Below are 56,203 nucleotides of genomic sequence, written 5' to 3' on the forward strand. Positions count from 1 at the left end.
CCATCTTGTCGGCGCAATGCACCGACGTCCGCGTGAACCAAACCACCCCGGCGGTTTTCGCCCGCTACCGCACCGCGCTGGATTACGCGCAGGCCGACCGCACCGAACTCGAGGAATTGATCCGCCCCACCGGTTTCTACCGGAACAAGACCAACTCGCTCATCGGGCTCGGCCAGGCACTCGTGGAGCGGTTCGACGGCGAGGTGCCGCATACCCTGCCCGAGCTGGTGTCGCTGCCCGGATTCGGCCGTAAGACCGCGAATGTGGTGTTGGGCAATGCTTTCGGGGTTCCCGGAATCACCGTCGACACCCACTTCGGTCGTCTGGTCCGGCGCTGGGAGTGGACCGAGGACACCGACCCGGTCAAGGTCGAGCACGCCGTCGGCGAACTCATCGAGCGCAAGGAGTGGACCGATCTGTCCCACCGGGTGATCTTCCACGGCCGTCGCGTCTGCCACGCGCGAAAACCGGCGTGCGGGGTGTGCATCCTGGCCAAGGACTGCCCGTCGGTCGGAACCGGGCCGATGGACAAGTCGGCGGCTGCGGCCCTGGTGAAGGGGCCCGAGACCGATCACCTGCTGGCGTTGGCGGGGATCACTTCGTGACCACCGACAATCTGCCCCCCGTGGAGAAGCCGACCCCGCCGGATCGCCGGCGGGGCTCTCGTTTTCCCCCGGCTGCGCGATGGACGCTGGTGTTCTTCGTCGTCGTGATCGCCCTCGTCGTCGCGATCTGGCCGCGGGGGGACTCCTCGACGGGCGACGACGCCCAGCAGGTCCGTCCGTCCGGCGCCGCCTCGGCCACCGATGTGCAGGTCGATGATGCGCAGTTGGCCCAGGCTCGCGCCGACGCCGCGATCGCACCGTGTCCGCAGGTCGGCGGCCCTGCGTCGACTGCTGCCACAGTGCTGGCCGGGGTGCGGGCGCCGTGCCTGTCGACCGGGGCGAGCTACGACCTCGGCGCCGGGACCGTCGGCAAACCACTGATCATCAATATGTGGGCGGTGTGGTGTCAGCCGTGCCGCGCCGAGCTGCCCGTGCTCGCCGACTACGCCGAGCGGGCCGGGTCGGCGGTGACGGTACTGACCGTTCACGCGCGTGAGGGCGCGGGCAGTCCGTACCTGGTACTGCGCTTCCTCTCGGAGCTGGGGGTGCATCTGCCCGTCGTCCTCGACACCGACGGGCAGGTCGCGGCCGCACTGCAGGCTCCCCGCGTGTTCCCGTCGACGATCATCCTGCGCGCCGACGGTTCCGTCGCGAAGGTCGCGCCGATGGTCTTCGAGAACCCACAGCAGATCGCCGACCAGGTACGCGTGGCGACCGGGGTCACCACGTGAGCACGAGTGATTCGACGCCGATCCCCGCGCCGCACATCGGCCCACTGGTGGCGCGCGAACAGATCCCGACCTGGCTGCACCGGCTCACCGACGACGTCGGCGCCGTCACCGAGATCGTGCTCAATCGTGGTGGTGACCGCACCCGGTGGGCGGCGATGTTCAACCGGGATCGGCGTGCTGCTGCGGTGCTGGTGTTGTTCTCGGGGTCCTTCGACGCCGACCCCGACTATCCCGGTGGGCTGCCCGCCGATGCCGAGGTCCTGCTCACCGAACGTGCGTCGACCCTGCGTCAACACAGCGGACAGGTCGCCTTCCCCGGCGGCGGCTACGACCCCGGTGACGACTATCCCGTCGGGACCGCGCTGCGGGAGGCCGACGAGGAAACCGGCCTGGCGACCGAGGGCGTCGACGTGCTGGCCACCCTGCCCAGCTTCCCGGTCCCGCCCTCGGGTTTCGACGTCGTACCGGTCATCGCCCACTGGCGCGAACCCGGTGAGGTGCGTGTCGTCGACGAAGGCGAGACCGCCCGCGTCGCGCGTGTCAGCATGCGTGAGCTCCTGGCCCCGGAGAACCGTTTCCAGGTCCGCCGGTCGGTCCTCGGTGCCCGCGCCTATCAGGGACCCGCATTCTTCGTCGACGGACTGCTCGTCTGGGGGTTCACCGGCGGGCTGATCGCGGCGATCAGCGACGCCGCCGGGTGGGGGCCGGCCTGGGACACCGACGACGTCCGTCCGCTCGACGAGATGATCCGACGCGCCGGCAACCGGCAGGAATCCGGTTTCCGCGCGGTCCACCCCGACCATCTGCGCGACCCCGACGGCCGGGGCAGCCGATGAGCGGTTCGACGTGGGTCGACATCGTCGTCGTCGCGATCGCCCTGATCGCCGCGATCAGCGGATTCCGGCAGGGTGCGGTGGCCTCCGCGCTGGCCGTGCTCGGTGTGCTCCTCGGTGCCTTCGCGGGCATTCTGCTGGTGCCGCATGTGATCTCCCGGATCGACGATCCGACGATGCAGCTGGTGGCGGCCGTCGGGGTGCTGGTCGCGCTGGTGGTGATCGGCGAGATCGCCGGCATGATCCTCGGTCACGCCGCCCGCGGCGGCATCCGGTCGCCGGAACTGCGGGCCATCGACAGCGGCGTCGGACTGGTGTTGCAGGCCCTCGCGGCGCTGGTGGCGATGTGGTTGATCGGCACGCTGCTGGCGAGTTCGCATTCGCAGGCGCTGACCAAGGCCGTCGACGGCTCCAAGGTGCTCGGCGCGGTCGACGACGCGGCGCCGGGGTGGCTGGCCGCGAAGCCGGTCGACGAGTTCCGCCGACTGCTCGAGGATTCCAAACTCGACGGCGTCATCCCCACCACCAACGCCGGCCAGGTCGCACCACCCGACCCGGCGCTGCTGCGCCTGCCGGTCGTCGCGCAGACCAAGCCGAGTGTGGTCAAGATCGAGGGCGAGGCACCCAACTGTCAGCAGGCCCTCGAGGGCAGCGGCTTCGTCGTCGGCCCGGACCTGATCATGACCAACGCGCACGTCGTCGCCGGGACCTCGACCCTGCAGGCCCAGCAGTCCGACGGGACCTCCTACGACGCCGACGTCGTGCTCTTCGACAGCGTCAACGACGTGGCGATCCTGCGGGTCGACGGCATCGACGCGCGGCCGTTGCGGTTTGCCTCGAGTACCGCGTCCACCGGGGACGACGCCATCGTCCTGGGGTATCCGCAGGCCGGTCCGTTCCAGGCCACTGCGGTGCGGGTGCGTGACATGCGTGAGTTGCCGACCGCCAACATCTACCGCAACCGCCAGGTCACCCGCGAGGTGTATACGGTGCGCGGCGTCATCCGGCAGGGCAATTCCGGTGGGCCGATGCTCAATTCGGCCGGCGATGTTCTCGGCGTGGTGTTCGCGACGTCGGAGAATGCCGCCGACGAGACCGGCTACGTCCTCACCGCCGCTCTCGTACAGCAGGACCTCGCCCGCGCCCAGGGTCGCTACGGACGGGTGTCGACCGGGGCGTGTGTGCGCGAATGACTGACTCAGGCGAGTCCCCCGACCCGAGCGCCGTCGACGACCACACCGCCGAGATGGCCGGAAAGGTCACGGAGGCACTGGAATACATCGAACGGGCGCGTGGGCATCTGTACGGCTTCCACCAGCTCATCGGGCACGCCGACGCCCTGCTCGGGGAGGCGGTCGCCGAGATGCGCGATGCCGGTTACACCGAGCTGGCCGATCGGATCGAGACGGAGATGGTGGGCCGCAACGTGATCGAGGGGCGCTGGACCTTCCAGATCGTCGAGGAATTCGACGACGGCTACCACGCCGCGTTCACCGACACCGAGGCGCGGGTGCGTGCGGAACTGACCGGCGGGGTGCGTCACGTCCACGAGGCGCGGATGAAAGAACGACGGCGCACACACGGACATCGCGACCACACCGCCGGCCCGGGTGATCCCGGCAGCAGGTAATCGGTGGCCGGCGGTGAGGCCGGGCTCAGGAACCCAGCAGCTCGAGCAGCGCCGCGTTGACCGCGTCCGGCTGTTCCTGATGCGCGAAGTGCCCGCTGGCGGGGATCTCCCGGACGTCGAGATGGTCCACCCACTCGCGGCTCTCGCGCATCGCATGGTCGGTGATGTAGGGATCGTCGGCACCGCGCAGCGCCATCGCCGGGATGTGCAGTCTGCGGTGCATGAGACGCATGAACCGGATGCCGTCGGGGCGGAACTGCGACCGGAAGGCCCAGCGCTGGTATTCCAGACTCGAATGCGCCACGTAGGGAATCTGGATGGCCGAGCGGTTGAGACCGATGGTCTGCGCGTAGTCGTCGGTGCCGCGCCATGCGCTGCCCGCGCGCTGATCGAAATAACGAGCGATGAAGGCGCCGTCGCGGCGGGTCAGGCGCGCCTCGGCCGACCGGGGGAGCTGATTGCGCAGGAAGTTCGGGAGGAACGCGGTGCGTTGCGGTCCGCGCAGCAACACGTCGTGGCGCAGGGAACGGGGGTGCGGTGAGGCGATCACCGCGATGCGGGACACCGCGCGGGGGTGCAGGGTGGCCGTCGCCCAGCAGACCAGACCGCCGTCGGCGTGCCCGACCAGGGTGGCGTCGGTGTGCCCGAGTGCGCGGACGAGGCCGTTGGTGTCACCGGCCAGTGTCCACCCGTCATAGCCGCGCGGCGGTTTGTCGGTGTCGCCGTATCCGCGCAGGTCGACCGCCACCGCCCGATGACCGGCTTCGGTCAACGCGGTCAGCTGATGACGCCAACTCCACCAGAACTCGCCAAAACCGTGCAGCAGCAACACCAGTGGCCGATCCGCGATCGGCTCGTCGACCTCGACGGCGTGAAAACGCAGGCCGTTCGCGCGGACGTCGAGGTGCCGCCAGACGCCGGGGAGCCGAACGCTCGACGGGTCGGGCGCGGCCATTGCTCAGCCCTCGCGGGCGGGCGGGATCCGTGGATGCTCGGCCGTGGCCGACACGGTCGCGGCGGCAGTGTCGTCGGGCACCGCGATCTTGGAACGATCCGCGGCCGGCGGGCCCGACTTGGGCAGCACCGACGGGATCTCCTTGACGGTCTCGATGGTCCTCTTCGGTCCGCGGATCTTCTTGAAGAAGAGGTAGCCGGCGATCGCGACCACGATGGTGATGACGACCAGCAGTGCGAACACGATGAGGAACGCCGCCCAGCGGGGCAGCCACTCGCTGAGGAGTTCGGCGAGGAAGAAGAAAAAGAAGAAACTCGCATACAGTGCGGTCACCCCGGCCACGGCGAGCGCGCCGGTGCCGGCTCCGGCCTTCTTGGCCTCATCGACCAGCTCGGACTTGGCCAGCGCCACCTCGGAACGGACGAGCGTGGACATGCTCGCGGTCGCGTCCTTGACCAGGTTGCCGATGCTCGGTTCGCCCTTGGGCCCGAGGTCGGCGTCGGACAGGGGGATCGAGGGGACCGGACGTCCTCCTGGTGCAGACCGGCCGTTCTCGTTTCGGCTCACAGCATCCTCCGTATCTGGGGTGTGGGGCATATGTTGCCATGTCGGCCGATCGAGGTGGTCAGTGCCGCCCGCGGGCGCGGCCTCGTCATCGACTCGCGGGCGGGTACCGACACACGAGATGCGCCACCGGGTTGGGGCACCCGGTGGCGCATTCAGGGCGTGTCTCGCCGCGGGCCAACTCCGGCCCGATCAGGCCTTCTTCGCGCGGATCGCCTCGAAGACCGAGGGGTCGACGAGGGTGGAGGTGTCGCCGAGTTCGCGTCCCTCGGCGACGTCCTTGAGCAGGCGGCGCATGATCTTGCCCGAGCGTGTCTTGGGGAGTTCGGGTACGACGTTGATCTCGCGGGGTTTGGCGATGGGGGAGATCTCGATCGACACCTGTTGGCGCAGTTCGGCGATCAGCTCGTCGCCGGTGTTCTCGATGCCCTCGCGCAGGATGACGAAGGCGACGATGCCCTGGCCGGTGGTCTCGTCGGCGGCGCCGATGACCGCGGCTTCGGCGACGCCGGAGTGCCCGACGAGGGCGGATTCGACCTCGGCGGTGGAGATCCGGTGGCCGGAGACGTTCATGACGTCGTCGACGCGGCCGAGCACCCACAGGGCGTGGTCCTCGTCGTAGCGGGCGCCGTCGCCGGCGAAGTACCAGCCGTGTTCGGCGAAGCGGGACCAGTAGGTCTCGCGGTAGCGTTCGTCGTCGCCCCAGATCCCGCGCAGCATCGACGGCCACGGCTTGTCGAGGACGAGGTAGCCCTGCTCGCCCGCGCCGACCGGGTTGGCGTCGTCGTCGACGATGGTCGCCGAGATACCAGGCAGCGGTGCCATCGCCGAGCCGGGTTTGGTGACGGTCACCCCGGGCAGCGGGCTGATCATGATCGCGCCGGTCTCGGTCTGCCACCAGGTGTCGACGATCGGCGCGGAGTTGCCGCCGATGACCTCGCGGTACCACTTCCACGCCTCGGGGTTGATCGGTTCGCCGACGCTGCCGAGCAGTCGCACCGAGCTCAGGTCGTGGGCGTCGGGGATCTCCCGGCCCCACTTCATGAAGGTGCGGATCAGTGTCGGCGCGATGTAATAGATGGTGACGCCGTATTTTTCGATGATCTCGAAGTGGCGGTGCTCGTTGGGGGAGTTGGGGGTGCCCTCGTAGACGACCTCGGTCGCGCCGTTGGACAGCGGGCCGTACACCAGGTAGGAGTGGCCGGTCACCCAGCCGATGTCAGCGCCGCACCAGAAGACGTCGCGGCCTTCCTTGTGGTCGAAGACGTAGTGGAAGGTGTAGGACGCCTGGGTGAGGTAGCCGCCCGAGGAGTGCACGATGCCCTTGGGTTTGCCGGTCGTGCCCGAGGTGTAGAGCAGAAACAGCGGGTGTTCGGCGTCGAAGGCCTCCGGGGTGTGCTCGGGGGACTGCTCGGCGACGGTGTCCTCCCACCAGACGTCGCGGCCGTCGACCCACGGCAGGTTCTCGTCGTGGTTGGTGCGGCGCACCACGAGGACCTTCTCGACCGATTCCGCGGCGTCGTCGCCGGTGCCGAGGGCCTCGTCGACGGCGGTCTTCAGCGGTGCGGGCTTACCGCGACGGTACTGGCCGTCGGTGGTGATGACGAGTTTGGCCTGGGCGTCGTCGACGCGGGAACGCAGTGCGCCCGAGGAGAATCCGGCGAACACGACCGAGTGGGTCAGGCCCAGTCGCGCGCAGGCGAGCATGGAGATCAGTGCCTCGGGGACCATCGGCATGTAGATCGCGACGCGGTCTCCGGCGGTCAATCCGATCGCGGTGAAGTAGTTCGCGGCGCGGCTGACCTCGTCCTTGAGCTGGCTATAGGTGATGTCGCGGTGATCACCGGGCTCGCCGACCCAGTGGATCGCGACGCGATCGCCCTTGCCGGCGGCGACATGGCGGTCGACGCAGTTGACCGAGACATTGAGCTTGCCGCCGACGAACCACTTGGCGAACGGGGCGTCCGACCAGTCGAGGACCTCCCCGAAATCGGTGTCCCATTCCAGCCGGCGCGCCTGCTCCGCCCAGAACTCCAGACGATCGGCCTCGGCCCGGTCGTACAGTTCGGCGGTGCCGTTGGCCTGCGCCGCGAACTCCTCCGACGGCGGGTAACCGGGAGTGGTGTCGGAAGCGGAAGTGGTCATCTGAGCTGGCCTTTCACTGGTCGGCAACAACATCGCGCGTGGCAGCCGCACGTGAGCCGACTGCCACGAGATCCTCATTGTGAGGGTAGTCACGTTGGATGCCCGTTGCAGGTGGCGGGGCGACGAAAGGTGCGCGCTCGTCGTCGAGCGGTCTATCGACGTGCGGTCGACAAGTCCGCGGCCAGCCGGTCCGCTCGCCGCTGTCGCTGCTCCTGCGGGTCAGGGACCGGCACAGCGGCCAGCAATCGCTTGGTGTACTCCTCGCGGGGAGCATTGAGAACCTGCGCTGTGGCGCCCACCTCGACGAGCCTGGCGTGGTTCATCACCGCGATCCGATCCGACACCTGCTCCACGACTGCAAGATCATGGCTGATGAACAGGCAGGCGAAGCCGTGTTGGCGCTGCAGCGCCGCGAACAGTTCGAGCACCGTCGCCTGTACCGACACGTCGAGTGCCGACGTCGGCTCGTCGGCAACGAGCAGTTTCGGTGAGAGTGCGAGAGCGCGCGCGATGCCGACGCGTTGACGCTGGCCACCAGAGAGTTCGTGGGGGTAGCGGTTGCGCATCGTGGTCGACAGACTCACCTGATCGAGCAGCTCCTCGACCCGCTTGTTCAGTGCCTCGCCACGCATCTTGCGTTTGAGTCGCAGGGGCTCGCCGATGGAGTCCCCGATCGGGAACCGCGGGTTCAGTGACGAGCCGGGGTCTTGGAAGACGATCGCCACTTCGTCGCGGATCCGGCGTAGACGGCCGCTGTCGGGCGAGATCATGCTGGTGCCGACGACGTCCATCTCTCCTCCGGTCGGCGGCAACAGGCCCACCACGGCCCGGCCGATCGTCGATTTGCCGGAGCCCGACTCACCGACCAGCCCGACCACCTCGGAGGCGTGGATCCGCAAGTCCACCTCATCGACAGCACGAAACGCAGCGGCGCTGCCGCGACCGGGATACTCGATGATGGTCTTGCGCATGTCGAGCACGACTGCCCTCGGCTCCTCGGCGCCGACGCTGTCGGTTCCCGCACTGTCGGTGGTCTGAGACGCCTCCTCGACCCCCTCGCCGAGGTGAGGTACCGCGGCTAGTAGGTCGCGGGTGTACTGCGCCTGGGGCCGCTGGTAGATCTCCACCGACGACCCCGATTCCATGAGGTTCCCATCCTTCATCACCACCACGCGGTCGGCGATGTCGGCGACCACGCCCATGTCATGGGTGATCAGCAGGATGCCCGCATCGATCCGGTCGCGCAGATCGCGCATCAATTCCAGGATCTCGGCCTGCACGGTGACATCGAGCGCCGTCGTCGGTTCGTCAGCGATCAGCAGTCCCGGGTCGTTGGCCAAGGCCATCGCTATCATCGCACGCTGGCGCTGCCCGCCCGAGAGCTGATGAGGATACGAGTCGGCGCGCTGCGCGGGGTTCGGTATGTCGACCATGTCGAGCAGCTCGATGGCGCGCGCTCGGGCTGCCTTGGGGCTGACGGGTTTATGGCTGCGGATGACCTCCGCGATCTGGAATCCGATCGTGTAGACCGGGTTCATCGCAGTCATCGGCTCCTGGAAGATCACCGAGATGTCGTTGCCGCGGATCGAACGGATCACCGAGGGTTTGCTGCCGACGAGTTCGCGGCCGCGCAGGTTGATCGACCCGCCGACCCGGGCGTTGGGGGGCAGCAGCCCGAGCATCGCCATCGCCGTCGTCGACTTTCCGGACCCGGACTCGCCGACTATGGCGAGCACCTCGCCGCGGGCGAGGGTAAAATCGATGCTCTTGACGGCAGGGAACCACACGTCGCGGGTCCAGAAGTCGACGGTGAGTCCGCTGACATCGAGGACCGACCGGTCGCCGGTGGCGTGGGCGGCCACGTGTTCGTCGGCGGTCTCTTCACCTCGAAGTAGATTGCGCCAGTTGATTTTTGGGGTCATGGCCGGAGTCCTTGCAGAAAAGGTGTCGACAGGTGTGGGTAGTAACGTCGGGTGCCCGGGGCGGCGGACTGAGACGATGGATGGGTGGACGAACAGGGTGTGACCGAGAACGTGCGGCCAAAGGGACCGATGGTCATGACCGCGGTCACGGCCGTCATCGCCGTCGGCGTGGTCATCGCGGGGTTTGCCGACTCGACGCAGCGCGGTCTGGGCGTACTCGGGCCGATGATCCTGCTCTGTGGAGTCGTATGGTTGGTCCTCGGCAATCCGCATGTGGCTGTGGACCGATGGGCGGTGTACGTGGTCAATCCGCTGCGTAGGTACAGGGTCCCGTTTGCCGCGCTCCGCGATGTTCGGACGCGGTGGTCGCTCACGCTCGTCACAGACGTCGACGAGATCGTGGCGTGGTCGGCGACGGCTCCGGGTGGGCGATCGTCGTTGACCGGCCGGGACGAACGGCGCACGACACCGCGACTAGGTTCGGTGCCGGTGTCGGCGATCCGGGCAGACGGCACCATTGGCCCGGGTGATCTTGCGGGCACCGACTCCGGCGACGCTGCGTCCCGAATCCGGCGGCGGTGGGAGACCGCTCGTGTCTCCGGTGCGCTCGACGATGTGCCCACCTCGTCGGTGGTGGTGAGATGGAACACCATCCCGATTGGGCTGTTCCTGTTCGGCGTTCTCATGACGTTGTTTTCGGTGGTGTGGTGACCGAGTGGTGTGAACCGCTGCCGCCGTGTTCGCCGACGGGCCGTTCCTCGGCGCTGCGACCCAGAAGGCGGTTGTACCACTTGACCTTCGGGATGACCCGTTGACGCGGGTCGTAGGCGTCGCGCAGACCGTCGCCGACGAAGTTGACGGTCAACGCGATGATGACGATGAACAGGCCCGGCCACCAGAACAGCCATGGGCGCGTGCTGAACGCCGCCTGGTTCTCGGTGATCAACAGACCCAGCGAGGTGTCGGGGCTGCGTACGCCGACACCCAGGTAGGACAGCGACGTCTCGAGCAAGATGGCTGTCGCGGTGACCAGGGTCGCCGAAACCACGATGACACCAACGGTGTTGGGGAGAATGTGGCGGAAGATGATACGCATCGGCGATGCCCCGCCCACGCGCGCGGCATCGACGAATTCCCGTTCGCGTAGCAGGAGAAACTCTCCGCGGACCACGCGAGCCAGGGAGGTCCAGCCGACCACACCGATGACGAGGCCGATCAGTACCACACCGGACTTGCCGAACTTGGCACCGAGGGTCGCCGCGATCGCAATGACCGGAATGGTGATGACGACGTCGGTGACCCGCATCAGCACCGCCTCGGTCCAGCCACGGAAGTATCCGGCGACAGCGCCCACGACGGTGCCGATGACCGTCGAGACCAATCCGGCGACGAAGGCCACGATGATTGATTGCTGTGCACCGCGCATCGTCAGGGCGAAGTAGTCGACGCCGATAGTGTTCTGTCCGAATGGATGATCGCCCAGATGGAAGGGAAACCGGTAGGTGGGGTGGCCGCCGTCGATGACGGGGTTGGGCGTCGTGTAGTTCCATTTCCACCAGCCGGGGATGCCCCAGAAGCCGAGCGAGCTGAAGACCAGGATGATGGTCAGGATCAGGATGGTCAGACCGATCATGGCACCGCGATGCCGGATGAACCGGTTGAAGACGAGCCTGCCCTGCGACTGTGCGGCGGTGGTCAGCACGTCTGGCTCGAGACCGACGCCGGTCTCGGCGGGTGAGTTCTCGTCGCGTGGGGGGATCTGGGGATGGGTCATTGGAGTCGAATCCTCGGATCGAGTGCGGTGTAGAGGAGGTCGGCAATGAGGTTGAACAGCACTGCGGCCACGCCGGTGACGAGGAAGAAGGCCATCACGACGTTGGGGTTCACGGCATTGAGACCCTGGATGAACAACGTGCCCATGCCTTTCCACCCGAAGACGTTCTCAGTGATCACCGCGCCGCCGATTACGGCCGCAAAGTCATAAGCGACGACCGTGGTCAACGGGATGAGTGCGTTGCGGAAGGCGTGGCGCATCACCACCGTCCGCTCGGTGAGGCCCTTGGCACGTGCGGTCCGTATGTAATCCTGGTTCATCACCTCCAGCATCGATGCGCGCGTGTAGCGGGTGTAGCTGGCGAAGCTGATGAGGATCAATGCAATTGTCGGCAGCAGCAAGGACGTGGAGATATCGAGGAAGTGCTGCCAGATGTTGCCTTGGAAGTTGGGGGTGGAGTCACCGACTGTCGGGATGGGTCGGCCGAACTTCTTGTCCGAGAATCGGGCGAAGTTGCTGAGAACCCGGTCCCACAGGATCACCAGACCCGTACCAACGCCGGTGAAGATTGCCGCACGAACCGCCTGGCTGCGGTAGTCCTCGCCGCCGATGAACCAGCCGAGCAAACCCGATACGACGATCGCAATGATGCCCAGTAGCACCAGGAATCCGACCGACGGATTCTTCAGCACTGGCTGTAGCACGACACCGCACAGCGTGCCGGCGACGGCCGCGAGCACGGCCGAGGACAAGACCGGCCGTGCCTTGAGGCCGGCGACGAGGATAGTGGCGATCACCGCGATGGCAATCGCCAGCACGAGGATCAACCCGGGGCCGAGCGCCGGACGATGAAACCACTCTACGGCCGAGAAGTACTGCAGCACGGCCACTGTCACCACCAGGGCGGCGCCCAGAACGATCCACCGTCGCCGGGGCGAGCCGCCGAGTACGGCCGCCAGGACGAGGCCGAACAACAGGCCGAGAACCACTGACACCCAGATTGGGATCGTCGGGTCGGCGAGCCAGTTGTTGAACTTGATGGCACCGAACTCTTTGAGCAGCACGGCAACCCAGAAGATCGGGAGAGAGTAGAAGAGGAATGATGTGAAGGTGACCGAGTAGTCCAGCACGCTGTATTGGCGCAGCGCGGAGAGGATTCCGACGATCACACCGAGAACCACCGCGAGCGCCAGCGACAGCAGCACCAGGCGCAGGGTGGTGGTGATGGCGTTGCCAAGAACCGCGGTGACCTCGGTGTTGTCGATGGTTTTGCCGAGATTGCAGTCCATGCCCGGGACGAAGCATTTGCCCGCGCCGCCGAGCCAGTTGAAGTAGCGCGAGATGACATTGTCGTTGAGGTGTAGTGCCTCGGTGACCGCACGGATCTTGCTGGCCCGGATGTCTGGCGGATAGGACTCGAAGTTCTGACGCGGATCACCCGACCATACGACCAGCATGTACATCAGGAAGGTGGCACCGAGGAGAACGAAGAATCCGGTGATCAGGCGGCGAAGAATATAGAAGAATGCCGGATTATTTAGCAGCGTAGCGGGATTGAGGCGAGTGGGGACGCCGCGTCGGATGGGCGGGGTCTGGGCCTCGGGCGTGTCGACAGACATGGTGACTCTCTGGACGCAGGACGGTGTGTTGACCGGCGGTGTGACGACGGACAGATCGGTGGATACGCGCGCTGAAGCCTGAAGCCGTCAGCGGCCGACAACGGGCGGCGCAGGGACCGTGAGCGCGGTCCCTGCGCCGCCTGGGATGAGGTCGGATACTTTAGGACTTGACCCATTCCGAGCCGTTGAACGTCGCCTGCGTCTGGGTGGTATTGAGCACCACGCCCGACACCCGTGGCGAGTATGCGTTGAGCAACGGCCAGGCGAACAGCGGGACGGTCGCCAGGTCGCTCCAGACGATCGTCTCGATCTGCTTGGTGAGATCGATCTGCTTACTCTTGTCGGTGGTTGCCACCAACTCACTCAGCAGAGCATCGACCTGCGGGTTCGAGTACTTGCCGTAGTTCTGATCGCTGCCTGTTGCGAACAAGGGCTGGTTCTCTGACACCAGACCGCTTCCGCTCCACGCGAACTGGGCGACATCGAAGGCGCCTGAGGTGGTCACCTGTCCCCACTCCTTGGGGGTTAGTGCGCGGACGTTGAACTTGAATCCCGCCGGTGCACACGAGTCGGAGATGAGCTGCATCGTCTGCTGGCGACGCTGGTTGGGATTGCCCAGGTAAATTGCATTGACCGACAGGTCGGTGACACCGGACTTGGCGACGTCCTCCTTCGCGCCGTTGATGTCGACCGCATCGTACTTGTCGCCACCGGCTGCTTGGGCGATGCCAGCATAGTCATCCTGGAACGGGTATACCAAGCGCGTCTGCATGAGGGTCGCGCCGGGCTCGACCGGTTGGATCAACTTCGTGATGATGTCTTGACGCGGTAGGCACTTCGCGAGAGCTTGCCGCAATAGCGGGTTGGCGAATTTCGACTTGAAGTTGAAATCGAGGTGATCGTAGGAGAAGCCGGGTCCGGTATTGCGCTTGGCGGCGTTGCCCAGCGCGTTGAGGGACGAGATCAGGTCGACGTTCGGCTGCGGCTCGATGACGTCGGCGTCGCCGTTCTGCAGCGCCTGGACCTGCTGCTCTTGCGGGATGAACTTGATGGTGATGCCGCCGTTCTTGGGCTTCTCACCCCACCACTTGTCGTTGGGCACCAAGCTGATCGACTGGCCTGCCTGCCACGAACCGATCTTGTACGGTCCCGCCGACGGGATGATGTCGGGTGCAGGCAACTGACCCGGGGCGAAACCGGTCCATTTGTTGTTCCAGAAGTCGGCGATCTTGGTGATCGCCTCGGCGTCGTCGTTCTTCACGGCTTCGGCGACGCTAACACCCGTCTGCTTCTCGATCACATGCGCAGGCAGCAGCGGGGAGGTCTGGGTGGCCATCGCGACATCCCAGTCGCCGAATGGCTTGGAGTAGACCGCGGTGAACGTCTTACCCGATGGATCATCGGTGGGCTTGTTGATATCTGAGATACCTGTCGTCGATGCAGGCTGAAACTCGCTGTACTTGGCGTTGTGTGAGAGCCAGTACAGGTAGAAGTCGTCGGCGGTGATCGGCGTGCCGTCCGACCAGACGGCTTTGTCGCTTATCGTGTATTTGACCGTAAGTGGGTTGTCCGAGACCTTCTCGATTGTGCCGTAGTCGGTTTCGCGCTGGTGGTTTCCCTTGGCATCGACATAGCTGAGGTAGGGCTGCACCTGATTAAGAACGACCGCATTTGCGACGGCGTTCGCGCTCGCGTTGTCGTTGTTGTATGCCGAGAACTCCTGCTCGTAGGCATAGGTGATGACATTCGAGTTCCCCGCAGATCCTCCGCCGCCGGAGTCGGAATCGTCGTCGGAACTGGTGCAGGCCGACGCGATGAGACTGGCGGTGACCAGTCCTACCATCGCACCGAGAAGCTTCTTGGATCGCAAGTTCTCCCCTTGGTTCAGGTGGTGGATGACATAGAGTTGCCGCCTTACTGGTGAGTAACCGTAGGCAACGACTCGTACGTAACCACATTTTGTGCAGTTCGGCACTTCTTGTTCGCGCAACGAAACATTAACGAAATGTGTGAGGCTGCTTCGGCTTACCGTTAAACCGGACTCGAGCCCGTTCGTGCTCTGCACGTGCGCGCCTCTACCATGACACCCTATGACTTCCGACCCGCTCGCACCGCTCGCCGACCTGCCCGGGGTGGCCGCCGCGGCCGACGCCGCGCGCGACGCGCTGGGCGCGGTACACCGGCATCCGGCGAACCTGCGCGGCTGGGACAAGACGGCCACCGAGGCGTCCTGGCGAGCCGGACGGTCGTCGGCGGCCATCGACGGCGGCAGCGTCGAGCTGCGTCGCGACGGCGACTTCGACGATCCGCTCCTCGCCGGCGCCATGCGCGTGGCCCAGGCCCTCGACGGCGACTCGCTGGAAAGCCTCACCTCGGTGTTCCGGCGGGCGCCCGCACAGGCTTTCGCTCGCCTGCACATGCTTGCCGCCGCCGATCTCATCGACGATCCCGACGAGCTCGGCCGCCCGCGCGCCGATGCCGACGTCGCGACCCGGCTGGATCTGCTGAGCCAGCTGATCACCGGCGGCACCAGGGTGGGTGCGCCGGTCCTCGCCGCCGTCGTTCACGGGGAATTGCTGAGCCTGAACGCCTTTCGATCCGCCAACGGGATCGTCGCCCGTGCTGCGTCTCGGCTGGTGTGCACGTCGTCGGGTCTCGATCCGCACAATCTCGGAGTCCCCGAGGTGACATGGCTGCGGCGGGTTGCCGACTATCGCGCCCTGGCGCAGGCCTTCGGCACCGGCCGCGCCGAAGCGCTGGGGGAGTGGATCGTCTTCTGTTGCGAGGCACTCAGCGCCGGTGCGGCAGAAGCGAAGTCGATCGCCGACGCCGCACGGGCCGGCTGACCGGGCAGACAAACACCGGGCTCACACAACACCGGGCTCACGCAACACTGCGGGCGGCGATCCGGTTCGAAAACCGGGTCGCCGCCCGCATAGCACGAACGAAAGCTACCAAGCGTGCTTGGTGGGTTGTGGTTACCGCCTCGGCGATTGACCACGGGCATCTGTCCGAATACCGTTCCGGCGCTGCCAATCTCGTCCCATCACGACGCCATCAATGATGTCGTCGGCGCTGTCCGAGGGTCGGGGCGCTGCCGTCGAGGGTAGCCGTTCACATGGCCGCGATGTCGCAGGCGCACAACACTTGTGCCTTATGCGGCGCGCTCCGCGTGGGTACTTGCCGCTCGTGCTGGGAAGTGCTCGGAATGGGGGCCCGCTCCTTCTCTTCCGGGGCGAACTTTGCCTTCCGAGATTCCGTATGACCTTTGTACACCGTGATCGCGATCACATCAAGACTCAAGCGTGTCAACGTTCGGTGGCGTTCACATCAACGACGACTGGTGCACTGGTGCAACGGTTTACGGCGCTTCAGAGGTGCAGGCCGACGCTCGCCGTGGCGGTGCGTCGAGGCCTGGTGAGACGGATTCCGACGCCCCATCCCACCGCGGCGCCGATCCCCAGGGCCACCGCCGCGGCCAGCGCCGGCGCGGTGGCGAACGAGGGGTCCGGCTCGCGGTCGAAGTCGAGGATCGGCCAGCCGTTGTCCTCGGCGTGCCGGCGTAAGTGCTTGTCGGGGTTCACCACCGTGGGCCGCCCGACGACCTCGAGCATCGGCAGATCGGTCACCGAATCCGAGTAGGCGTAGCAGAGGTCGAGATCGTAGCCGTGCTCCTGCGCGATCTGCAGGATGGCCGCGGCCTTCTGTTCGCCGTAGCAATAGAAATCGAGGTCGCCGGTGTAGTGGCCGTCGGTGATGTGCATCCGGCTGGCACGCACGTGATCGACGCCCAGCATGGCGCCGATCGGCTCGACCATCTCCTGCCCCGACGCCGATACCAGGGCGATGGCATGTCCCTTCTGCCGGTGCGCGTCGATGAGATCGACCGCACCGCTGTAGACGAGCGGCCGGACGACGTCGTCGATGGTTTCCGCGACGATCCGGTTCACCTCGGAGACATCCCAGCCCTGACACATCGTGGTGATGTGCCTGCGCAGCCGCTCGACGTGGTCGGCGTCGGCGGCCGAGCGGGCAAAGCTCAACTGGGTGACGGCCGAACGAAGCAGCGTGCGGGTGTCGAGCAGGCCCTCGGTGAAGAACTGGCGACTGAAGGCGAGGACCGACGATTTCGCGATGACGGTCTTGTCGAGATCGAAGAACGCGGCGACCGGCGGCGTCTGATGGACCCGCGGGCGCTCATCGCTCATTTCGGGCATCGTACTGGAGTTCCGCGATGTTGTAAGTCGAGTTCGGCTATCCCGCTCGATGCGGGTCGAGGAGGCGGCGATCACCGCTGTGTGTCATTCGTTCAGATCAACAAACCCGCAGGCAGTGAGACGAATCAACGATGTTGTGCCGGGTTTCGCGAGTTGTTTGCGAGTGTCGTGCGAACGTGTATAGTCGTGGGTACCCGGTCTTCGGACCGGTGCCCTTCAGCCCGACCCCCCGGGGCTGAAGCGCGACGACCCCGGCCTCCTCCCCCCCTGGCCGGGGTTGTCCTCTATCTGGAGCAAGTCAGCTCGCCGATTCCCCTATCGCCGTTGCCGTTCTCCCAGGCGCGTGGTGCCTTCCCGCGTGGTGCCTTCCACAGAACTCTCTGCGTCCACAGGCCGAGACCCTCCGCGCACGTGTACACAGAACGATGACGCCGGAATCGGCCACGATGGCGCTCATGTCCGAAGCCCTCCTCGCCCTCGTCGACGACGATCTGCGCGACGACGTCGCCCGGTGTGCCGCGGCCGCAGGCTATCGGCTGGTTCTCGGCGATCCCGCGACCTGCCGCGCCGAGTGGCTGCGGTCTCGTGCGGTCGTCGTCGACCCACCCGCGGTCGCCGCCTTGGTCTCCACCTCGGTGCCGCGGCGAGCCGGGGTGCTGCTGGTCGCCGACACCGCGCCCCCGGCCGACGTCTGGCGTTCGGCGATGGACCTCGGCGCCGGTGACGCCGCCCTGTTGCCGGCCGACGAGGGCCATCTGGTGCGCACGCTGACCGAGCTGCGTACGCCACGACGGGCCACCGGCGGCGGCGTCGCGCTGATGAGTGCACACGGCGGGGCCGGGGCGTCGGTGCTGGCCGCTGCGGTGGCAACGGCCGCCGGCGACGCCGGTGAGCAGGTGCTGCTGCTCGACGCCGACGACCTCGGTGGCGGTCTCGACCTCATCCTCGGCATCGAGGACCGGCCGGGGTTGCGATGGCCGGATCTGACGCTGGAGGGCGGAGCGGTCAACGGACATGCGCTGCACCGCGCCCTGCCACGGGTCGACGACCGGATCGCGGTGCTCACCGGCCGTCGCGACGATTCCCGCCCGGTTCACGCCGACGCGGTGCTCGCCACCATCGACGCCGGACGCTCGCACGGTGATCTGGTGGTCGTCGACCTGCCCCGCGCCGACACCGCCGTCGTCCGCGGCGTCGTCGAGTCGGTGGATCTCGTCGTCCTGGTGACCTCACCGACCGTCGCCGGCTGTGCCGCCGCCCGCCAGATCGCCGACCGGTTGCTCACCGACGCCGCCGATCTCGCGCTCGTCGTGCGCGGTCCCTCGCCAGGCGGGCTGCGTGCCCCGCAGATCGCCGAGGCCGCCGACCTGCGATTGCTGGCCGCCTACCGGCCGGACCCGCGGCTGCCGGCGCGGCTGGAGAGTGGACGACCCGGGATCGGTGCGCGCAGTCCCCTGGGGCAGGCGGCACGAGCGGTGTACGGGGCCCTCAGTGTCGGTGTCGGGGCCGTCGGGACGGGGCGGGCCGGATGAGCGCGCACACCGACGAGGCGCTGCTGGATCGGGTGCGTTCGCGGTTGGCGTCGGAGTCGGTGGAGCCGACGGCGGCGGTGATCGCCGACGCGATACGCGCCGAGGCGGGTGGGGTGCTCGGCGACACCGATCTCCTCGCCGCGCTGCGGTACCTGCAGACCGAGTTGACCGGCGCCGGCCGGCTCGAAGAACTCCTGGCCGAGCCGGGGATCGCCGACATCCTCGTCGTCGGCCCGCACCGGGTATGGGTGGATCGGGGTGCTGGACTGGAACTCTCGGGGATCACCTTCGACGACGACGCGGCGGTCCGCAGGCTGGCCGGACGGCTGGCGTTGGGCGCAGGGCGCAGGCTCGACGACGCCCAGCCCTGGGTCGACGGGCAGTTGTCGAATGTCGGACGCCGGGGATACACGGTCCGCCTGCACGCGGTGATCCCCCCGTTGGCCGCCGACGGCACATGTTTGTCGCTGCGCGTACTACGCAGTGCCGGAATGGGTTTCGACGCGATGGTGGCCTCCGGTGCGATTCCGGCCGAGGCGGCCGAAGTCGTGGGTGAGGTGCTGCGTGCCCGGTTGTCGTTTCTGATCATCGGCGGCACCGGGTCGGGCAAGACAACGCTTCTCGGTGCGTTGATCGGACAGATGGGCGCCACCGAACGGGTCCTGTGCGTCGAGGACGCACTCGAACTGACGCCGACCCACCCGCACGTGGTGCGACTGGTGGCGCGAACGGCGAATGTCGAAGGGGCGGGCGAGGTTGCGGTACGGGTCCTGGTGCGCCAGGCGCTGCGGATGCGGCCCGACCGGATCATTCTCGGCGAGGTCCGGGGTGCGGAGGTGATCGATCTGCTGACCGCCCTGAACACCGGTCACGACGGCAGCGGCGGCACCCTGCACGCCAACTCGACCGCCGAGGTACCCGCGCGGATGGAGGCGCTCGCCGCCTTGGGTGGGATGGGCCGCGACGCCCTGCACAGCCAGCTCGCCGCAGCCGTCCACATCGTCCTCGGCGTCGCCCGCAACGTCGACGGGACGCGTGGTCTGTCCGAGATCGGTGTGCTGCGTCGCGGTGCCGATGGCCTGGTCACCGTTGTGCCGATCTGGTTGCGCAGCGTCGGATTCACTTCGCACCGAGCGCTTTTCGACGAGATGGTCGCGATCCGATGACGGTGATCCTGCTTGCCTCGGCGTGTGCGGTGCTGTGGTCGGGCGCACCGCGCGCCGCCCACCGGCTCCGGCCACTGGGCGGGCGGCACACCCGCTCCACCACGGGAGTCCCGACATTGCGACGGATCGTCGTGCCGATCGGGATCTGCGGTGCGCTGCTGGTCGGCGGTATCGCTGCGGCGGTCGCTGCGGGACTCGTGGCCGGCGTGTACGGATGGCGGGCTCATCGCCGCCGGGCCGCCGAGCAGGCGGACGCGCGACGAGATGATCTGTTGACCGCGCTGTCGCTGATGATCGCCGAGCTCTCGGTCGGTGCGCCACCCGCCCATGCCTGTGCGGCCGCTGCGGCGGAGATGTCGGCCATGGCCGGCGCTACCAGGGATGGCGTTACCGGACAGGCGGATTCGGTGGCCTCGGCGTTGTCGATGCTGGCCGGCCGCGCTGAGCTCGGCGGTGGCATCCTGATCGACCCGACCGCAGCGCACGGCGCCGACGAATCCTGGCAGCGTATCGCCGTGGCCTGGCAGACGTCGGAGGCTCACGGGCTGCCGCTGGCCGATCTGCTGGGCTCGGTGCGCTCGGATCTGTTGGCCCGCAAGGCTTTCGTCGAACGGACGCGGGCCGGAATGGCCGGTCCCCGCGCCACCGCCACTGTCCTCGCCGGACTCCCGGTCCTCGGCATCGCGCTCGGGCAGGCCACCGGTGCGCAACCGCTGTCGACCCTGCTGGGCGGTGGGCTCGGTGGAATCCTCCTCGTCGGCGGTACCGCTCTGGTCGCGAGTGGGCTGCTCTGGGCAGATAGCATCGCCGCGAAGGTGGTGGCACCGTGAGCGGCGGTCTGCGCAAGGGCGTGCTGGTCGAGAGGGAGGCCCGGTGAAGGCCGTGGCCGTGCTCCTGGTGGCCGTCGCCTGTTGGATCTGGCCGGCCGCGCGATGGCGTCTCCACCGGGTGATCGATCTGCCCGCACCGCCTACCCGGGAACCACGATTCCTCGGGGTGGGTGACCCCGGGGCGGATCCGTTCGCCACCGCGGCCGCACTGGACCTGCTCGCGGTGTGCCTGCGCGCCGGACTGCCGGTGGCGCAGGCGATCCGGGTCGCGGCGTCGAGTGCGCCGCCGTCCCTGGCGCGGCCGTTGACCTCGACCGCCGAGCTCCTCGAACTCGGCGCCGACCCGGACCGGGCCTGGGCTGCTCCCGAGGTGTCGCCGGATGCCCGGCGACGTCGGCGGCGGGCACCGTCGACCGACCTCGGCGCAGACTGTTTCGCGGATCTGACGATGCTCGCCCGACGGTCGGCGCGAGCCGGGTCGGCGCTGGCCGACGGGGTCGGCGAACTCGCCGAACAGGTCCGCCGGCGTGCCCACGACGAAGCGCTGGCCCGCGCCGAGCGGGCCGGGGTGATGGTCAGCGGGCCATTGGGCTTGTGCTTCCTGCCGGCCTTCATCTGCCTGGGCATCGTTCCCGTGGTCATCGGCCTCGCGTCGCAGACCCTGGGAGGTCTGTAGAAAAAACATGCGCCGGGAGGGAGCCAAATCGCCACCCGCTGCGTCCAATTACCGCAACGTTCGAACCCTGAAAGGAAAAACCATGTCACACACCGTGAATCAAAGCTCTCCCGACCACGCCGACCCCATCGAGAATCCGCGCGGCTTGCGCGCTGCCGGCGATTGGCTGAACGCTCAAACGCTGCGCCTGATCAGCGACGAGGAGGGGATGAGCACTGCCGAATACGCCATCGGCACCATCGCGGCAGCGGCGTTCGGTGCGATCCTCTACACCGTCGTCACCGGCAACGACATCGTTTCCGCACTCACCGGGATCATCAACAAGGCCCTCAACACCTCGGTGAGCTGATGGGCGCGCGGCGTCGGGGCGTGGCGCGACGTGGCGTGCTGCGACATGTCGTGGACGATGACGCGGGCATGGTCACCGTCGAGGCGGCGTATGCGATTGCGGCGATCGTGGCGGTCCTGATCCTGGGCATCGGGGCGATCGGTGCGGTGATCGCCGAGATCCGGTGCACCGACGCCGCACGTGAGGTCGCGCGGTTGACCGCAGCCGGTGACGCGGGGGCGCGGGCCGCCGGAGCCCGGCTGGTCGGCGCCGACGCGACCATCACGGTGAGCGAGCAGGGCGGCAAGGTCGTCGTCTCGGTCACCGACCGGGTGCTCTCGCTGCCCGGGCTGACGATGTCGGCCCGGGCGGTGGCGGCGAAGGAGCCGGACGGCTCCGATCAAGTCGACATCGCGCCGGGGGTGACGCCGTGAAAATGCTAGTGCGCCTTGCCCGTGATGATCGTGGCTATGCCACCGTCGCCGCGACCGGGGTCATCGTCGGGGTGGTGTCGGTCCTGGTGATGGTGGTCTACGTCGGTGCGGCGGTGATCGCCCGACACCGGGCGCAGTCGGCCGCCGACCTCGCGGCCCTCGCGGCCGCCATCGATCACGTCTCCGGTGACGCAGATGCGTGCGCAACCGCCCGGGAGGTGATCGACGATCAGCGTTCGGCGGTGGTGCTGCGTCGGTGTCGTACCGACGGCACCGACGTCGTCGTCGAGGTCGGCGTGCCGATCACGCTGGGGCTCTTCGGTTCTCGCGACGCGTCCGCGGCGGCGCGGGCGGGTCCGGCGGAGTGAACCAACCCCGAAGTGTCCTAACCGATGGCGTCGTCGCCGACGATGATCCGCTTCGGGTACACGCGCACCGAATGCATCGGCGCGAACCACACCTGACCGAAATACACCGACGTATCGCCGCGGTAGGCCAGTTCCAGGACGCCGTCGCCGTACGCGGTGCGGATTCGCGGGCGCACCGCGGTGACGAACGGTGCCCAGTGCACCACCTCACCCTCGGTGAGGAAGCCGCCCGCAGCTGCCCAGGTATCACCCGAGGAGCCCTCGGAGATCGCGAGGTACACCTCGCCGAGTGACGGGCTGATCCGGGGCCCGACCATGGCGCTCTGCAGATACCACTGGGCGGTATCGGCCACGGCCGGGTTCTCCAGGCTGGCCGACGCCCACGCGTAGTGGATGTCGAGCGCGTCGAGTGCCTCGGCCTCCGAGAAGAAGACGTCGCTCTCACCGATCGTCGACGGCATCCGGTCGGGTTCCTGGGTGGGGCGGGCGAGCAGGAAGTACACCGGGCACGGCCGCAGGATCGTGCCCTGCGCCCTGGTGTGTCCGGCGTCCCGGTCGAGCCCGGCATCCCCGTCCTGCCCGGCATCGCTGTCCTGCATTGGTCGATTATCGCCGAGAAACGAGGGTTTGGTTCCCTCCGACACGGAATTCACCGAGACGCCTTGATGATTCACGTGGGCGAAGGCTGGGGGCCGAGGCGCTGACCTGCGTCGACGATGCCCGGATGAGCCCAGGTGACGTCTCACCCCTCGAGCAACGCGGACAGCAGCGACAAGGTGGTGATCGCTCCGGCCTTGTCGAGGGGGTCGTTACCGTTCCCGCACTTGGGGGACTGCACACAGGACGGGCAGCCGCTCTCGCAGCCACAGTCGGCGACGGCGTCGCGGGTGGCGGCGATCCAGGCGGCGAATTCGGTGTAGCCGCGTTCGGCGAACCCCGCGCCGCCCAGATAGCCGTCGTATACGAACACCGTGGGCAATCCGGTGTCGGGGTGCAGGTTGGTCGAGAGCCCGCCGATGTCCCAGCGGTCGCACGTCGCGATCAGCGGTAGGAGACCGATGGCGGCGTGTTCGGCGGCGTGCAGCGAGCCGGGCAGTCGGGTCGCGTCGATCCCCCCGGCAGCGAGTACCTCGGGCGGCAGCGTGTACATCACCGCGCGGGTGTGCAGTGTCTGACGTGGCATGTCGAGTTCGACGGCGTCGAGCACCTCGCCGGAGAGCAGCGTGCGCAGATAGCCGACGACCTGGTGGGTGACGTCGACGTCGACCAACGCGGTGTGCAGCGCCCCGTGATCGGTGGCGGCGATGACGTCGGTGATGGTGATCTCGGTGGTTTCCCGGGCCGAGGTCGTCCAGTCCGGCTCCTCCGGGTGGGCGAGCGCCAGTCCATCGTCGAGGTCGAGTTCGTCGACGACGTAGGTGCGGCCCTGATGGATGTGCACGGCACCGGGATGCACGGTGGCCGGGGCGCGTCCGGCGTCGACGGTGCCGAGCAACTCCGAGGTGGTCGCGTCGACGATCAGGACCTGTCCGCCGATGCCACCGCGAATGTCGATGTCGCCGTGCGGATCCACCCCGGGCGCGGCATACCAACCGGCCTTGCGCCTGCGCAGCAGCCCCTGCGCAGCGAGGTCGGCGACCAGCTCGCCGGCGCGCCATTGCTCGATCTCGGCGTCCTGCAACGGGAATTCGGTTGCCGCACAGAGTAGGTGGGGGCCAAGAATATAGCGGTTGGTCGGGTCGATGACCGGCGCCTCGACCGGTGTGCCCAGCAGTGCCTGCGGGTGATGGACCAGATAGGTGTCGAGCGGATCGTCACGGGCGACGAGCACCACGAGCGCGTCGCCCGAGGTGCGCTGACGACCGGCGCGCCCGGCCTGCTGCCAGAAGGATGCGACGGTGCCCGGGTACCCGGCGATGATGACCGCGTCGAGGCCGCTGATGTCCACGCCGAGCTCGAGTGCGTTGGTGGTCGCCACGCCGACGAGTTCGCCGGAGGAGATGGCCTGTTCGAGTTTGCGTCGGTCGTCGGCAAGATACCCGGCGCGATACGCCGCCACCTTGTCGGCGAGCTCGGGGGCGCTGTGCGCCAACAGATCACGGGCTCCCAGCGCGGTGATCTCCACACCGCGCCGACTGCGCCCGAAGCACAGTGTGCGTGCGCCCTCGATGACGAAATCGGCGATCAGTCTTGAGGATTCGGCCCCCGCGGACCGGCGCACCGGTGCGCCGTTCTCGCCGCTGATCCCCGGCACGAAATCCGGCTCCCACAGGGCGATGGTGCGTTCGCCGCGCGGCGAACCGTCCTCGGTCACCCCGACCGCCGGTTCGCCGATGAGCCGGGACAGCGCGGCGGCCGGGTCGGCGACGGTGGCGCTGGCCGCGATCACCGTCGGATTCGATCCACACGCTCGTGCCAGTCGCAACAACCGCCGCAGCACCAGCGCCGTATGCGAACCGAACACCCCACGGTAGTGGTGACATTCGTCGATCACGATGAATCGCAGGTTCCGGAAGAACTGCCGCCATTGCCCACGCATCGGCCCGGTGGACGAGCCGCCACCACCGGAGAGCACGCCGGTGAGTATCCCGATGTGCAGCATGTCGGGATTGGTGAAGATCCACCGGGAATGCGTGCGCGCCCAATGCCGGATGTCCGGATCGGTGTCGCCGTCGTAGGCGCACGGCGCAAGGTGTGCAAAGGGTCCGCGCCCGGCAGTCAGTGCGGAGACCGCCCGGATCTGGTCGGCGCCGAGAGCTTTGGTGGGCGCCAAATACAGTGCAGTGGAGTGTGGTTCGGCGAGCAGTGCATTCAGGATCGGTAATTGGTAGGCCAACGACTTTCCTGATGCGGTGCCCGTGGAAATGGACACATGCCGACCAGAGTGTGCATGTTCGGCTGCGGCTGCCTGATGAATCCATGGTTTCGTGATGCCGTTCGCCTCGAATGCCTCTCGCACGTTCTCGTCGACCCATTCCGGCCAGTCGGTGAAAGTCGCTGTGCGCGATGGGATGACGGACAGGTGCGTGATAGGACCAGAGTCCGCTTCGGTACCGGCGAGGGAACGGCGGAGGAGTTCGGTTCCGAAGGTGTGCAGGCTCATAACTCTTTGTTGTCGTCTGTGTGTCGCGCGGTGTCGAAGGTGGTTCTCGTGCTCCGCGACGGCAATTCGAGACCGGATCGATATGTGGCGCTCTGGCGCGACGTCCGTGCAGATGTTACTGCCTGATGTCAATCGGTTGAAATCGTCCACATTTTCGTTCCCACTGGTTCCTGTGACTATCGCATCGGTGCCAGACGTGATTCACTATGTGCGGCCGCAGCTTCTTCCGATGCATCGTCACTGCGGTGATCGGGGGAATCGGGTTGCAGCCGTGGTACTGAGTTTTTCCCTCACCGAACCGCGTCCACGGTTCACCGGGGTTTCTTCGAGGTATGGCGGTCAGAACCGGCCACGGTGCGAGTACATCTCGTATCGGAGTCAGATCGAATGAATGTGAAGGATTGCAGTAATGGCACAGGGAACTGTGAAGTGGTTCAACGCGGAAAAGGGCTTCGGCTTCATCGCTCCTGACGAGGGGTCCGACGACGTGTTCGTCCACTACTCCGAGATCCAGGGATCCGGTTTCCGCACCCTCGAAGAGAACCAGCGTGTCGAGTTCGAGGTCGGGCAGGGCACGAAGGGCCCACAGGCGACGGGCGTCCGCGCCGTCTGAGAGACGACCTCGCGGCAACGCGAAGAGGTTTGTCTTAACCGCTCCCGGTCTGGTCATCCAGGCCGGGAGCGGTTTTCTCTGCCTGGCCCCGGAAGTCATGCGACCCGTGTGGCGGGCGAGGCCGATGGTGCCGCGCAGCGCAGTAGTCTCATATCCGTGGGTCAGTTGGCGTTCTTCTCGGCAGAGACCGACGAACCGGCGATCGACGACCTGGCGGGTCTGCTCGCCGGTCCCGGTCAGTCGGCGCCGGTGTATGCCGGGGCGGACCCGATCGGTACGCGCGTGTCGGTCATCGTCGCCGAACGATGGCGCGCCGACGCCATCGTCGCGCAGGTGCGGACGGTCGGGCTCGACGCCGAGGTCATCACGTCCGACGAGGGCAATCCGTTGGCGCGCACCGCGCCGAGCCCGCGTCTCGATGAACTGCACCGCCGCTGGTCGACGGGCGCGGTCAAGACGATGCCCACCGCGTGGGTCCCGACACCGCATGCGTTGCGGTTCTGGGTGCTGGCAGCCGGCCGCACCGATCCGACCGGGCAGTATCTCCTCGGGCTCGATGCGCACTGCCCGGATTCGCATCCGGTGCTGGCCACCGCGTTGATGCGGGTCGGTATCGCGCCGACCCTCGTCGGCAACCGGATCGGGGCGCCTGCGCTTCGGGTGGGGCGTCGCCGGCTGGCGCGGTTGGCCGAGTACGTCGGCCCGCCGCCACCCGGTGCGACGGCTCGCGAGTGGCCCGGTGCCGGCTGATCGCCGAGGTGCCCGCGATCGTCGTGTCCTCGTATCGGGTGACACCGATGACGCCGAAATGTGATGCATGCTTCACAACCGTCTGACCAGCTGATTCATCGAAAGAATTCGAGATGTCCGGTCCTTTGGGTATACCTTGCCGGGAATTCGGATGTGCAATAGGCGCTATCTATAAGGTACAAACCCACTGAACGAACAAGAGCGGCTCCGGGCACAATCATCCGCCCGAAGACCGACTCGATAGCGAAGGACCCCCGTTGGCCGAGACCAGCACCACAAGCCCCACGAGCGGCAAAGCGATCCGACGACTCGTGATCGTCGAGTCGCCCACCAAGGCGCGCAAGATCGCCGGGTACCTGGGGTCGAACTATGTGGTCGAGTCCTCCCGTGGACACATCCGGGACCTGCCGCGCGGCGCCGCAGACGTCCCGGCCAAGTACAAGGGCCAGTCCTGGGCGCGGCTCGGTGTGAACGTCGACGAGAACTTCGAGCCGCTCTACGTCGTCTCGCCCGACAAGAAGTCGACGGTCACCGAACTCAAGTCGCTGATGCGCGATGTCGACGAGCTCTATCTCGCCACCGACGGTGACCGCGAGGGGGAGGCGATCGCCTGGCACCTGCTCGAGACGCTCAAGCCGAAGATCCCGGTCAAGCGGATGGTGTTCCACGAGATCACCGAGCCGGCGATCCGCGCGGCCGCGGAGAACCCCCGCGACCTCGACATCGATCTCGTCGATGCCCAGGAGACCCGCCGCATCCTCGACCGTCTCTACGGCTACGAGGTCTCCCCGGTGCTGTGGAAGAAGGTCATGCCGAAGCTGTCGGCGGGCCGTGTGCAGTCGGTGGCCACCCGCATCATCGTCGAGCGTGAACGAGAGCGCATGGCGTTCGTCTCCGCGGAGTACTGGGACATCGACGCCACCATGAACGCCGGCGGGTCGCAGGAGGACGAATCCAATCCGCGCAGCTTCTCCGCGCGCCTGGTCAACGTCGACGACGCGCGCGTCGCGACCGGCCGTGATTTCACCCCGAAGGGCTTGCTGAAGAAGGCCGACGGCGTCATCGTCCTCGACGAGTCCCGGGCCACCGCGCTGGCCGGCGCCCTCGACGGCGCCGACATGACCGTCACCTCGGTCGAGGAGAAGCCCTACACCCGACGTCCGTACGCGCCGTTCATGACCTCGACGCTGCAGCAGGAAGCCGGCCGCAAGCTGCGGTTCTCCTCCGACCGCACCATGCGCATCGCGCAGCGCCTGTACGAGAACGGCTTCATCACCTACATGCGTACCGACTCGACGACGCTGAGCGAGTCGGCCATCAACGCCGCTCGCACGCAGGCGCGAGAGCTGTACGGCGACAACTTCGTTCACCCGACCCCGCGGCAGTACACGCGAAAGGTCAAGAACGCCCAGGAAGCTCACGAGGCGATCCGCCCGGCCGGCGAGACATTTCGCACGCCCGGCCAGGTCGCCGGGCAGCTCGAGACCGACGAATTCCGTCTCTACGAACTGATCTGGCAGCGCACGGTGGCCAGCCAGATGGCCGACGCCAAGGGCACCACCCTGAGCCTGCGCATCACCGGAACCGCCACCAGCGGCGAGGAATGCACCTTCGCCGCGTCCGGGCGCACGATCACCTTCCCGGGCTTCTTGTCGGCCTACGTCGAGACCGTTGACGATCAGGCGGGTGGCCAGGCCGACGACGCCGAGAACCGCCTGCCGCAGCTGACCGAGGGCCAGTCGTTGACCGCCTCGGAGCTGCGTGCCGACGGCCACTCCACCAACCCGCCCGCCCGCTTCACCGAGGCGTCGCTGGTGAAGGTGCTCGAGGAGCTCGGCATCGGTCGCCCGTCGACCTATGCCTCGATCATCGGCACCATCCAGGACCGCGGTTATGTGGTCAAGAAGGGCAACGCGCTGGTGCCCTCATGGATCGCGTTCGCTGTCGTCGGCTTGCTGGAGGCCTACTTCGAGAGCCTCGTCGACTACGACTTCACCGCGTCGCTCGAGGATGATCTCGATCAGATCGCCAATGGTCAGGAGAACCGCACCCGGTGGCTCACCGAGTTCTACTTCGGTGATTCGGCCGCGAATGCCGAGCATGACGCGGAAATAGCCGGCTCGGAAATCGCCAAGCACGGGGGGTTGAAGAAGCTCGTCGGGGTCAATCTCGAGGAGATCGACGCCCGCGAGGTCAACTCGATCCGCCTGTTCGACGATGAGCAGGGCCGACCGGTCTACGTGCGCGTCGGACGATTCGGTCCGTACCTCGAACGTAACGTCGCCGCGAGCGCCGACGCCGAACCGGACCTGCAGCGGGCCAACCTGCCCGCCGACATGACCCCTGACGAGCTCACCCTCGCCGTGGCGGAGAAGCTGTTTTCCACCCCGCAGGAGGGACGCACACTCGGCACCGATCCGGTGACCGGGCACGAAATCGTGGTCAAGGAGGGCAGATTCGGTCCGTACGTGACCGAGATCCTGCCCGCCGAGGAAGACGGTGACGATTCCGGCTCGGCCGGCGCGCCGGCGACGATCCCGGCCGGGCCCACCCCGCGTGACGGTGGTGGCGCCGGTGACGGTGAGGTCGTCCCGCTCGACGACACCCCGGCGGACACGGGCGGGTCGACCTCCGGCGGTTCGACGGCCACCAAGACCGCTGCCAAGAAGGCGGTCGCCAAGAAGGCCGCTGCGAAGAAGACCGCCAAGAAGGCCGCGGGCCCCAAGCCGCGGACCGGATCGCTGTTCAAGACCATGGACATCTCCACCGTCACGCTCGACGACGCGCTGAAGCTGCTGTCGTTGCCGCGCGTGGTCGGCGTCGATCCGGCGTCGAACGAGGAGATCACCGCCCAGAACGGCCGCTACGGCCCGTATTTGAAGAAGGGCACCGACTCGCGGTCGCTGACCAGCGAGGATCAGTTGTTCAGCATCACCCTCGACGAGGCCCTCAAGATCTACTCCGAGCCCAAGCGTCGAGGCCGGGCCGCTGCCGCTCCGCCGCTGCGTGAATTCGGCAAGAACGACGAGGTCAGCGGACAGCCGATGGTGATCAAGGACGGCCGTTTCGGCCCGTACGTCACCGACGGCGAAACCAACGCCAGCCTGCGCAAGGGCGACGAGGTCGCCTCCATCACCCCTGAGCGGGCGATGGAGTTGCTCGCGGACCGCCGAGCACGCGGACCCGCCAAGAAGGCCACCAAGAAGGCCGCGAAGAAGACGCCGGCCAAGAAGACCGCCGCCAAGAAAACGGCGGCGAAGAAGACGGCAGCCAAGAAGACCACCGCAAAGAAGACTGCTGCCAGGAAGACTGCGGCCAAGAAGACGGCACCTGACGCGTCGGAGGACTGAGAGGACTGAGGGGTCCGAATCCGGCCCCGGCCGAATGTACGTGCTCAGGCGAGGCTACTCAGGGCACCTCGGTGACCGGGATCGGGCTGGTGTTCATCGGGTCGACGTGCGGGCGCGCCAGCAGGGTCTCGATGCCGCGTCCGCGCAGTTCGACGCCTTCGCCGATCTCCCAATACTCGGCCTCCTCGTGCGAGGCCAGGAACACCGCACGCGCCGATCCGAGTACACGTGTCGGCTCGTCCTTGGCGAGTTCGGTGAGGCGGGCGGCCTCGTTGACCGGGTCGCCGATGACGGTGTACTCCAGGCGCTGTTCGGACCCGATGTGCCCGGCGATCGCCTTGCCCGCCGACACCCCGATGCCGATGTCGGTGTCGCCGAGGGTCCGGTAGAGCTCGATGCGCAGCTCGCGTGCCGATGCCAGTGCGCGACCGGCGAAGTCCTCGAGGTCCAGGGGCGCACCGAAGATCGCGAGCGCGGCATCACCCTGGAATTTGTTGACGAAGCCGCCGTGCCTACCGACCACCGCCACCACGACGCGGAAGAACTCGTTGAGCATGTCGACGACCTCCCGCGGGGGCCGGTTCACCGCCAGGCGCGTCGAGCCGACGATGTCGACGAACAGCACTCCCACATAGCGTTCCTCGCCGCCGAGTTCGGTGCCGATCTCGATGGCCCGGCGCGCGACGTCCTCACCGACGTAGCGGCCGAACAGGTTGCGCAACTGCTGGCGTTCGCGCAGGTCGGCCACCATGTCGTTGAAACCGGCCTGCAGCAGGCCGAGGTCGGATCCGTCGTAGATCTTCACCGCGGCGTTGAGATCGCCCGCGGACACCTTCGACTGTGCACGGCGCAATTGTTTGATCGGGTCGTTGATCGCCGCGACCACCCGCACGATCGCGAGCAGGCTGAAAGCCAACGACGCCAACGCCATCCACAGGATCGGTCGTTGCAGCCCGGCGGCGTCGGTCTCGATGAAGTTCAGCCGCTGCATCGTGATCAGGCCGACGATGACCAGCATCGGGGCGACCACACTGATCACCCAGAACACGGTGATGCGGGTGGTGACCCCCGGTGCGATCGCGTTGTCGGGGTTGTTGGCCATCGCCGCGACGGTGATCGGCCGCAGCACCTTCTCGAACTGCAGGAAGCTCAGCACGCAGGTCACCAGTGCGCCGATGAAGCTGGCCATCGCGACGATGAACGCATCCCGGTGCGAGACAGTCAGATTCACGCAGGTGAACAGGATGCCGCCGACCAGCCACATGCCGACGTTGACCGCCGAGAGCAGCATCGGCAGTTGTAACGCCCGCCGCCGGGCGCCCTCGTTGTCCAGGCGGGTGCGGCGCCGATGCCAGATCAGCACCGGCAACGACAGTTGGATACTGAAGACCGCGCCGACGATCATGGCGACCACGAGGTAGGCGGCGAAGATCGCCTGATTGAGGGTGGTGATCTCGTCGAAGCGGAACGAGTCGCTCGCGGGCATCCCGAACCGCAGGAACGCGAAGGTGAACAACGCGCCGACCAGGTTGGCACGCAGCATGTCGAGCGCAAGAATCGGCCACGGGGTGCGGATCAGCCACTTCCCCGTGTGCAGGGCTTTTGACACCCACGACCGACGCTCAATCACGTCAACCACGGTAGCTGGCTGCTTGCAATTGTTAAACGCGGTCGACGAATCGGACGTGTCCGACGTGCGGTTTAGGGTGAGGGTGTGACAAATGTCTTCGACCGGATGATCGGGCAAACGGCGGTGATCGCCGACCTGCGTGACGCCGCCCGCGCGGCACGTGGCCTGGCGAATCGACTCGACGAGCACGCCGCCGGCGCCGTGTCGATGTTCGGCGAGGCCGACGGCAACGAGGATCTCGGCGATCCGGCGCGGTCGTCGATGACCCACGCCTGGTTGTTCACCGGACCGCCCGGCAGCGGCCGGTCGGTGGCCGCGACCTGTTTCGCCGCGGCACTGCAATGTCAGGACCCCGAGGTCATCGGCTGCGGCGAGTGCCGCGCCTGTTCGACGGTGATGGCGCAGACCCACGCCGACGTCCGCAACATCGTGCCGCAGGGGTTGAGCCTGTCGGTGGACTCGATGCGTGAGATCGTGCAGGTCGCCTCGCGTCGTCCGGGCACGGGCCGCTGGCAGATCGTGATCGTCGAGGACGCCGATCGGCTCACCGAGCAGGCCGCGAATGCGCTGCTGAAGGTTGTCGAGGAACCGCCGTCGCGGACGGTATTCCTGCTGTGCGCCCCGTCGGTCGATCCCGAGGACATCTCGGTCACGCTGCGCTCGCGGTGCCGTCACGTCGCCTTGACCACGCCGTCGACCGCCGACATCGAGCGCGTGCTCGTCGATCGCGACGGCATCGACGCCGAGGCGGCCCGCTGGGCGGCGTCGGTCTGTGGCGGCCACATCGGGCGCGCGAAGCGCCTGGCCACCGACCCCGACGCCCGCGCACAACGGGAATCGGCGCTCGGGATCGCGCGGGCGGCCACCCGAGACTCGACGGCGTACAAGGCGGCCGAGGATCTCGTGCGCTCGGCCGAGACCGCGGCCAAGGCGATCAGTGCCGAACTCGACGAGGCCGAGACCGAGGAACTCAAGACCGCCCTCGGTGCCGGCGGGACCGGCAAGGGCACCGCCCGTGCGCCACGCGGGAGCGCCGGGGCACTGAAAGAACTGGAGAGGCGCCAGAAGTCACGCGCCACACGGGTCGGTCGTGACGTCCTCGATCGGGCTCTGGTCGACCTTGCCGCCCTCTATCGCGACGCTCTGGTGCTGTCGATGGGCGCCCAGGTGACCGCGATGCACCCCGACAAGACCGACGACACCACGCGGCCGATGGCCTCGTATGCCAGTCCCGAACAGTTGTTGCGATGCGTGGAGGCGGTGCTCGAATGCCGCGAGGCGCTCGACGTCAACGTCAAACCCAAGTTCGCCGTCGATGCGATGGTCGCACGGATCGGGCTGGCGATGCGTGCGACCGAACGGGTGTGAGTCCGCGCGATCGGGCCCTCGCTCAGACGTCGCCGTTGCGCTTGGCGAGTTCGCGGACCCGGTTGAGTTCGGAGATGTTGCCGAAGATCGCGATCCAGTTGTAGGCGAGACACGAGATGATGCCCCACCAGCCCAGCGTGAGGCAGTGCGTCTGTGCCGCCCAGAAGGCCTTGCGGATCTCGGGCCAGGTGCCGACCGTCTGTGTGGGGCTGGTCAGCGCCAAGACCACCATCCCGGTGTGCCGCTTGAAGACCGCGCGGTACGCGCCCGATGGTGCAGCGCGGTACGCGCCCGATGGTGCAGCGCGGTACGCGCCCGGCGGGTGGGGCTGACCTGCGTACGGCCCGGCATACGGTTGCTGCGGGTATGGCTGTGGTTGCGGGTACGGCTGTGGCGGACCCGAGTACGGCTGTTGCGGATACGGCTGGCCCGGATGGTGCTGCGGTGCGTTCATCGTTCCCCTCCTGCTGATTCCCCTCCTACTGCGACGGCTCACACGCTAGGGCACGGGGACCTGAATACGGGGCGTGCGTCGTTCAGGTGGACGAACTCGGTTACGCGTCGGTAACCCGACAGAAACGACGCCCTCCTAATGTGGCGTCGCATGGTTCCCGCCACGCCGCGCCCACCCGGCACCGGACTCGACATCACCGGACTCACCAAGGAATTCACCACTCGGACGATCCGCGGATCGTCGACGGTGACCGCGCTCGCCGAGGTCGACCTCAAGACCTCGGAAGGGGAGTTCCTGTCTCTCCTGGGTCCCTCGGGCTGCGGAAAATCCACGGTTCTACGCATCCTCGCGGGGCTGGAGTCCCCGACGTCGGGGACGGTACTGATGAACGGGCAGAGCCCGAAGGAGTTGCAACGCAATCACGAGCTCGGCATCGCCTTCCAGGACTCGGCGCTGCTGCCGTGGCGGTCGGTGGAGTCGAACATCAAGCTGCCATTGCAGGTGGGTCGCATGCCCGCCGCCGACGGTCTCGTCGCCGACCTCATCGAACTCGTCGGGCTCACGGGATTCGAGAAGGCCAAACCCGCGGTGCTCTCCGGCGGTATGCGCCAACGGGTTTCGATCGCCCGCGCGCTGGTCGTGCGCCCCACCGCGTTGTTGCTCGACGAGCCGTTCGGTGCGCTCGACGACATGACCCGCCAACGACTCAACATCGAATTGCTGCGGATCTGGACCGAGAAGCCGGCCACCACACTGATGGTCACCCATGGGATCGCCGAGGCGGTGTTCCTTTCCGACGTGGTCGCGGTGATGAGTCCACGGCCCGGACGCGTCATCGAGACGGTGCGCATCGATCTGCCGCGCCCCCGGACCCCGGAGATGATGCGCACCCCCGAGTTCCACGCGATCCACGATCACCTCTCGGGCTTGCTGTTCGGCGCGAAGGGCGCCGATCCGGCCGTCGATGCCACGGAGGCTGTGGGTGGCTAGCATCTCGGCGTCGCGCGCGGGTGCCGACCGGTGGGCCGCGGGCGCGATCGGCATCGTCGGTCTGATTCTCCTGTGGTGGATGGCGGGTGCCCTGCAGTGGTTCCACGGCACCATCCCCACCCCGTGGGCGGTGTGTACGGCCATCGGCGACAAGGGTTCTGCGTTCTACGTCGACAATTTCTCGGCGACCATCTCGCTCGCGTTACGCGGATTCCTCTGGGGCAACGCGCTGGCGATCGCGCTCGCGGTGCTGGTGATCGTCGTGCCGCCGGTCGAGGGTCTCGCCACCCAACTCGCGATCATCTCCTACTGCACGCCGATCATCGCCGTCGCACCGATCGTTCAAGTGGCCTTCGCGCAGGTGCAGACGATGATCGTGTTCCTCGCGGCGATCTCGGTGTTCTTCACGACGATGATCGGCACCCTGTCGGGGTTGCGTTCGCCGCACAAGGGCAGTCTTGATCTGGTTCGGGTCTATGGCGGCGGACGTCTCGTGCAGCTGTGGCGGGTCCGCTCGGTCGCCGCGCTCCCGAATACGTTGGCCGCCATCAAGATCGCCGCCCCTGCCGCCGTGCTGGGCGCGGTGCTCGGCGAGTTCCTCGCTATGCCCGAGCAAGGTGCCGGACCGGCAATGATCATCGCCCAGCAGGCCGGTGACATCCCACAGGTGTGGGCGATCGCGTTGCTCGCCGGGCTGGTGGCAGGCATCGGTTACGCGATCGTCGCGGTGGTGGCGCGGTTCGTCACGCGGTGGTCGACGGGTCTGGCGGTGCTCGGATGAGCGCCAGAGCGGGAAGTCTGTGGGCGGTCGCGAGATTCCTCGGGTCGCTGCTCGCCTCGCTGATCCTGATCCTGGTGATCTGGTGGCTGTTCCTCTTAGCATTCCCCGACATCGGGCCCATCATCGGACGCACGCCGGCCGACGTCTACGCATATCTCTTCACCGCTCCCGACGCGGCGGATTCGCGTCACCAGATCCTCGCCGACCTGTGGATCACCCTCAAGGATGCGGCGGTGGGTTTTGTCACCGGCATGATCGCCGCCGTGCTCGCCGCCGCACTGTTCGTCGTATATCGTCCGGCCGCACAGACATTCATGCCTATAGCGATGCTCCTGCGGTCGGTGCCGCTGGTCGCGATGACCCCGCTGATCACGCTCGTCGTCGGACGCGGTGTCGCGGTCGTCGCGGTGATGGGTGGAATCGTCGTATTCTTCCCGGCACTGGTCATGATCATGACCGGGCTCGCCAACGCGCCCAGGCACCTCGACGACGTCATCGCCGTCTACGGCGGTGGCCGATGGACCGCGCTGCGGCGCTCAGCCGTGCCGTCGGCGGTGCCCGCACTGTTCAGCGCGGCCAAGGTGTCGGTGCCCGGCGCGTTCATCGGCGCGACCGTCGCCGAGTGGCTCGGAACCAACAAGGGTCTGGGAGCCACTCTGCAGCAAGCCCTTCCGGCCGCAGCCTACGACCAGTTGTGGGCATCGGTCGTGGTGATCACGGTGTCGTCGATCGTCGTCTACGCCGTCGTCGGCGTGATCGAGACGGTGGTGCTGCGGCAGATGGGCATGAGCGAGAACTGATCGAACCACCGTCCCGGGCCATTGCCGCCCCGGGAGTAACCAACAGGTAGTAGACCCGGGACAGCCCGGAAAGAGGGGACACCACACCATGAATCAGCACCACACACCTCAGCGCGGGACCGCCGGTCGTAGCGCCGGATTCGACCGCCGATCCTTTCTTCGTTACACGCTGATGGCGGGTGGGGCAGCGGGTGCGCTCGGCGCCGCCGGTGTGCTGTCGGCCTGTAGCAGCGGCAGCTCGGGCGGCAGCGGCGCGTCGTCGACCAACCCGAAGGTGCAGCTGTCGTGGCAGAAGAACATCGAATTCGCCGGCGAATACTGGGCATTGGAGAAGGGCTACTACCAGAAGGCGGGCGTCGGCACGCCGGAACTACTCACCGGAGGTGGTGCGGGTACCGGGGTGGAGACGGGTCTGACGTCGAACAAGGTGTGGATCGGCATGACCGCCCCACAGCTCACCGCTCCGGTCATCCTGCAGGGGGCGAAGCTGAAAACCGTTGCGGCTACCTTCCAGAAGAATCCATTCTGCATCGTCTCCTCGGCGGCCAAGCCCATCAACACCCCGCAGGAGATGAAGGGTAAGAAGATCGGTGTGCAGGCCTCCAACGAGAACGTCTTCAAGGCGCTGCTCACCGCGAACGGGCTGACCGAATCCGACGTCCAGAAGATCACCGTGCAATACGATCCCACCCCGCTGACCAAGGGTGAGGTCGACGGCTGGGTCGCCTACATCACCAACGAGCCGATCACGTTGGCCGAGCAGGGTTTCGAGAACAAGGCGTTCCTCTTCGCGGACTTCAACCTACCGCTCGTCGCCGAAACCCTCGTCGTGCGCCAGGAGACCATCGACAACGAGCGCGACAAGCTGAAGTCCTTCCTCAAGGCCGACATCCAGGGGTGGTACGACGCCGTCGCCGATCCCGCGGGCTCGGCGAAACTCGCCGTCACCAAGTACGGCAAGGACCTCGGACTCGACGAGGCCGAACAGGTCAAGGAAGCGACCGCCCAGAACACCCTCGTCGTCTCCGACGACACCAAGGCCAACGGGTTGCTCACCATGACCGACGCGTTGATCGCCGAGAACATCGAAGCCCTCGCCAAGGCCGGCTACCAGATCAAGCCCGAGCAGATCTTCGACATGTCCCTCATCAAGGAGGTCTACGAGGAGAACCCGACCCTGAAGCGGGCCTGATTCCCCCGCTCGATCCCGCCCGACACCCGACCATCCCATCCCGATGGTCGAGGTGCGGAGGAGCGATAGCGACGGAGCCTCGAGACCCGTTGCACCGGTGAGTATCCGGTCCAACATGTACCGGAACCATCACCACCGCAACAGGTCTCGAGGCCCAGCCGCCTCCGCATCCACCACGCCGCACCATCAACGACCGCCGACCGGGCGCCATATCCCGTCGACCGGGCGTCACAATCCGCCCACCGGGCGTGCTCCGATACCCTGAAGGTCTGCTCGGTGCACCGCGGCCCGGGCGAACCGTGACGAGGAGTGACGACATGTCCGAGTTCATCAAGAAGATCAAGGACGAGGCCAAGGCGGTCGAGGCCGCGATCGACAACGAACTCACCGTGCTCGAGGGCGTCCCCGGCTATGACCCGCTGGCCAAGGACGAGGACGAGGACGAGGCAGACGACGCCGCCGCCAGCGACGACACCGAGGGCGGCGGGTCGCCGGTCGACGAGCCGAAGTAGGTAGCGCCGTCGTGTCGGTCTCGACCGACCTGTTCGTCACCGCGCTCAAGGCGCATCAGTGGATCTACCAGCACAGTCATGGTCTGATCGGGCACCGTCTGCTGATGGGTAACCCGACCCTGCTGCTGCACATGACCGGACGCAAGAGCGGGCAGCCACGGACGACGGCGTTGACCTATGCGCGTGACGACGAGACCTATCTCGTCGTCGCCTCCAACGGCGGGTCACCGCGCCCGCCCGCATGGCTGGCCAACCTGAAGGCCATCCCGGACGTCGAGATCCAGGTCGGCCGTCGTCATGTTCCGGTCACCGCCCGCGCCACCTATCCGGACGACCCCGACTACGCCCGACGCTGGGCCCTCGTCGACGACGTCAACAAGGGCCGCTACGCGCAGTATCAGAGCAAGACCACGCGTCCCATCGCGATTGTCGAGCTGACCCCGCGGGTGTGACTCAGGCCGGGGCGTCGGCCCGTTTCGTGGCTCGCTGTTTCACCGGGTCGGGATAGGGCACGGCGTCGAGCAATCGTCGTGTGTACTGTCGGCTCGGTTCGGTGAGGACTGTCCGGGCCGGCCCCTCCTCGACGAGCCGGCCGTCGCGGAGCACTGCCACCCGGTCGGCAACCTGCTCGACGACGGCCAGGTCGTGGCTGATGAACAGCGCCGCGAATCCCAGATCCCGCTGCAATTCGGCGAACAGATCCAGTACCCGCGCCTGCACGGAGACGTCGAGTGCGCTGGTCGGCTCGTCGGCGATCAGCAGGAGCGGACGCAGGGCCAAGGCCCGCGCCAATGCGACGCGCTGGCGCTGTCCGCCCGACAGTTCGTGTGGCAACCGATGCGCGAAGGACCGCGGCAGTTGTACCGCGTCGAGCAATTCCTCGACACGCCGTGACTGCTCGGTCCGATCACCGATCCGCGCGATGTCGAGAGGTTCCCGGATCGATTCGGCCACCGCGAATCTCGGGTCCAGCGATGCGGTCGGATCCTGCGGGACAAAAGCGATGCTGCGGCGTAGTCGGCGCAGCAGCGCCGGACTGATCGCGCCGATGTCGTGTCCGTCGACGACGACCCGGCCCGAGCGCGGCGCGATCAGACCGCCGATGGCGCGCCCGAGTGTGGTCTTTCCCGACCCGGATTCTCCGACCAGCCCCAATACTTCACCGCGCCCGATCGTCAGGGACACGTCGTCGAGAGCGATGTGCGGGGCCCGTCCGAGGTGGCCGCGGTGGGCGACGGTGAGGTGGTCGACGGATGCAGCCGGAGTCGAATCCGGGGTGTTCGCAGGGGGATCGACCGACGACCGCACTGCAGTGGGTAGCCGCGGTACCGCGGCGAGTAGGTGACGGGTGTAGGGCTGGGTCGGGTTCGCGAAAATATCGAAGACGCTGCCTCGCTCGACGACCTCCCCGAACTGCACCACGACCACCCTGTCGGCGATATCGGCGACCACACCGAGATTGTGTGTGATCAAGAGGATTCCGGCGTTGATGCGATCACGCAGTCGCAGAAGGAGATCGAGGATCTCGCGCTGCACCGACACGTCGAGAGCCGTGGTCGGTTCATCGGCGAGCAACAGCGCAGGATCGTTGGCCAATGCGAGTGCGATCACGACCCGCTGCTTCTGTCCCCCCGACAACTGGTGCGGATAGTCGTCGACCCGACGCTCGGGCTCGGGGATCTCCACCAGCGTCAGCAGTTCGACGGCACGCCGCCGCGCGTCGCGACGTGAGATGGCCTGGTGGGCCCGCAACGCCTGTCGTAGCTGCCATCCCACGGTCTGGACCGGGTTGAGCGCGGTCTGCGGCTCCTGGAAGATCATCGCCACACGCGATCCGCGAATGATGTTGAGTACCTTGTCGTCTTGGTTCAAGACCTCGATGCCGTCGACCTTCACCGACCCGGTGGCGTGCGCGGTTTCGGGCAACAGTCCGATCGCCGCCCGTGCCGTCATCGTCTTGCCGGAGCCGGATTCACCGACGAGCGCGACGATCTCGCCGCGGCTGACCCGCAGACTGATGTCGGAGACGGCGGGACGGGGATAGTCGAAGGTGATGCGCAGTGAGGTGACCTCGAGTGCGGGCGCGGCGTCACCTTCGGGGTGTTGCGATGTGGTCATGTCAGTGCCTCCGGCTGTGCGAGATCGACTGGGAGATCATGCTGAAGCCCAGGACGAGGGCCGAGATGACGATGAGCGGACCCGCGGAAAACCACGGGTTGGTCTCCAGATATCCGTTGCCCGCGGCGAGGATCGCACCCAGCGATGGCGTGGGCGGGGTGACCCCGATGCCGAGGAAGCTCAGCGCACCCTCGACGAAGACCGCCAGTGAGAGCGACAACGCGAACTGTACGCCAAGGGATTCGACCGAATTGGGCAACACGTGTCGACGCAGCACGTAGGTGTTGCTCGCCCCGCTGACGCGCGCGGCCTCGACATAGGGCAGCTCTCGCACACGTAGGACCGATGTGCGTGTCAATCGTCCGAAGATCGGGATCTCGGCGAGCACGATCACGATTGCGACGGTGATGGCGCCCGGCGAGAGAACCGCGGTCAACGCGATGCCGAGCACCAGCGCCGGAAACGCGAGGATGACGTCGAAGACCCGTTGGGCGACAACGTCACTGATCGGATGGGACACGGTGAGCAACCCGATGGCGGTGCCCAGGGCGGCGCCGATAGGGACGGCGATGAAGATGATCAGGAGATCGACGCGGATGCCGTAGAGGACCCGGGTCACCACGTCCCGGTTGAGATCGTCGGTGCCGAGCCAGTGTTCGGCACTCGGCGGAAGCAGGTAGGCGCCGTCGATCTGTTGATCGGGGCCGTAGGAGGTGAGCAGTGGGGCGGCGAGCCCGAGGACGATCACGACACCGACGAGAATTGTGCCGACAAGACCCGGGCCACTGATCAGGGCGCGCCACAATGGTGTTCGGGTGGAACGGAACTCGCGGTCGGCCGGGGTTTCGGGGATCAGTCCGGGACCGACGTCGAGTGTGGTGTCGGTGGTCTCGGCGTCGGCCGTGGCCGCCCGGGTCTGTGAAGGGGGCATCACTGTCCTGCCAATCGGATTCGGGGATCGAGCCAGGCGTGCAGGATGTCGGCGAGTAGTTGGATCACCACAAACACGGCAACCGAGAGCAGCACCAGCACTTGCACGAGGGGATAGTCGCGGGCGAAGATGCCCTGTTCGGTGAGCAGTCCGAGACCGGGCCATCCGAAGATGGCCTCCACCAGGATCGCGCCGCCGAGCAACCCGCCGGTCACCAGTCCGAGTGCGGTCAACGCCGGCGGCAGCGCGTTGCGCAGAGCGCTTCGGATCACGATCTCCCGCTGGGGAACTCCGAGGGCGCGAGCGGTCGTTGCGTAGGGCGCTCGGAGTTCGGTCCGCAACGCCTCGGTGAGAAAACGTGCCAGCACCGCCCCGGCGGGTAGCCCCAGGGTGAGTGCGGGCAGGAGCAGATACTGGGCGGTGATCGACGGGTCGGCCCAGAGTCCGTCCGGTGGTGTGCCACCTGCGGGCAGTATCCGCCAACGGACTCCGAACACCAGGATCAGCGCCGTTCCGACGACGAAGGTGGGCACTGCGATCGCGGCGGCGTTGATGCCGGTCAGCACCCAGTTGAGGTAACGATTGTCATAGATGGTGGCGGCCAGGCCGAGGGCCAGCGCGATGATCACCGCGATCACCAGGGCCGTCACCGTCAGCACGACGGTGTGCAGCAGCCCGAAGCCGATGAGGGAGCCGATATCACCGCCGACCTGGTAGCTCTGCCCCAGATTCAGCGTCACCAGTGCCCCCAGCCAGGTCACGTACTGGCTGACGAAGCCACGGTCCAGACCGAGATCGTGGCGGATCGCCGCGAGTTGCTCGGGACCGGCGTCCGGCCCGGCGAGCGCCGACTCGGGCCCGCCGGGGATCAGACGCAGGATCGAGAAGATGAGCAGCGATGCGATCAGCAGGACGGCGATCGCGGTCGGTATGCGTCGCGCGAGGTAGGTAACCATCAGTCATCGGCTCCTTGGTGGGCGAGGTAGGTGTTGACGAAGTGGAACTGTCCGCGCCGGTCCCAGTCGACATTGCCGACCGACGGCGCCAGGGCCGCCTTGGTGAACACGATGCCGATCTCCACGAGGAACAGATCGCGCAGCCACACGTCGTCGAGTTGCCGGTACGCGCCGAGCGCTGCGGGGGAGGCTGGGTCCGGGGTGGTCCACGCGGCATTCGCGGCGGCGGCATACGCGGGATCGACGAAGTTCGACGAGTTCTTGGCGGCATTGAACGGGTAGGCCGACACCGCCAGCGTGGAGGGGGTGAACTGCGCGAAGCCGTGTTGCAACAACCACAGGCCGGTGAACTTGCCGCCGATCAGCTTGGCCGCCTGCTGGGTTTGGTCGTTGGGCGACAACACGACCGGGACGCCGATGTCGGCGAGATTGGACTGCACGATCTGTGCGACGACACGGTCGACGCCCTGGGTCGAGTAGTCCAACGGTATCGGCTCGGCGATGGGGCCGTGTGCGGCAACGAGTTGCCGAGCCTTCGCCAGGTCACGCGTGTAGGTCTGATTGGCCTGTGCGAAGTAGGCGGGCGACCACTTCGGCCACGGAAGATTCACCACGTAGCCACTGCCGCGGAACACGTCGTTGATGATGCGTGGTCGATCGATGGCGTAGGCGATGGCCTGGCGCAACCGTACGTCCGACAACGCCGGGTTGGTGACGTTGATGCCCACGTATTCCTGCGATTCACCGCCGGTGAAGGTGACCTCGCGGAAGCCGTATCGGCTGGTCGCCAGTTGCTGGTCGTGGTAGTTGAGGTCCTGGGTGGCGTCGATCTGACCGGTACGCATTCGCGTGTAGAGCGCCTGCTGGTCGGGGATGACGGTGAAGGTGATGGCGTCGAGATTGGCTGGACCACCCCAATAGTGCTCGTTGCGGACCAGTCGCACCGACGAGTTCGGCTGCCAGGACGAGAACGTGAACGGGCCGGTTCCGTTGAAGACCTTGCCTGCCTTGAGTTCCGGCAGGGTGTTCACGTCGATGATCGGAGCCGAGTCCAGCAGGTCGAAGACATTGCTCAGCGGGTGGGCGAAGCTCAGCACCACGCGGTGCGGATCGGTGGTGTCGAATCCGGTGATCGCCGCCGCCGTCCGCTTGAACTGTGGGGTCCATGGGCCGCTCAGATACGCCTTGATGGAGGATTCGACATCCGCGGACACGAAGGGCCGGCCATCGTGGTAGCGCACGTCGGGACGCAGGTCGAGGGCCAGCGATCGGCCGTCGGCGGCGAGCTGCCAGTGGGTGGCCAGGGCGGGCTCGACGGTGAGATCGTCACGGGAGTATCGGATCAAAGTGTCGAAGACGTTGGCGACGACCTGGCCGTTGAGCGCGCCGGTGCCGATCTGCAGGAAAGTCTTCGGTGACAGGTCGGTGAGCACGCCGACTCGCAGATCACCACCGCGCGGCGCGGCCTGCCCCGGCGCCAGCGAAGTTGCCGATGAATTCTGCTGCTGGGCAACGGCGGAACTACATCCGGCGAGAATCCCGACGAGTGCGATGCTCAGAAAAGCCAGTGCGGCCGAACGTAATCGGGATGCGGGCATGGCGGGTGATGGTCCTTCGTGGGGATGGGAATGGCTGGTCGGGTCCCGACCACTGTCTCGGCAAACGCCGACGAATTCCAAGTCCACGGCGAGTTTCTCGGTTGGCTCGTGCAAAGGGTTGACACTGCTCGACGTTGTCTGGAAGGTGAGTGCGCAAACGTCAGCCCGGACCGCCGTCGGCCTGTTCTTGGTGCGGTCCCAGTCATGGAGGTTGTTGTGCCACAACCGCAATCCCGAGTACCCGATCACGCGCGGGGTTACGAGAACTTCGGTGGGGTGATCGACCGGACGTCGTCGGCGTCGCAACCCTGGTGGCCGTCGCAGCCGACTGCGCCGCAGGGTGCCCCGAATATCGTGGTGGTGCTCATCGACGACATGGGCTACTCCGACATCTCGCCGTTCGGCGCCGAGATCGACACCCCCCACGTCGCGGCACTTGCCGAGCGCGGGGTGCGCCTGTCGAACTACCACACCACCCCGGTGTGCTCCCCGGCGCGGGCTGCGCTGCTCACCGGACTCAACCCGCATCGCGCCGGCTACGGCAGTGTGGCGAACTCCGATCCGGGTTTCCCCGGCCTGCGACTCGAACTCGCCGACGATGTGTTGTCTCTGCCGGAGATATTGCGAGACAATGGATATGCGACCTACGCCGTCGGAAAATGGCACCTGGTTCGGGACGCGAACATGGGTCCTGGGCGATCGCGGGATTCTTGGCCGGTCCAGCGGGGTTTCGACTCGTACTACGGTTCCCTGGAGGGATTGAACTCGTTCTTCTACCCGAATCAACTGCTCGCCGACAATTCCGTCGTCGACGTCGATGAGTATCCCGATGACTACTACGTCACCGATGACCTCACCGATCGGGCGATCTCGCAGATTACCTCATTGCGCGCGCATGACGCCGACAAACCCTTTTTCCTCTATTTCGCCCACATCGCCATGCACGGACCTCACCAGGTCAAGGAGACCGATCTCGAGAAGTACCGCGGCCGTTACTCCCAAGGATGGGATGCCATCCGGCTCAACCGCTTCGAGCGTCAGATCAAGTCGGGCCTGTTCGATCCGGACACCCCGATCGCGCCACGCAACACCGAACCCGGGTACGACGCGCCGCCGTGGGATGACCTGAGTGAGGACGAGAAGCGTCGTTTCGCCCGCTATCAGGAGGTGTACGCGGCGATGGTCGACTCCGTCGACCAGAGCGTCGGTCGCATCGTGGACACGCTGACCGAACTCGGGGAGCTCGACAACACCATCATCGTGTTCACCTCCGACAACGGCGGTACGGCCGAAGGCGGACCGACCGGAACACGCTCGTACTTCAGCCAATTCGTCCACGGCCCGGTGCCACCGGACTGGGAGCGCGACGTTCCTCATGACGAGGAGTTGATCGGCTCTGCCGCGCTCGGTGTGCACTATCCGCGAGGCTGGGGGCAGGCGTCGAACACCCCGTTCCGCTTTTACAAGGGACAGACCTTCGCCGGTGGCGTGCGGGTTCCGTTCGTGCTCTCTTGGCCGAAGGGGTTGACGCGCAGTGCCGACGACAACGGCGTGCGCCGTCAGTACTCTTACGTCACCGACATCGTCCCGACCCTTCTCGACCTCGCCGGTCTGACGGCGCCGACCCATCGTCACGGCAGGCCCGCGCAGGAACGCGACGGCGTCAGCATCGCCGACGTGCTGCGCGATCCGACTGCGGAGTCGGCGCACACCGAGCAGTACGCCGAATTCGGCGGTCACCGAGGTTTTTACCGAGACGGTTGGAAACTGGTGTCGCTGCATCGTGACCCGGCCGATGTCGACAACCCGACCTGGGAACTCTACGACGTCAACACCGATCCGGCCGAGACCGACGACCTCGCGGCGCGCCATCCCGAACTCGTCGCCGAACTGGCGGCCGCCTGGGATGACGCTGCATGGCGCAATACGGTCTTCCCGCTGTACGATTCGGCCGCCGATCAGGTCCGGCGGCGTCCCGACGAGGAGCGTTTTACCGATCCGGTGCGCATTCTCGCGGGCACGCCACCACTGGAGCGCTATCGATCGAGCAAGCTGATCGCCTATCGCGACTTCGACATCGAGGTCGAACTCGCCGGATGGACCGACCTCGACGAGGGCGTACTCGTCGCCCACGGGGATCAGCAAGGCGGATACCTGCTCTACGTCGAGGCCGGTTCAGCGCATTTCGTGTTCAACAGTTACGGGCGCATCTCCCGGGTCAGTGCCCCGATCCCGGCCGGAACCGGCGGGTTGGCGCTGCGCGCGGTCGCCACCCCGCAGGTCCGCTGGGACTTCACCCTCGAGGCGTCGGTCGACGGGTCGTCCGAGGTGATCGCCAAGCTGGACAATCAGTTTCAGCTCATCGGCATGGCGCCGTGGACGGGGATCTCGGTGGGAGCCGACGCTCGTGGTCCGGTGGATGCGCAACTGCGTTCCCGGCGCGGGGTCTTCCGGTTCGGGCCGGCTCTGCGGGCGGTGACCTATCGGCCCGGAGCGGTCCGGGTCCCGGCCGCGGTCCGCAAAGAGATCGAGGAGAGCGCCGAGTACCACGCGGATTGAGCGGCCCTCCCGTGGGTCGGTGGGGTTCGAATCAGCATGAGTCAGACCATGCGCGGCCGCCGCGGCTGCGCGGACAGTGAGAGTAACGAATGAAAGGGAACAGCAATGACGTTGACTCAGATCGATAGTCGGAGTGACCATCAGGCCGCCGCCGACCAGCTCTACCGGGACGCCGGCATCACTGTCACCAAGCTGGGGGAGCACATCGGCGCCAAGATCGACGGTGTGCGCCTCGGTGGGGACGTGTCGACCGAGCAGGTCGAGGCCATCCGCACCGCTCTCGCCGTGAACAAGGTGGTGGCGTTCTCGGGGCAGGAGCATCTCGACGATGCGAGTCAGTACGCGTTCGCCTCGCTGCTCGGTGAGCCGACCGCGCCGCATCCGACGGTCACCTCACGTGGCGATCAGTTGCTGACGATCGAGGGAGCCGCCAACAGCTGGCACTCCGATGTGACCTTCGTCGACCGCATCCCCAAGGCGTCGCTGCTGCGCCCGATCGTGCTGCCGAGCTATGGCGGTGCGACCACATGGGCCTCGACGGTCGCCGCCTATGAGCAGTTGCCCACTCCGTTGCGGTCGCTCGTCGAGGATCTCTGGGCCACTCACTCCAACCTCTACGACTACGTCAGCCAGAAGGAGCCGTCGGGCGGCATCGACGTCGCCCAAAAGCGGGAGCACTACGCCGAGTTCACCAGCACCGAGTACGAAACCCTGCATCCCGTGGTCCGGGTGCACCCCGAAACCGGCGAACGCAGTCTTCTCCTGGGACATTTCGCCAAGGAGTTCCGTGGACTCAAGGCCTCGGAGTTCGCTAACCTCTATCACCTGCTGCAGGACCGGATCACGAAGCTGGAGAACACCTTCCGGTGGAACTGGAGCTACGGTGACCTCGTCATCTGGGACAACCGTGCCACCCAGCACTACGGCATCTCCGACTTCGGTGACCAGAAACGTCAATTGCATCGGATCACACTCGCCGGTGACGTACCCGTCGACATCCACGGCCAGAGCAGTCGGATTCTCAAGGGCGACGCCTCGCACTACTCGTCGGTGGAGCAGTCGCGGCGGCTGGGGGTCTTTGCCGCCTGACGGCCGATCGCCTGAGAATCAACTGAGAGAAAACTGAATCATCTGTGGTCGGGTCCCCTGGGGGATCCGACCACAGCTGGCTTTCGCCTGCGGTTTTCGTTCTGTCACCCGGCCGGACGAACCTGAGAGGAATTTTGCTATTTGACACTTGCGGGTGGTTTGTCTGGATTAGTGTCGCCGGTGCACGACGGGGAAGTCGGGGGGCTCCTTCTCCAACCGCACACCGGATTGAAGGAGCCGATCCATGGGAAGACACAGCCTCGTACGCGAACCCGCCACCCGCCGTGTGGCTTTGGGTGCCACCGCCCTTGCGGCGTCGGCCACCCTGACAGCCGGTCTGGCCTTCGGTGACGGCCAGGCACAGGCCTCGATTCCGCAGGTGACCAGCGGCCTGGCGAGCATCCACGACTGGTCGACAGCGACCCTGGATGAGGTGATCGCGGCGTTGGGGATCGAGTCGACGAGCGCTCTTGGTGGGGTCTCCCTGGACCCAGCCGGCGAGATCCGGGATGCGATTGAAGCATTGCTGAACAGCAATATCCTGACCGAGGGACTCACTGAGCAGTTCCTCGAGTGGTACGACTCCAGAGTGGGCAACTCGACCACGATTGCAATAGGCCCGGGTCTGGCAGCGGGAGCAGCGCTCGGTGGTAGTAACAGTACGTTCGCCCTGGCGGTGCTCGGGATAGCGGTGGCTACGGCAGGTGTGCACGATCTCGAGAACTACCTGCCTGACTTTATCTACGATCTCCTTGAGGAACTGAATCTGGCTGACTCTGTTGAGAGCCTTTTGCCTCAAGACGTGATTCTCTGCTTCGGCGGCCTCGCAGTGGCCAACTCCTCAACCGCAGGGTCATGTGCGAACATCGCAGCGACGGTGGACCTTCGGTACGACAAGCCTGACGGTCGCGTAGAGCTCGCTCTGACCAACCCGGCCTCGCTGCTCACCCTCCTGTCTGACAGCTCGCGGCTGGGTCAGGTCGTGGTCGACGCTCTGACCGGCAATCCGATTTACCTCGCCGACGATTTTCTGCGTCTGACGCTGAACGGTTCTGGCGCCAACCTCGCCTTGACCAGCGACTACGGATACACCGGCCCGATACAGATTTCCTGGCTGGGTTCGTCGCTCGTGTTGTTCCCTGGAACGTTCAAAGCACACGGCACCAACGGCCCCGACTACGTCAACTACCTGAGCCTGCCCACCCTGACGCTCGGCACCCCGACGTCTCTGCAGCAGATCATCCCGACCTTCGACGTCTCGTCGTTCAACTTCTTCGATCTGTTCACCATCCCGGCGTTCAACACCGGCAACCTGATCTCTGCGTCGCCGACGAGCGCGACGGTCCCGGTGTCGGCGTTGCGGTCGGTGCAGCCCGAGCTGATGAGCGTGTCGGCCGGCGACTCTCCGACCACCGACGCGTCCACCGCGAATACCGCGACAAGCGATGCCGGGGATGGTGGGCAGACCGCAGGGACGCCCACCTCGACCATCCCGGCGGCCGCTCCCGCGGCCGGCGATTCCACTCGTGCCACCGGCTCGACGGATACGGATCAGACTGCACCGCAACAAGATACGCCGATACCCGCACCCGTCGTGACGACCCCGGCCGGGCAGGCCGACGCCGGTGATCAGGCCGGCGGTGCCACGGGTGATCAGGGTGCCGCGAACACGGCACCGATCACCGACGACTCGTCCTCGTCGACGCCGTCGAGCTCACCGGCGGTAGGGTCCGCGACGACCGGTGGCACCGGTGCCTCCACTGTGAGCGATCAGCAGCAGCCCGCAGCCTGATCGCCCATGCGGTGCCTTACGATCGCCGCATGACCAACGCGGGGGATCTTCGAAGAATCGTCGAGGCGGCGCTGCTGTTATTTGTCGCGGTGACGATCATCGATCTGACGTTCACCCATCAGGCCTTCTGGGAGTCGGTGAAGGACGGTCTGGTCTTCGCCGTCATCGCGATGGTCGTGTACGTGGTGTGGGACTTGGCGAGTTCGGCGTTCCGTGCGCGGCGACGCGCACGGCCGTACCGACAGTCGATAGGGGCGCTCACTGGGCCGGCCGGTACTCGACCGCTGACGGTGCGGCCTCGGGCGGAGCCGAGAGCCGACCCAGCATGATCGTCGACAGCAGCATCACGCCGAGGGCGACGAAGATCGCGATGTCGCCCGCGTTTCCGACGCGGAGGGCCTCGTCATAGATGGTCAGCCCCAATGACATTGCGATGATCGGTTTGAGGACGGTGACCGCGGGCAGGCTGGTCTGGACGTCGCCGGCCTGATAGCTGGACTGCTGCCACAGGGTGCCGAGCGTCGCGGCGACCGCCATCGCCCAGAACTCCCAACTTGCGAGTCCGTCGAGTAGCCCGTCGCGGAATGCGGCGATCCCGGTCTTGGTGAGCGGTGCCGAGAGGCCGAGGAGAACGCCGGCGCCAATGGCCAGTGTGAGTGATCGCCACGTGCCGTGTGGCAGTCGTGAGCCGCCGACCACGCAGACGATCACGACGGGGATCATCACTGCGAGCGGAATGATCCAGTCGCTGAACGGTGGATCATCGATGCCCTCGGTGGGTTGCCCGAGCAGCATGAACACCACCAGTGATGCGGTCAACAGTGCAGCCCACGTCCATTCGCGCGGGGTGAGCATCCGACGTTCGGAGTAGGCGCCCATCGGCAGGGCGAACAGTAACGCGGTGACCAGCAACGGCTGCACCAGCATCAGGCTGCCGACCGCCAAGGCCCAGGCCTGGACGACGAATCCGAGGATGTCGGCGGCGATACCCGCCAGCCACGTCTTGCGTCGGAAGAGTGCGACGAAGAAACCGGCACCGACGGCGCCGTCGTCGGGCAGCCCTCGGGTGCCGGCGGCCTGGAGCACCGATGCGATCGCGAACAGCAGTGCCGCGGCGAGCGACAGGATTATCGCGACGATGTCCACGCACACTCCGTGGTCGGCGTAACCGGCGATTCGACGTGTCGCATGAGCCGAAGCGTAGTGCACCGCGCCCGGATTCGGGCGAGACCCGGCGTGCGATCGGACCACGACCCCGCCCGGTACACATGGCCCCGCCGAACACAAGGGCGACGACCGGATCGGTCACGTCCGTGTCCTGCTCGCCCATCAGGGCGGTGCCCGCCAACTCCGTGGGGGAGTGGTCGGAGCCGTGTCGGAAACAGTGTGTCGTGAGCGACCCGGTCGTCGCGCGTCATGTTTGGTTGATGTGTTCGTCTCGGACCTTGTTCGATAACCACCTCCTTTGTCGGACAACGGTTGTCGTGGTGTGCGGTCGGCGCGGAGGGTCACGTTGATGTGGTGACGGCCGGTCGGGCCTGCGCCCATCGCCAAGACCGGCGAGTTCGTGACTTGCTTCGCCTGAACGCGACCGGACGACGCGCTGTGCTGCGTGCACCGACCGGTCGAGCCGACGTGGACGAGGGAGTTCACAGACCTCGATTCCGTACCGCACCAACCACGTCCGATCCGCTGCAGACCAGGCGATGCTCTCGTCGAGAATTGGACGGCAAAAGCCTGCGGCCGGACGGGCGTTGGTCGCAGTCCGGATGCTCTCGCCCGCGTCGAAGTCGGTCGAGAGTTGCTCTCCTACAACAGTTGTCATCGTTCACCTCCGGCGGCAAAGGATGCTGTCGACACCAAAATAGCACCACGGACCGAATAGTGCTAGCGATCTTCGCCAACGAATGCTAGAAGATATGGCGAACATCGTCACGACGAGAAGGTAAGGAGGACACCATGACTGACAGATGTCGGGTTCATCGCGGAACGGCTGGGGCGGCCATCGCCATGGACATGTCCACCTTCCCGCCCCCGCCGCCCTGGCGGCCGGACGACCGACCCCTGGCATCCCAGAGTGGCGACGAAGGTCCGCTGTGGCCGATCCTCATCGTGCTCGCCGCGTTGATCGTCCTGTTGGCGGTCGACGTGGCGACTCGGCACTGGTGGAGTTGACGCAACGTCGGTCCCGGCACAGCCCGACCAAGCCCTACACGCTTCGCATGAACGGGAAGGTGGAGCGATTCAATGGCGCATTGGCCCGGGAATCGGCCTACGTCCGCGAGCCCGCCTCGGAAGCGCTCGACGGGATAACGGCGATGGATCGCTTGCGCGACGCGCCGGCGAAGCGGCACAAGGAGAGCTTGTGGTGAGGGGCCTCGGAGAGCCGCTGCCGTGCCTAGAATCGTGGGTATGACCGCTGCCGCGTATCCCCAGCTGATGTCGCTGGAGCAGTGGCGTGCGTTGCCGGAGGCGCCCGAGCAGCGGGTCGAGCTTCAGGAAGGCCTGGCGATCGTGTCTCCCCGTCCCACCCCCGCACATTCCCGCGCGGCGTCTCGGTTGTGGCAGCAGTTGGCCGCGCAGCTTCCGGACGGCTTCGAGGCGTTGCAAGAGGTCGAGGTGGTCATCGACGCGGCCACGCCGGCAACGGTGCGGATTCCTGATGTGATTGTCCGGCGCACCGATGCCGATGACTCGATGATTACCGCTGACCAGGTGGTGTTGGCCGTTGAGGTCGTCTCGCCGGGCTCGCGGCGCACCGATCACGTGATGAAGCGCAGTGAATACGCCGACGCCGGCATTGCTCACTACTGGATCGTCGACCTTGATTCCCCGGCCACCATCACCGTCTTCACGCTGGGCCCCAATGGGTATGTCGGTGACCAGCACAGCGGCGAGGTGACGGTGGAATCACCGTTCCCGGTGGCGGTCGCTCTCGACACCACGTAACCCCGGCGCTGAGAGGGGTCCCGGTATGCGCGGGCCGCTGCGAGGGACACCGGCACAACCACCAACGGCCCTGATCGCGCTTCCTGGTCATGCATGCGGTTTTGTACTGCCTGCAGGAGTACTCCCAATCGTGTTAAGGGGAACGTTTCCCTGCCTCCAAACGATAAGGGGCACACTCCACAAAAGTCGGTCCAGTGCCTCGGAAGAGGACAGTCGGCTCGTCGCGGGATTCGTACACGGCCAGCCGATCTCGGAGGTCTTCGATCTCCTCAAGCAGGCCGTCGTAGCGTTCCGGCGACAGCACGATCGCGGCCGGCTTGCCGTGGTTCGAGATCACCGTTGGCTCATCTTCGGCGTCTCGGATCAGCTCGGACAGCTTGGCCTTCGCCTCGCGGATGGAATAGCTCGTCGGGTGTAGACCTCCCTTCGGTGGCCGATACGAACGACCACGATGACGAGTTCGCCGTCGTCAATGGTGTAGACGTGGTAGTTGCCGACGCGGATGCAGTAGCTGTCGGTGGTCCCGACAGCTTGGCCACGCCGTGCGGACGCGGATTGTCGGGCAGCGACTTGATCGAGTCGCTGATGAGCTTCTGCTCGACGCGAGGGAGCTTGCCCAGCGACTTTGCCGCGCTGGTCGTGGTCCTCAGCTCGTATCCGCTCATGATCGTAGTCCACCAATGTGGACCACATTGGGGAAGCGATTGTGGACCACATTCGTGGACCATCCAACGGCTCCCAGTCATCGCCCAGGACCGCGGCGAGACGGCCCCGGAGGTCGACTGCCTCGGCTCGTTTGCCGAAGGGTTACTCCGTTGACCTCGACGGCCAGCGCCATCAGCTCGGGGTCCGGTGGCACCCACGCCGGATTGGTGGCCATCGCGTTCGCCTGGCGCCGGCGCATGAGCACGCGGACGCTCTCGGTAGCGGCTCGCAAAAGATCCCGGTCGGGCACGGTTCCGGGTGGGTAAAGTGTGGGTCAGTGCCGATCGGGGGGAGCCGAATCGGTAAACCCTCTGGTTGTGGAGCCGCCCAGGGGAATCGAACCCCTGACCTATTCATTACGAGTGAATTGCTCTACCGACTGAGCTAGGGCGGCGTGCTGCGCTAGGCAGCGCTGACGAGTGTAGCGAGTCGCGGGCGCCGAACAAAAACCGCCTCGGATCAGGCGGGAAAGTCCGCGCCGCACGGCACGGGCACCGGACGCCGCGGATCGAGGGCGCCCTGCACCAGGGCGCCGACGGTCGGGGAGTAGATCATCCCCAGATGCCCGACCACCGAGTGCGGACATACCGACTCGACGACGATGTTCGTGACATTGGGCGCCGGGTCCATCAGTGCGTTGGCCAGCGGAAACACCACCTCGTCGTGGGTGCTGGCGAGGTTGACGTAGCGGATTCCCGGGTGCAGGGGCCCGTTGTCGCCCTGGCCGGCCGGCGGCGGGGCGGTCCGGGGCGCCCATGGAGAGTTCGAATACCCGCGGTTGGGCGCCGACACGTCGACGATCGTCGCGATCTGATCGGCCTTGCCGGGCACCTGGGTGACCAGTTGCGCGATCGCCCCACCTTGCGAGTGCCCGACGAGGTCGACCTTCGTCGCGCCGGTCCGTGCGCGCACCGCGTCGATGAACGACGTCACCTCGCGCGTCGACTCGGACTTGTCGGCCAGCGCCCCGATGTTCGCGCTCCACGGCGTCTGTCCGTAGGTCAGACTGAACACGCAGAAACCGGCGTTGGCCAGCGTCGGAGCGAGATAGGCCCACGCCGAGAGCTGGTTCGACGCGGTGCCGTGCAGCAGGATCACCGGATCTCGGCCGTGGCGGTCGGTGCAGTGGTCGAGGTTGGCGCCCGGGGGTGAGGTGGTCGCCGGACGTAGATAGCCCGCGGCCTGTGCGGCGATGACGTCGGTGGTCACCGGAAACGGGGCGGCCGATGCCGCGGTGGCGCCGAGGACGCCCCCGCCCACTGCCGCCAGAAGTGCCGCCGCCGCGACGATCAGGGTCCGCATCCGCGCCCGATGACGTGTGGTCATCGTGTGAGTATGACGCCTACGACGCCGCGAATTGCTCGGAAATCTGGGTCAACCGCACGCTGTTGCCCGACGGATCACGGAAGCCCGCATCGATGCCGTACGGCCGCGACTCCGGTGCCTCGGTGAATTCGACGCCGCGTGCCGACAGATCCTCGTAGGCGGCCTGGCAGTTGTCGGTGGTGAGGAAGATGGTGCCGGCGAAGCCCTTGGCGGTGAGATCGGCGATCTCGGTCTGCGTGGTGCCGTCGATCATCGGCGGACCAGGGATGGCCATCAGGACGATCGACACGTCGTCCTGTCCGGGCGGGCCGACGGTCAGCCACCGGAAGCCGCCCATCTCGGGCATCGTCACGTCCTGGCGGACCTCGAGGCCGACCTTGCCGGTCCAGAAGTCGAGTGCGGCGTCCTGGTCGTGCACCCAGAGCTGGGCGCTGGCGATGCGAATCATGATGTGAGCCTTCCTGGTTGGTGCTCGTCGAGAGATGGTTCTCGAGTGATCTCAGCCTAGGAGTCGGCGTCGGGCGGGGTCTTCTTCCCCTGTGCTGTGTTCGGATCGACCGTGCGGGAGGTGGGCGCCGGCCGGGTGAACACGCGCAGGACACATGCCGGCACATGGGCTTGATCGCCCGCGGGCGGGAACGACGCGCGATAGGCGGTCGGGGTCTTGCCGTAGGCGCGGGCGAAGCTCGTCGTGAACGAACCGACACTGCGGAGCCCGACGGCGATGCAGATGTCGGTGACACTGCGATCGGTGTTGCGCAGCATCGACGCCGCGCGTTCGAGTCGTCGGGTCTGCAGATAGGCGTGCGGGGTCTCGCCGTAGGCCGAGGTGAATGCGCGGGAGAAGTGTGCGCGTGAGAGTCGGGCGGCGGCTGCCATGTCGTCGACGGTCAGCGGCTCGGCGAATCGCGCGTCGACGAGTTCCTTGGCACGCAGGAGGTAGCGGGCCGGCGGCGGCGAGGGCATGGATCCGATTATGGGCTCGACACCTACTCGCTGGGGGACTCGCGACGAAGGAATTCCTCACCCCGCGGTGACAACTCGTAGCCGACCTCGAGGCTGTGGGTGAGTCCGAGCTTCTTGAGTTTGCGCACGTCGAGCTTGAAATCCGGCTGCGGACGGCCCACCTCGGCGGCCAGTTCGGTGGACACGACTCCCGGTCGACGGGCGATGAGCGTCAGCACTTCTCGCGTCCACGGGCCGTGCGGTGCGCGGGAATCGAGCCGATCCAGGCGTGTGCGCAGATCGGCGAGATCGGCCGCGGATAGCGCGGCATCGTTGCGCAAGGCGATCCGTGGGTCGGGACCGGCGTGCCGCAAGCCGATGCGGAAGACGGGATCATCGGTGCGGCGCAAGGCCTTACGTGCCTGTTCGGCGGTGTCGAAACCGGCGCGGTGTGCGTCGGCGTCGGAGATCTCGGAATCGGTGACCTGCTCGACCGACGTGATCTCGATGAGTTCACCCTGACTGACGAAACGCGAACCGGGATGCAGACGCGGCGCCGACCACCGACGGAAGGCCAGGTCGACCTCTCCCTCGACGATCCGTGGCATCAGCCGGGCCGGGATCAGCATGAGAGCAGCGTAATCCCGGCGAAGCCCGAAACGACGGTGTTCGTCAACGGTGATCGGCCGTATGGTCGGGTAATGAGCGACAACCCCTACACCCTACCGACCGCCGCCGAGGTCACCGCCGCTGTCGCCGACCCGTGGCGGGTCATCGCCAACGCCCTGCAGGTCGCTTACCGGACCCGGAATATGGTGACCGGCGGGCGATTCGTCGCCCGCATCATCGACGCCGCCGAGGAGGCCAACCACCATCCGGACATCGATCTGCGATACGGATCGGTGCACCTGGCCCTCAACACGCACAGCGAACATCGGATGACCGATGCCGATGTCGCGTTGGCGAACCGGATTGCCGACATGGCCCGCGAGATGGATCTCGAACCGTTCGCCGTGCCGCCCGCACGTTTCGACCTCGCGATCGACGCGCTGGACATCACCGCGATCCGCTCGTTCTGGAAGACGGTCCTCGGCTACAACGACGACCCCGATGACACGCTCGACCTCGTCGACCTCACCGGGATTCTTCCCCCGGTCTGGTTTCAGCAGATGGATTCGCGACGGCCGCAACGCAGTCGGATGCACGTCGATCTGTGGCTGCCGCACGATCAGGTGCAGGAACGGATGGCCGCGGCCATCGACGCCGGCGGACACCTGGTCACCGACGCCCACGCTCCGTCGTTCTGGGTGCTCGCCGACGCCGAGGGCAACGAGATCTGCCTGTGCACGTGGCAGGACCGCGA

The 56,203-nt window shown here is 66.6% G+C and carries 53 protein-coding genes, 1 tRNA gene and 1 pseudogene (2 of these 55 only partly in view); 32 read left to right on the forward strand and 23 right to left on the reverse strand.

Annotated elements, in window-relative coordinates:
* The 5 genes in view from nth to P3L18_RS02710 are tightly spaced (each overlapping or abutting the next) and all read left to right on the forward strand, a layout consistent with a single transcriptional unit that may run on beyond the window.
* Positions 1 to 605 carry the 3' portion of an endonuclease III gene (gene nth, locus P3L18_RS02690; RefSeq protein WP_276113166.1) on the forward strand. 217 nt of this gene lie to the left of the window's left edge, so only the last 605 of its 822 coding nucleotides appear in the window; its start codon lies off the left edge, out of view; its stop codon occupies positions 603 to 605.
* Positions 602 to 1,336: a TlpA disulfide reductase family protein gene (locus P3L18_RS02695; RefSeq protein ID WP_276113167.1), complete on the forward strand. Its 735-nt coding sequence runs from the start codon at positions 602 to 604 to the stop codon at positions 1,334 to 1,336. Before nth ends, P3L18_RS02695 begins: the two co-directional genes overlap by 4 nt.
* On the forward strand, positions 1,333 to 2,172 hold the full coding sequence (locus tag P3L18_RS02700; protein ID WP_079932003.1) for a CoA pyrophosphatase: 840 nt from the start codon (positions 1,333 to 1,335) through the stop codon (positions 2,170 to 2,172). Before P3L18_RS02695 ends, P3L18_RS02700 begins: the two co-directional genes overlap by 4 nt.
* Entirely contained in the window at positions 2,169 to 3,362 is a 1,194-nt protein-coding gene (locus P3L18_RS02705; RefSeq protein ID WP_276113168.1) for a MarP family serine protease, read from the forward strand. The genes P3L18_RS02700 and P3L18_RS02705 overlap by 4 nt, the downstream gene beginning before the upstream one ends.
* Positions 3,359 to 3,799: a hypothetical protein gene (locus P3L18_RS02710; RefSeq protein WP_168436233.1), complete on the forward strand. Its 441-nt coding sequence runs from the start codon at positions 3,359 to 3,361 to the stop codon at positions 3,797 to 3,799. The genes P3L18_RS02705 and P3L18_RS02710 overlap by 4 nt, the downstream gene beginning before the upstream one ends.
* A gap of 25 nt (positions 3,800 to 3,824) precedes the next feature.
* Here the strand turns inward: P3L18_RS02710 and P3L18_RS02715 are convergent, their stop codons facing one another.
* The 4 genes from P3L18_RS02715 to P3L18_RS02730 all read right to left on the reverse strand — a co-directional run bounded on the left by P3L18_RS02715 (position 3,825) and on the right by P3L18_RS02730 (position 9,385).
* Positions 3,825 to 4,754 (reverse strand): alpha/beta hydrolase, encoded by a 930-nt coding sequence (locus tag P3L18_RS02715; protein ID WP_276113169.1) that lies wholly within the window; start codon positions 4,752 to 4,754, stop codon positions 3,825 to 3,827.
* A 3-nt stretch (positions 4,755 to 4,757) separates the two neighbouring features.
* The gene (locus P3L18_RS02720) at positions 4,758 to 5,321 is read right to left on the reverse strand and encodes a phage holin family protein (protein ID WP_276113170.1); all 564 of its coding nucleotides are present in this window, start codon (positions 5,319 to 5,321) and stop codon (positions 4,758 to 4,760) included.
* Positions 5,322 to 5,510: 189 nt separating this feature from the next.
* A complete protein-coding gene (gene acs, locus P3L18_RS02725; RefSeq protein ID WP_079932006.1) occupies positions 5,511 to 7,463 on the reverse strand; it encodes an acetate--CoA ligase in 1,953 nt (650 codons plus the stop codon).
* Between the two features lie 152 nt (positions 7,464 to 7,615).
* Complete coding sequence (locus P3L18_RS02730) at positions 7,616 to 9,385, reverse strand: ABC transporter ATP-binding protein (protein WP_276113171.1); 1,770 nt, start codon at positions 9,383 to 9,385, stop codon at positions 7,616 to 7,618.
* A 135-nt stretch (positions 9,386 to 9,520) separates the two neighbouring features.
* On the opposite strand from P3L18_RS02730, the gene P3L18_RS02735 reads away from it, so the two are divergent.
* A complete protein-coding gene (locus tag P3L18_RS02735) occupies positions 9,521 to 10,096 on the forward strand; it encodes a hypothetical protein (RefSeq protein ID WP_276113172.1) in 576 nt (191 codons plus the stop codon).
* On the opposite strand, the gene P3L18_RS02740 is transcribed toward P3L18_RS02735, so the two are convergent.
* From P3L18_RS02740 to P3L18_RS02750, 3 genes are all read right to left on the reverse strand, one after another.
* A complete protein-coding gene (locus P3L18_RS02740; protein WP_276113173.1) occupies positions 10,068 to 11,159 on the reverse strand; it encodes an ABC transporter permease in 1,092 nt (363 codons plus the stop codon). The genes P3L18_RS02735 and P3L18_RS02740 overlap by 29 nt on opposite strands.
* Entirely contained in the window at positions 11,156 to 12,778 is a 1,623-nt protein-coding gene (locus P3L18_RS02745) for an ABC transporter permease (protein ID WP_276113174.1), read from the reverse strand. The genes P3L18_RS02740 and P3L18_RS02745 overlap by 4 nt, the downstream gene beginning before the upstream one ends.
* A gap of 160 nt (positions 12,779 to 12,938) precedes the next feature.
* On the reverse strand, positions 12,939 to 14,648 hold the full coding sequence (locus P3L18_RS02750; RefSeq protein ID WP_276113175.1) for an ABC transporter family substrate-binding protein: 1,710 nt from the start codon (positions 14,646 to 14,648) through the stop codon (positions 12,939 to 12,941).
* 220 nt (positions 14,649 to 14,868) lie between these two features.
* On the opposite strand from P3L18_RS02750, the gene P3L18_RS02755 reads away from it, so the two are divergent.
* Positions 14,869 to 15,624, forward strand: coding sequence for an oxidoreductase (locus P3L18_RS02755; protein WP_276113176.1), 756 nt, complete (start codon positions 14,869 to 14,871; stop codon positions 15,622 to 15,624).
* A gap of 525 nt (positions 15,625 to 16,149) precedes the next feature.
* Here P3L18_RS02755 and P3L18_RS02760 read toward each other — a convergent pair.
* Positions 16,150 to 16,986, reverse strand: coding sequence for an HAD-IB family hydrolase (locus P3L18_RS02760; RefSeq protein ID WP_079931173.1), 837 nt, complete (start codon positions 16,984 to 16,986; stop codon positions 16,150 to 16,152).
* A gap of 464 nt (positions 16,987 to 17,450) precedes the next feature.
* Here P3L18_RS02760 and ssd point away from each other — a divergent pair, with 464 nt between their 5' ends.
* The 7 genes from ssd (at position 17,451) to P3L18_RS02795 (ending at position 22,329) form a co-directional block, all read left to right on the forward strand.
* Positions 17,451 to 18,527 carry a septum site-determining protein Ssd gene (gene ssd, locus P3L18_RS02765; protein ID WP_276113177.1) on the forward strand — a complete coding sequence of 359 codons (1,077 nt, stop codon included), beginning with the start codon at positions 17,451 to 17,453 and terminating at the stop codon, positions 18,525 to 18,527.
* Positions 18,524 to 19,693, forward strand: coding sequence for a TadA family conjugal transfer-associated ATPase (locus P3L18_RS02770; protein WP_079931174.1), 1,170 nt, complete (start codon positions 18,524 to 18,526; stop codon positions 19,691 to 19,693). Before ssd ends, P3L18_RS02770 begins: the two co-directional genes overlap by 4 nt.
* Complete coding sequence (locus P3L18_RS02775; protein ID WP_079931175.1) at positions 19,690 to 20,523, forward strand: type II secretion system protein F; 834 nt, start codon at positions 19,690 to 19,692, stop codon at positions 20,521 to 20,523. Before P3L18_RS02770 ends, P3L18_RS02775 begins: the two co-directional genes overlap by 4 nt.
* Before the next feature lie 43 nt (positions 20,524 to 20,566).
* On the forward strand, positions 20,567 to 21,199 hold the full coding sequence (locus P3L18_RS02780) for a type II secretion system F family protein (RefSeq protein WP_079931176.1): 633 nt from the start codon (positions 20,567 to 20,569) through the stop codon (positions 21,197 to 21,199).
* Between the two features lie 82 nt (positions 21,200 to 21,281).
* On the forward strand, positions 21,282 to 21,548 hold the full coding sequence (locus tag P3L18_RS02785) for a DUF4244 domain-containing protein (RefSeq protein WP_006372346.1): 267 nt from the start codon (positions 21,282 to 21,284) through the stop codon (positions 21,546 to 21,548).
* Positions 21,548 to 21,961 carry a TadE family type IV pilus minor pilin gene (locus P3L18_RS02790; protein ID WP_006372347.1) on the forward strand — a complete coding sequence of 138 codons (414 nt, stop codon included), beginning with the start codon at positions 21,548 to 21,550 and terminating at the stop codon, positions 21,959 to 21,961. Before P3L18_RS02785 ends, P3L18_RS02790 begins: the two co-directional genes overlap by 1 nt.
* A gap of 2 nt (positions 21,962 to 21,963) precedes the next feature.
* Positions 21,964 to 22,329 carry an Rv3654c family TadE-like protein gene (locus P3L18_RS02795; RefSeq protein ID WP_276113410.1) on the forward strand — a complete coding sequence of 122 codons (366 nt, stop codon included), beginning with the start codon at positions 21,964 to 21,966 and terminating at the stop codon, positions 22,327 to 22,329.
* Positions 22,330 to 22,346: 17 nt separating this feature from the next.
* Here the strand turns inward: P3L18_RS02795 and P3L18_RS02800 are convergent, their stop codons facing one another.
* Positions 22,347 to 22,928, reverse strand: coding sequence for a hypothetical protein (locus P3L18_RS02800; protein ID WP_079931180.1), 582 nt, complete (start codon positions 22,926 to 22,928; stop codon positions 22,347 to 22,349).
* Between the two features lie 143 nt (positions 22,929 to 23,071).
* Positions 23,072 to 25,432, reverse strand: coding sequence for a DEAD/DEAH box helicase (locus P3L18_RS02805; protein ID WP_276113178.1), 2,361 nt, complete (start codon positions 25,430 to 25,432; stop codon positions 23,072 to 23,074).
* A gap of 409 nt (positions 25,433 to 25,841) precedes the next feature.
* Between P3L18_RS02805 and P3L18_RS02810 the strand changes: the two genes are divergently transcribed.
* The 3 genes from P3L18_RS02810 to topA all read left to right on the forward strand — a co-directional run bounded on the left by P3L18_RS02810 (position 25,842) and on the right by topA (position 30,145).
* Positions 25,842 to 26,045 (forward strand): cold-shock protein, encoded by a 204-nt coding sequence (locus P3L18_RS02810; protein WP_004022110.1) that lies wholly within the window; start codon positions 25,842 to 25,844, stop codon positions 26,043 to 26,045.
* A 156-nt stretch (positions 26,046 to 26,201) separates the two neighbouring features.
* Entirely contained in the window at positions 26,202 to 26,795 is a 594-nt protein-coding gene (locus P3L18_RS02815; RefSeq protein WP_276113179.1) for a hypothetical protein, read from the forward strand.
* Positions 26,796 to 27,052: 257 nt separating this feature from the next.
* On the forward strand, positions 27,053 to 30,145 hold the full coding sequence (topA, locus tag P3L18_RS02820) for a type I DNA topoisomerase (protein WP_276113180.1): 3,093 nt from the start codon (positions 27,053 to 27,055) through the stop codon (positions 30,143 to 30,145).
* A 58-nt stretch (positions 30,146 to 30,203) separates the two neighbouring features.
* On the opposite strand, the gene P3L18_RS02825 is transcribed toward topA, so the two are convergent.
* On the reverse strand, positions 30,204 to 31,688 hold the full coding sequence (locus P3L18_RS02825; protein ID WP_238534911.1) for an adenylate/guanylate cyclase domain-containing protein: 1,485 nt from the start codon (positions 31,686 to 31,688) through the stop codon (positions 30,204 to 30,206).
* A gap of 171 nt (positions 31,689 to 31,859) precedes the next feature.
* Here P3L18_RS02825 and P3L18_RS02830 point away from each other — a divergent pair, with 171 nt between their 5' ends.
* A complete protein-coding gene (locus P3L18_RS02830) occupies positions 31,860 to 33,143 on the forward strand; it encodes a DNA polymerase III subunit delta' (protein ID WP_014358788.1) in 1,284 nt (427 codons plus the stop codon).
* 22 nt (positions 33,144 to 33,165) lie between these two features.
* On the opposite strand, the gene P3L18_RS02835 is transcribed toward P3L18_RS02830, so the two are convergent.
* A complete protein-coding gene (locus tag P3L18_RS02835; protein ID WP_276113181.1) occupies positions 33,166 to 33,597 on the reverse strand; it encodes a hypothetical protein in 432 nt (143 codons plus the stop codon).
* A gap of 138 nt (positions 33,598 to 33,735) precedes the next feature.
* Here P3L18_RS02835 and P3L18_RS02840 point away from each other — a divergent pair, with 138 nt between their 5' ends.
* The 6 genes from P3L18_RS02840 (at position 33,736) to P3L18_RS02865 (ending at position 38,324) form a co-directional block, all read left to right on the forward strand.
* Positions 33,736 to 34,587 carry an ABC transporter ATP-binding protein gene (locus P3L18_RS02840; RefSeq protein WP_014358790.1) on the forward strand — a complete coding sequence of 284 codons (852 nt, stop codon included), beginning with the start codon at positions 33,736 to 33,738 and terminating at the stop codon, positions 34,585 to 34,587.
* A complete protein-coding gene (locus P3L18_RS02845; RefSeq protein ID WP_170320242.1) occupies positions 34,562 to 35,368 on the forward strand; it encodes an ABC transporter permease subunit in 807 nt (268 codons plus the stop codon). The genes P3L18_RS02840 and P3L18_RS02845 overlap by 26 nt, the downstream gene beginning before the upstream one ends.
* Positions 35,365 to 36,168 carry an ABC transporter permease subunit gene (locus P3L18_RS02850; RefSeq protein WP_276113182.1) on the forward strand — a complete coding sequence of 268 codons (804 nt, stop codon included), beginning with the start codon at positions 35,365 to 35,367 and terminating at the stop codon, positions 36,166 to 36,168. Before P3L18_RS02845 ends, P3L18_RS02850 begins: the two co-directional genes overlap by 4 nt.
* Positions 36,169 to 36,256: 88 nt before the next feature.
* Positions 36,257 to 37,360, forward strand: a complete 1,104-nt coding sequence (locus P3L18_RS02855) for an ABC transporter substrate-binding protein (RefSeq protein ID WP_276113183.1) — start codon at positions 36,257 to 36,259, stop codon at positions 37,358 to 37,360.
* A 317-nt stretch (positions 37,361 to 37,677) separates the two neighbouring features.
* Complete coding sequence (locus P3L18_RS02860) at positions 37,678 to 37,872, forward strand: hypothetical protein (RefSeq protein WP_079931205.1); 195 nt, start codon at positions 37,678 to 37,680, stop codon at positions 37,870 to 37,872.
* A gap of 11 nt (positions 37,873 to 37,883) precedes the next feature.
* Positions 37,884 to 38,324 carry a nitroreductase family deazaflavin-dependent oxidoreductase gene (locus P3L18_RS02865; RefSeq protein WP_276113184.1) on the forward strand — a complete coding sequence of 147 codons (441 nt, stop codon included), beginning with the start codon at positions 37,884 to 37,886 and terminating at the stop codon, positions 38,322 to 38,324.
* A 1-nt stretch (position 38,325) separates the two neighbouring features.
* On the opposite strand, the gene P3L18_RS02870 is transcribed toward P3L18_RS02865, so the two are convergent.
* The 4 genes from P3L18_RS02870 to P3L18_RS02885 are packed head-to-tail and all read right to left on the reverse strand — an operon-like array spanning position 38,326 to position 43,475.
* Positions 38,326 to 39,990 carry an ABC transporter ATP-binding protein gene (locus tag P3L18_RS02870; protein WP_276113185.1) on the reverse strand — a complete coding sequence of 555 codons (1,665 nt, stop codon included), beginning with the start codon at positions 39,988 to 39,990 and terminating at the stop codon, positions 38,326 to 38,328.
* Between the two features lies 1 nt (position 39,991).
* A complete protein-coding gene (locus P3L18_RS02875; RefSeq protein WP_276113186.1) occupies positions 39,992 to 40,921 on the reverse strand; it encodes an ABC transporter permease in 930 nt (309 codons plus the stop codon).
* Positions 40,921 to 41,877: an ABC transporter permease gene (locus tag P3L18_RS02880; RefSeq protein ID WP_079931185.1), complete on the reverse strand. Its 957-nt coding sequence runs from the start codon at positions 41,875 to 41,877 to the stop codon at positions 40,921 to 40,923. Before P3L18_RS02880 ends, P3L18_RS02875 begins: the two co-directional genes overlap by 1 nt.
* Positions 41,877 to 43,475 (reverse strand): ABC transporter substrate-binding protein, encoded by a 1,599-nt coding sequence (locus P3L18_RS02885; RefSeq protein WP_276113187.1) that lies wholly within the window; start codon positions 43,473 to 43,475, stop codon positions 41,877 to 41,879. The genes P3L18_RS02880 and P3L18_RS02885 overlap by 1 nt, the downstream gene beginning before the upstream one ends.
* A 216-nt stretch (positions 43,476 to 43,691) precedes the next feature.
* On the opposite strand from P3L18_RS02885, the gene P3L18_RS02890 reads away from it, so the two are divergent.
* From P3L18_RS02890 to P3L18_RS02905, 4 genes are all read left to right on the forward strand, one after another.
* Positions 43,692 to 46,034, forward strand: coding sequence for an arylsulfatase (locus tag P3L18_RS02890; protein WP_276113188.1), 2,343 nt, complete (start codon positions 43,692 to 43,694; stop codon positions 46,032 to 46,034).
* A 105-nt stretch (positions 46,035 to 46,139) separates the two neighbouring features.
* Entirely contained in the window at positions 46,140 to 47,123 is a 984-nt protein-coding gene (locus tag P3L18_RS02895) for a TauD/TfdA family dioxygenase (RefSeq protein ID WP_079931188.1), read from the forward strand.
* Between the two features lie 244 nt (positions 47,124 to 47,367).
* The gene (locus P3L18_RS02900; protein WP_276113189.1) at positions 47,368 to 48,915 is read left to right on the forward strand and encodes a hypothetical protein; all 1,548 of its coding nucleotides are present in this window, start codon (positions 47,368 to 47,370) and stop codon (positions 48,913 to 48,915) included.
* Between the two features lie 29 nt (positions 48,916 to 48,944).
* Entirely contained in the window at positions 48,945 to 49,244 is a 300-nt protein-coding gene (locus P3L18_RS02905; RefSeq protein ID WP_276113190.1) for a hypothetical protein, read from the forward strand.
* On the opposite strand, the gene P3L18_RS02910 is transcribed toward P3L18_RS02905, so the two are convergent.
* A complete protein-coding gene (locus P3L18_RS02910; protein WP_079931206.1) occupies positions 49,174 to 50,061 on the reverse strand; it encodes a DMT family transporter in 888 nt (295 codons plus the stop codon). The genes P3L18_RS02905 and P3L18_RS02910 overlap by 71 nt on opposite strands.
* A gap of 813 nt (positions 50,062 to 50,874) precedes the next feature.
* On the opposite strand from P3L18_RS02910, the gene P3L18_RS02915 reads away from it, so the two are divergent.
* The 3 genes and pseudogenes from P3L18_RS02915 to P3L18_RS02925 all read left to right on the forward strand — a co-directional run bounded on the left by P3L18_RS02915 (position 50,875) and on the right by P3L18_RS02925 (position 51,864).
* Positions 50,875 to 51,090 (forward strand): hypothetical protein, encoded by a 216-nt coding sequence (locus P3L18_RS02915; protein ID WP_079931191.1) that lies wholly within the window; start codon positions 50,875 to 50,877, stop codon positions 51,088 to 51,090.
* A 14-nt stretch (positions 51,091 to 51,104) separates the two neighbouring features.
* Positions 51,105 to 51,209, forward strand: a pseudogene (locus P3L18_RS02920) (IS481 family transposase); the annotation flags it as partial.
* 118 nt (positions 51,210 to 51,327) lie between these two features.
* Positions 51,328 to 51,864 (forward strand): Uma2 family endonuclease, encoded by a 537-nt coding sequence (locus P3L18_RS02925; RefSeq protein ID WP_276113191.1) that lies wholly within the window; start codon positions 51,328 to 51,330, stop codon positions 51,862 to 51,864.
* Positions 51,865 to 51,997: 133 nt separating this feature from the next.
* On the opposite strand, the gene P3L18_RS02930 is transcribed toward P3L18_RS02925, so the two are convergent.
* The 6 genes from P3L18_RS02930 to P3L18_RS02960 form a co-directional block, all read right to left on the reverse strand.
* Positions 51,998 to 52,261 (reverse strand): type II toxin-antitoxin system Phd/YefM family antitoxin, encoded by a 264-nt coding sequence (locus tag P3L18_RS02930; protein WP_346348419.1) that lies wholly within the window; start codon positions 52,259 to 52,261, stop codon positions 51,998 to 52,000.
* Between the two features lie 626 nt (positions 52,262 to 52,887).
* Positions 52,888 to 52,963: transfer RNA gene (locus P3L18_RS02940), tRNA-Thr, on the reverse strand.
* A gap of 65 nt (positions 52,964 to 53,028) precedes the next feature.
* Positions 53,029 to 53,871 carry an alpha/beta fold hydrolase gene (locus P3L18_RS02945; RefSeq protein ID WP_276113412.1) on the reverse strand — a complete coding sequence of 281 codons (843 nt, stop codon included), beginning with the start codon at positions 53,869 to 53,871 and terminating at the stop codon, positions 53,029 to 53,031.
* Positions 53,872 to 53,911: 40 nt separating this feature from the next.
* The gene (locus P3L18_RS02950) at positions 53,912 to 54,343 is read right to left on the reverse strand and encodes a VOC family protein (protein ID WP_006372375.1); all 432 of its coding nucleotides are present in this window, start codon (positions 54,341 to 54,343) and stop codon (positions 53,912 to 53,914) included.
* Between the two features lie 56 nt (positions 54,344 to 54,399).
* A complete protein-coding gene (locus P3L18_RS02955; protein WP_276113192.1) occupies positions 54,400 to 54,861 on the reverse strand; it encodes an AraC family transcriptional regulator in 462 nt (153 codons plus the stop codon).
* A gap of 23 nt (positions 54,862 to 54,884) precedes the next feature.
* Positions 54,885 to 55,469: a hypothetical protein gene (locus P3L18_RS02960; protein ID WP_276113193.1), complete on the reverse strand. Its 585-nt coding sequence runs from the start codon at positions 55,467 to 55,469 to the stop codon at positions 54,885 to 54,887.
* A 72-nt stretch (positions 55,470 to 55,541) separates the two neighbouring features.
* On the opposite strand from P3L18_RS02960, the gene P3L18_RS02965 reads away from it, so the two are divergent.
* Positions 55,542 to 56,203, forward strand: partial view of a VOC family protein gene (locus P3L18_RS02965; protein ID WP_276113194.1) — the 5' portion only. It continues 13 nt past the right edge of the window; only the first 662 of its 675 coding nucleotides appear in the window; it begins with the start codon at positions 55,542 to 55,544; the stop codon falls past the right edge of the window.

This window comes from Gordonia sp. N1V (assembly GCF_029269935.1).
GTDB lineage: Bacteria > Actinomycetota > Actinomycetes > Mycobacteriales > Mycobacteriaceae > Gordonia > Gordonia polyisoprenivorans.

What these genes read in the sequence shown, in the direction of transcription:
- P3L18_RS02705 (WP_276113168.1), top strand. Translation starts at nt 2,169, where the DNA reads ATGAGCGGTTCGACGTGGGTCGACATCGTCGTCGTCGCGATCGCCCTG.
- P3L18_RS02710 (WP_168436233.1), top strand. Translation starts at nt 3,359, where the DNA reads ATGACTGACTCAGGCGAGTCCCCCGACCCGAGCGCCGTCGACGACCAC.
- P3L18_RS02715 (WP_276113169.1), bottom strand. Translation starts at nt 4,754, where the DNA reads ATGGCCGCGCCCGACCCGTCGAGCGTTCGGCTCCCCGGCGTCTGGCGG.
- acs (WP_079932006.1), bottom strand. Translation starts at nt 7,463, where the DNA reads ATGACCACTTCCGCTTCCGACACCACTCCCGGTTACCCGCCGTCGGAG.
- P3L18_RS02730 (WP_276113171.1), bottom strand. Translation starts at nt 9,385, where the DNA reads ATGACCCCAAAAATCAACTGGCGCAATCTACTTCGAGGTGAAGAGACC.
- P3L18_RS02735 (WP_276113172.1), top strand. Translation starts at nt 9,521, where the DNA reads ATGACCGCGGTCACGGCCGTCATCGCCGTCGGCGTGGTCATCGCGGGG.
- P3L18_RS02740 (WP_276113173.1), bottom strand. Translation starts at nt 11,159, where the DNA reads ATGACCCATCCCCAGATCCCCCCACGCGACGAGAACTCACCCGCCGAG.
- P3L18_RS02745 (WP_276113174.1), bottom strand. Translation starts at nt 12,778, where the DNA reads ATGTCTGTCGACACGCCCGAGGCCCAGACCCCGCCCATCCGACGCGGC.
- P3L18_RS02755 (WP_276113176.1), top strand. Translation starts at nt 14,869, where the DNA reads ATGACTTCCGACCCGCTCGCACCGCTCGCCGACCTGCCCGGGGTGGCC.
- P3L18_RS02760 (WP_079931173.1), bottom strand. Translation starts at nt 16,986, where the DNA reads ATGAGCGATGAGCGCCCGCGGGTCCATCAGACGCCGCCGGTCGCCGCG.
- ssd (WP_276113177.1), top strand. Translation starts at nt 17,451, where the DNA reads ATGTCCGAAGCCCTCCTCGCCCTCGTCGACGACGATCTGCGCGACGAC.
- P3L18_RS02770 (WP_079931174.1), top strand. Translation starts at nt 18,524, where the DNA reads ATGAGCGCGCACACCGACGAGGCGCTGCTGGATCGGGTGCGTTCGCGG.
- P3L18_RS02775 (WP_079931175.1), top strand. Translation starts at nt 19,690, where the DNA reads ATGACGGTGATCCTGCTTGCCTCGGCGTGTGCGGTGCTGTGGTCGGGC.
- P3L18_RS02785 (WP_006372346.1), top strand. Translation starts at nt 21,282, where the DNA reads ATGTCACACACCGTGAATCAAAGCTCTCCCGACCACGCCGACCCCATC.
- P3L18_RS02790 (WP_006372347.1), top strand. Translation starts at nt 21,548, where the DNA reads ATGGGCGCGCGGCGTCGGGGCGTGGCGCGACGTGGCGTGCTGCGACAT.
- P3L18_RS02795 (WP_276113410.1), top strand. Translation starts at nt 21,964, where the DNA reads ATGCTAGTGCGCCTTGCCCGTGATGATCGTGGCTATGCCACCGTCGCC.
- P3L18_RS02800 (WP_079931180.1), bottom strand. Translation starts at nt 22,928, where the DNA reads ATGCAGGACAGCGATGCCGGGCAGGACGGGGATGCCGGGCTCGACCGG.
- P3L18_RS02805 (WP_276113178.1), bottom strand. Translation starts at nt 25,432, where the DNA reads ATGAGCCTGCACACCTTCGGAACCGAACTCCTCCGCCGTTCCCTCGCC.
- P3L18_RS02810 (WP_004022110.1), top strand. Translation starts at nt 25,842, where the DNA reads ATGGCACAGGGAACTGTGAAGTGGTTCAACGCGGAAAAGGGCTTCGGC.
- P3L18_RS02825 (WP_238534911.1), bottom strand. Translation starts at nt 31,688, where the DNA reads ATGCTGCGTGCCAACCTGGTCGGCGCGTTGTTCACCTTCGCGTTCCTG.
- P3L18_RS02835 (WP_276113181.1), bottom strand. Translation starts at nt 33,597, where the DNA reads ATGAACGCACCGCAGCACCATCCGGGCCAGCCGTATCCGCAACAGCCG.
- P3L18_RS02840 (WP_014358790.1), top strand. Translation starts at nt 33,736, where the DNA reads ATGTGGCGTCGCATGGTTCCCGCCACGCCGCGCCCACCCGGCACCGGA.
- P3L18_RS02845 (WP_170320242.1), top strand. Translation starts at nt 34,562, where the DNA reads ATGCCACGGAGGCTGTGGGTGGCTAGCATCTCGGCGTCGCGCGCGGGT.
- P3L18_RS02850 (WP_276113182.1), top strand. Translation starts at nt 35,365, where the DNA reads ATGAGCGCCAGAGCGGGAAGTCTGTGGGCGGTCGCGAGATTCCTCGGG.
- P3L18_RS02855 (WP_276113183.1), top strand. Translation starts at nt 36,257, where the DNA reads ATGAATCAGCACCACACACCTCAGCGCGGGACCGCCGGTCGTAGCGCC.
- P3L18_RS02860 (WP_079931205.1), top strand. Translation starts at nt 37,678, where the DNA reads ATGTCCGAGTTCATCAAGAAGATCAAGGACGAGGCCAAGGCGGTCGAG.
- P3L18_RS02870 (WP_276113185.1), bottom strand. Translation starts at nt 39,990, where the DNA reads ATGACCACATCGCAACACCCCGAAGGTGACGCCGCGCCCGCACTCGAG.
- P3L18_RS02875 (WP_276113186.1), bottom strand. Translation starts at nt 40,921, where the DNA reads ATGCCCCCTTCACAGACCCGGGCGGCCACGGCCGACGCCGAGACCACC.
- P3L18_RS02880 (WP_079931185.1), bottom strand. Translation starts at nt 41,877, where the DNA reads ATGGTTACCTACCTCGCGCGACGCATACCGACCGCGATCGCCGTCCTG.
- P3L18_RS02885 (WP_276113187.1), bottom strand. Translation starts at nt 43,475, where the DNA reads ATGCCCGCATCCCGATTACGTTCGGCCGCACTGGCTTTTCTGAGCATC.
- P3L18_RS02895 (WP_079931188.1), top strand. Translation starts at nt 46,140, where the DNA reads ATGACGTTGACTCAGATCGATAGTCGGAGTGACCATCAGGCCGCCGCC.
- P3L18_RS02900 (WP_276113189.1), top strand. Translation starts at nt 47,368, where the DNA reads ATGGGAAGACACAGCCTCGTACGCGAACCCGCCACCCGCCGTGTGGCT.
- P3L18_RS02905 (WP_276113190.1), top strand. Translation starts at nt 48,945, where the DNA reads ATGACCAACGCGGGGGATCTTCGAAGAATCGTCGAGGCGGCGCTGCTG.
- P3L18_RS02915 (WP_079931191.1), top strand. Translation starts at nt 50,875, where the DNA reads ATGACTGACAGATGTCGGGTTCATCGCGGAACGGCTGGGGCGGCCATC.
- P3L18_RS02925 (WP_276113191.1), top strand. Translation starts at nt 51,328, where the DNA reads ATGACCGCTGCCGCGTATCCCCAGCTGATGTCGCTGGAGCAGTGGCGT.
- P3L18_RS02945 (WP_276113412.1), bottom strand. Translation starts at nt 53,871, where the DNA reads ATGCGGACCCTGATCGTCGCGGCGGCGGCACTTCTGGCGGCAGTGGGC.
- P3L18_RS02950 (WP_006372375.1), bottom strand. Translation starts at nt 54,343, where the DNA reads ATGATTCGCATCGCCAGCGCCCAGCTCTGGGTGCACGACCAGGACGCC.
- P3L18_RS02955 (WP_276113192.1), bottom strand. Translation starts at nt 54,861, where the DNA reads ATGCCCTCGCCGCCGCCGGCCCGCTACCTCCTGCGTGCCAAGGAACTC.
- P3L18_RS02960 (WP_276113193.1), bottom strand. Translation starts at nt 55,469, where the DNA reads ATGCTGATCCCGGCCCGGCTGATGCCACGGATCGTCGAGGGAGAGGTC.